60 protein-coding genes (2 of these 60 running past the window's edge) are annotated in these 56,196 nt (G+C 67.1%); 23 read left to right on the forward strand and 37 right to left on the reverse strand.

The genetic code is table 11. The features are described from left to right. On the forward strand, positions 1-631 hold the 3' portion of the coding sequence (gene mutM, locus WEA80_03055; GenBank protein MEX1185543.1) for a bifunctional DNA-formamidopyrimidine glycosylase/DNA-(apurinic or apyrimidinic site) lyase. The gene continues 149 nt to the left of window position 1, outside the view; 631 of the gene's 780 nt are visible here — the last part of the coding sequence; its start codon lies beyond the left edge, outside the window; its stop codon occupies positions 629-631. A gap of 1 nt (position 632) precedes the next feature. Further along, entirely contained in the window at positions 633-1,736 is a 1,104-nt protein-coding gene (locus WEA80_03060) for a UvrB/UvrC motif-containing protein (protein MEX1185544.1), read from the forward strand. Positions 1,737-1,742: 6 nt separating this feature from the next. On the opposite strand, the gene WEA80_03065 is transcribed toward WEA80_03060, so the two are convergent. From WEA80_03065 to WEA80_03100, 8 genes are all read right to left on the reverse strand, one after another. Beyond that, on the reverse strand, positions 1,743-2,111 hold the full coding sequence (locus WEA80_03065; GenBank protein ID MEX1185545.1) for a hypothetical protein: 369 nt from the start codon (positions 2,109-2,111) through the stop codon (positions 1,743-1,745). A 36-nt stretch (positions 2,112-2,147) separates the two neighbouring features. Beyond that, entirely contained in the window at positions 2,148-2,717 is a 570-nt protein-coding gene (locus WEA80_03070; GenBank protein ID MEX1185546.1) for a hemerythrin domain-containing protein, read from the reverse strand. 205 nt (positions 2,718-2,922) lie between these two features. Further along, entirely contained in the window at positions 2,923-3,279 is a 357-nt protein-coding gene (locus WEA80_03075; GenBank protein MEX1185547.1) for a DUF2834 domain-containing protein, read from the reverse strand. Positions 3,280-3,334: 55 nt separating this feature from the next. Further along, positions 3,335-3,808, reverse strand: a complete 474-nt coding sequence (locus WEA80_03080; protein MEX1185548.1) for an SgcJ/EcaC family oxidoreductase — start codon at positions 3,806-3,808, stop codon at positions 3,335-3,337. Positions 3,809-3,926: 118 nt separating this feature from the next. Beyond that, positions 3,927-4,565 (reverse strand): flavin prenyltransferase UbiX, encoded by a 639-nt coding sequence (locus WEA80_03085; GenBank protein ID MEX1185549.1) that lies wholly within the window; start codon positions 4,563-4,565, stop codon positions 3,927-3,929. Further along, entirely contained in the window at positions 4,562-5,461 is a 900-nt protein-coding gene (locus WEA80_03090) for a UbiA-like polyprenyltransferase (GenBank protein ID MEX1185550.1), read from the reverse strand. Before WEA80_03090 ends, WEA80_03085 begins: the two co-directional genes overlap by 4 nt. Then, on the reverse strand, positions 5,458-6,936 hold the full coding sequence (locus tag WEA80_03095; GenBank protein MEX1185551.1) for a menaquinone biosynthesis decarboxylase: 1,479 nt from the start codon (positions 6,934-6,936) through the stop codon (positions 5,458-5,460). Before WEA80_03095 ends, WEA80_03090 begins: the two co-directional genes overlap by 4 nt. Before the next feature lies 1 nt (position 6,937). Beyond that, entirely contained in the window at positions 6,938-7,759 is an 822-nt protein-coding gene (locus WEA80_03100) for a ubiquinone/menaquinone biosynthesis methyltransferase (protein MEX1185552.1), read from the reverse strand. A gap of 57 nt (positions 7,760-7,816) precedes the next feature. Between WEA80_03100 and WEA80_03105 the strand changes: the two genes are divergently transcribed. From WEA80_03105 to WEA80_03115, 3 genes are all read left to right on the forward strand, one after another. After that, positions 7,817-8,416, forward strand: a complete 600-nt coding sequence (locus tag WEA80_03105) for a sigma-70 family RNA polymerase sigma factor (protein MEX1185553.1) — start codon at positions 7,817-7,819, stop codon at positions 8,414-8,416. A gap of 163 nt (positions 8,417-8,579) precedes the next feature. Beyond that, positions 8,580-9,158 (forward strand): hypothetical protein, encoded by a 579-nt coding sequence (locus WEA80_03110; protein MEX1185554.1) that lies wholly within the window; start codon positions 8,580-8,582, stop codon positions 9,156-9,158. Next, positions 9,155-10,075: a hypothetical protein gene (locus WEA80_03115; protein MEX1185555.1), complete on the forward strand. Its 921-nt coding sequence runs from the start codon at positions 9,155-9,157 to the stop codon at positions 10,073-10,075. The genes WEA80_03110 and WEA80_03115 overlap by 4 nt, the downstream gene beginning before the upstream one ends. Here the strand turns inward: WEA80_03115 and WEA80_03120 are convergent. From WEA80_03120 to WEA80_03170, 11 genes are all read right to left on the reverse strand, one after another. Then, the gene (locus tag WEA80_03120) at positions 10,072-11,208 is read right to left on the reverse strand and encodes an Mrp/NBP35 family ATP-binding protein (GenBank protein MEX1185556.1); all 1,137 of its coding nucleotides are present in this window, start codon (positions 11,206-11,208) and stop codon (positions 10,072-10,074) included. The genes WEA80_03115 and WEA80_03120 overlap by 4 nt on opposite strands. Further along, on the reverse strand, positions 11,209-11,478 hold the full coding sequence (locus WEA80_03125) for a NifU family protein (GenBank protein MEX1185557.1): 270 nt from the start codon (positions 11,476-11,478) through the stop codon (positions 11,209-11,211). Positions 11,479-11,542: 64 nt separating this feature from the next. Beyond that, the gene (locus WEA80_03130; protein ID MEX1185558.1) at positions 11,543-12,577 is read right to left on the reverse strand and encodes a DHH family phosphoesterase; all 1,035 of its coding nucleotides are present in this window, start codon (positions 12,575-12,577) and stop codon (positions 11,543-11,545) included. After that, positions 12,564-14,030, reverse strand: coding sequence for an amino acid permease (locus tag WEA80_03135; protein ID MEX1185559.1), 1,467 nt, complete (start codon positions 14,028-14,030; stop codon positions 12,564-12,566). The genes WEA80_03130 and WEA80_03135 overlap by 14 nt, the downstream gene beginning before the upstream one ends. Continuing rightward, positions 14,027-15,499 (reverse strand): IMP dehydrogenase, encoded by a 1,473-nt coding sequence (guaB, locus tag WEA80_03140; protein MEX1185560.1) that lies wholly within the window; start codon positions 15,497-15,499, stop codon positions 14,027-14,029. Before guaB ends, WEA80_03135 begins: the two co-directional genes overlap by 4 nt. Positions 15,500-15,759: 260 nt before the next feature. After that, complete coding sequence (locus tag WEA80_03145; protein ID MEX1185561.1) at positions 15,760-16,233, reverse strand: DUF1232 domain-containing protein; 474 nt, start codon at positions 16,231-16,233, stop codon at positions 15,760-15,762. A gap of 36 nt (positions 16,234-16,269) precedes the next feature. Continuing rightward, positions 16,270-16,611 (reverse strand): DUF2281 domain-containing protein, encoded by a 342-nt coding sequence (locus WEA80_03150; protein ID MEX1185562.1) that lies wholly within the window; start codon positions 16,609-16,611, stop codon positions 16,270-16,272. 24 nt (positions 16,612-16,635) lie between these two features. Continuing rightward, complete coding sequence (locus WEA80_03155) at positions 16,636-17,679, reverse strand: D-Ala-D-Ala carboxypeptidase family metallohydrolase (protein MEX1185563.1); 1,044 nt, start codon at positions 17,677-17,679, stop codon at positions 16,636-16,638. A gap of 106 nt (positions 17,680-17,785) precedes the next feature. Further along, complete coding sequence (locus tag WEA80_03160; protein ID MEX1185564.1) at positions 17,786-18,640, reverse strand: L,D-transpeptidase; 855 nt, start codon at positions 18,638-18,640, stop codon at positions 17,786-17,788. A gap of 1 nt (position 18,641) precedes the next feature. Continuing rightward, entirely contained in the window at positions 18,642-19,373 is a 732-nt protein-coding gene (locus WEA80_03165; GenBank protein ID MEX1185565.1) for a hypothetical protein, read from the reverse strand. Then, on the reverse strand, positions 19,370-19,990 hold the full coding sequence (locus WEA80_03170; GenBank protein MEX1185566.1) for a hypothetical protein: 621 nt from the start codon (positions 19,988-19,990) through the stop codon (positions 19,370-19,372). The genes WEA80_03165 and WEA80_03170 overlap by 4 nt, the downstream gene beginning before the upstream one ends. A 50-nt stretch (positions 19,991-20,040) precedes the next feature. On the opposite strand from WEA80_03170, the gene gpmI reads away from it, so the two are divergent. The 8 genes from gpmI to WEA80_03210 all read left to right on the forward strand — a co-directional run bounded on the left by gpmI (position 20,041) and on the right by WEA80_03210 (position 27,269). After that, complete coding sequence (gene gpmI / locus WEA80_03175) at positions 20,041-21,567, forward strand: 2,3-bisphosphoglycerate-independent phosphoglycerate mutase (GenBank protein ID MEX1185567.1); 1,527 nt, start codon at positions 20,041-20,043, stop codon at positions 21,565-21,567. Further along, positions 21,554-22,258, forward strand: a complete 705-nt coding sequence (locus WEA80_03180) for a hypothetical protein (GenBank protein MEX1185568.1) — start codon at positions 21,554-21,556, stop codon at positions 22,256-22,258. Before gpmI ends, WEA80_03180 begins: the two co-directional genes overlap by 14 nt. Before the next feature lie 13 nt (positions 22,259-22,271). Then, positions 22,272-22,769: a BON domain-containing protein gene (locus WEA80_03185; protein ID MEX1185569.1), complete on the forward strand. Its 498-nt coding sequence runs from the start codon at positions 22,272-22,274 to the stop codon at positions 22,767-22,769. A 112-nt stretch (positions 22,770-22,881) separates the two neighbouring features. Further along, a complete protein-coding gene (locus WEA80_03190; GenBank protein MEX1185570.1) occupies positions 22,882-23,304 on the forward strand; it encodes a 6-carboxytetrahydropterin synthase in 423 nt (140 codons plus the stop codon). A 1-nt stretch (position 23,305) separates the two neighbouring features. After that, positions 23,306-24,691, forward strand: a complete 1,386-nt coding sequence (gene dacB, locus WEA80_03195; GenBank protein ID MEX1185571.1) for a D-alanyl-D-alanine carboxypeptidase/D-alanyl-D-alanine-endopeptidase — start codon at positions 23,306-23,308, stop codon at positions 24,689-24,691. Then, positions 24,691-25,929 (forward strand): gephyrin-like molybdotransferase Glp, encoded by a 1,239-nt coding sequence (glp, locus tag WEA80_03200; GenBank protein ID MEX1185572.1) that lies wholly within the window; start codon positions 24,691-24,693, stop codon positions 25,927-25,929. The genes dacB and glp overlap by 1 nt, the downstream gene beginning before the upstream one ends. Continuing rightward, a complete protein-coding gene (locus WEA80_03205) occupies positions 25,926-26,597 on the forward strand; it encodes a methyltransferase domain-containing protein (protein MEX1185573.1) in 672 nt (223 codons plus the stop codon). The genes glp and WEA80_03205 overlap by 4 nt, the downstream gene beginning before the upstream one ends. A gap of 99 nt (positions 26,598-26,696) precedes the next feature. After that, the gene (locus tag WEA80_03210) at positions 26,697-27,269 is read left to right on the forward strand and encodes a DUF3267 domain-containing protein (GenBank protein MEX1185574.1); all 573 of its coding nucleotides are present in this window, start codon (positions 26,697-26,699) and stop codon (positions 27,267-27,269) included. Positions 27,270-27,294: 25 nt separating this feature from the next. Here WEA80_03210 and WEA80_03215 read toward each other — a convergent pair whose 3' ends face one another. The 3 genes from WEA80_03215 to WEA80_03225 are packed head-to-tail and all read right to left on the reverse strand — an operon-like array spanning position 27,295 to position 30,703. Then, positions 27,295-28,965 (reverse strand): electron-transfer flavoprotein:ubiquinone oxidoreductase, encoded by a 1,671-nt coding sequence (locus WEA80_03215; GenBank protein MEX1185575.1) that lies wholly within the window; start codon positions 28,963-28,965, stop codon positions 27,295-27,297. Beyond that, complete coding sequence (locus WEA80_03220) at positions 28,965-29,951, reverse strand: electron transfer flavoprotein subunit alpha/FixB family protein (GenBank protein MEX1185576.1); 987 nt, start codon at positions 29,949-29,951, stop codon at positions 28,965-28,967. Before WEA80_03220 ends, WEA80_03215 begins: the two co-directional genes overlap by 1 nt. Continuing rightward, the gene (locus WEA80_03225; GenBank protein MEX1185577.1) at positions 29,951-30,703 is read right to left on the reverse strand and encodes an electron transfer flavoprotein subunit beta/FixA family protein; all 753 of its coding nucleotides are present in this window, start codon (positions 30,701-30,703) and stop codon (positions 29,951-29,953) included. Before WEA80_03225 ends, WEA80_03220 begins: the two co-directional genes overlap by 1 nt. Before the next feature lie 485 nt (positions 30,704-31,188). Here WEA80_03225 and WEA80_03230 point away from each other — a divergent pair, with 485 nt between their 5' ends. The 3 genes from WEA80_03230 to WEA80_03240 all read left to right on the forward strand — a co-directional run bounded on the left by WEA80_03230 (position 31,189) and on the right by WEA80_03240 (position 34,725). Further along, on the forward strand, positions 31,189-32,184 hold the full coding sequence (locus tag WEA80_03230; GenBank protein MEX1185578.1) for a hypothetical protein: 996 nt from the start codon (positions 31,189-31,191) through the stop codon (positions 32,182-32,184). A 2-nt stretch (positions 32,185-32,186) separates the two neighbouring features. After that, positions 32,187-33,254: an LLM class flavin-dependent oxidoreductase gene (locus WEA80_03235; GenBank protein MEX1185579.1), complete on the forward strand. Its 1,068-nt coding sequence runs from the start codon at positions 32,187-32,189 to the stop codon at positions 33,252-33,254. 223 nt (positions 33,255-33,477) lie between these two features. After that, entirely contained in the window at positions 33,478-34,725 is a 1,248-nt protein-coding gene (locus tag WEA80_03240) for a serine hydrolase (GenBank protein ID MEX1185580.1), read from the forward strand. A 60-nt stretch (positions 34,726-34,785) separates the two neighbouring features. On the opposite strand, the gene WEA80_03245 is transcribed toward WEA80_03240, so the two are convergent. Continuing rightward, entirely contained in the window at positions 34,786-35,871 is a 1,086-nt protein-coding gene (locus WEA80_03245; protein MEX1185581.1) for a prephenate dehydrogenase/arogenate dehydrogenase family protein, read from the reverse strand. A 38-nt stretch (positions 35,872-35,909) separates the two neighbouring features. Then, the gene (locus WEA80_03250; protein MEX1185582.1) at positions 35,910-36,185 is read right to left on the reverse strand and encodes a hypothetical protein; all 276 of its coding nucleotides are present in this window, start codon (positions 36,183-36,185) and stop codon (positions 35,910-35,912) included. Between the two features lie 674 nt (positions 36,186-36,859). On the opposite strand from WEA80_03250, the gene WEA80_03255 reads away from it, so the two are divergent. Continuing rightward, positions 36,860-39,325 (forward strand): CHAT domain-containing tetratricopeptide repeat protein, encoded by a 2,466-nt coding sequence (locus WEA80_03255; GenBank protein ID MEX1185583.1) that lies wholly within the window; start codon positions 36,860-36,862, stop codon positions 39,323-39,325. Between the two features lie 158 nt (positions 39,326-39,483). Here WEA80_03255 and WEA80_03260 read toward each other — a convergent pair whose 3' ends face one another. From WEA80_03260 to WEA80_03300, 9 genes are all read right to left on the reverse strand, one after another. Beyond that, the gene (locus WEA80_03260; protein ID MEX1185584.1) at positions 39,484-40,029 is read right to left on the reverse strand and encodes a hypothetical protein; all 546 of its coding nucleotides are present in this window, start codon (positions 40,027-40,029) and stop codon (positions 39,484-39,486) included. 192 nt (positions 40,030-40,221) lie between these two features. Further along, positions 40,222-41,394 (reverse strand): acyl-CoA dehydrogenase family protein, encoded by a 1,173-nt coding sequence (locus tag WEA80_03265; GenBank protein MEX1185585.1) that lies wholly within the window; start codon positions 41,392-41,394, stop codon positions 40,222-40,224. Positions 41,395-41,503: 109 nt separating this feature from the next. Beyond that, on the reverse strand, positions 41,504-42,145 hold the full coding sequence (locus tag WEA80_03270) for a response regulator transcription factor (GenBank protein MEX1185586.1): 642 nt from the start codon (positions 42,143-42,145) through the stop codon (positions 41,504-41,506). After that, positions 42,142-42,927, reverse strand: coding sequence for a sensor histidine kinase (locus WEA80_03275; protein ID MEX1185587.1), 786 nt, complete (start codon positions 42,925-42,927; stop codon positions 42,142-42,144). Before WEA80_03275 ends, WEA80_03270 begins: the two co-directional genes overlap by 4 nt. Further along, entirely contained in the window at positions 42,831-43,400 is a 570-nt protein-coding gene (locus tag WEA80_03280; GenBank protein ID MEX1185588.1) for a hypothetical protein, read from the reverse strand. Before WEA80_03280 ends, WEA80_03275 begins: the two co-directional genes overlap by 97 nt. Positions 43,401-43,528: 128 nt before the next feature. Further along, complete coding sequence (locus tag WEA80_03285; GenBank protein ID MEX1185589.1) at positions 43,529-43,852, reverse strand: hypothetical protein; 324 nt, start codon at positions 43,850-43,852, stop codon at positions 43,529-43,531. A 92-nt stretch (positions 43,853-43,944) separates the two neighbouring features. Next, positions 43,945-44,613 (reverse strand): SprT-like domain-containing protein, encoded by a 669-nt coding sequence (locus WEA80_03290; protein ID MEX1185590.1) that lies wholly within the window; start codon positions 44,611-44,613, stop codon positions 43,945-43,947. Beyond that, positions 44,610-45,467 carry a metallophosphoesterase gene (locus tag WEA80_03295; protein MEX1185591.1) on the reverse strand — a complete coding sequence of 286 codons (858 nt, stop codon included), beginning with the start codon at positions 45,465-45,467 and terminating at the stop codon, positions 44,610-44,612. The genes WEA80_03290 and WEA80_03295 overlap by 4 nt, the downstream gene beginning before the upstream one ends. Position 45,468: 1 nt before the next feature. Then, positions 45,469-46,110: a hypothetical protein gene (locus WEA80_03300; GenBank protein ID MEX1185592.1), complete on the reverse strand. Its 642-nt coding sequence runs from the start codon at positions 46,108-46,110 to the stop codon at positions 45,469-45,471. A gap of 239 nt (positions 46,111-46,349) precedes the next feature. On the opposite strand from WEA80_03300, the gene WEA80_03305 reads away from it, so the two are divergent. The 3 genes from WEA80_03305 to WEA80_03315 all read left to right on the forward strand — a co-directional run bounded on the left by WEA80_03305 (position 46,350) and on the right by WEA80_03315 (position 51,176). Beyond that, positions 46,350-48,404 (forward strand): carbon starvation CstA family protein, encoded by a 2,055-nt coding sequence (locus WEA80_03305; GenBank protein MEX1185593.1) that lies wholly within the window; start codon positions 46,350-46,352, stop codon positions 48,402-48,404. Between the two features lie 211 nt (positions 48,405-48,615). Then, positions 48,616-50,985, forward strand: a complete 2,370-nt coding sequence (locus WEA80_03310; protein MEX1185594.1) for a prolyl oligopeptidase family serine peptidase — start codon at positions 48,616-48,618, stop codon at positions 50,983-50,985. Next, entirely contained in the window at positions 50,982-51,176 is a 195-nt protein-coding gene (locus tag WEA80_03315) for a YbdD/YjiX family protein (GenBank protein MEX1185595.1), read from the forward strand. The genes WEA80_03310 and WEA80_03315 overlap by 4 nt, the downstream gene beginning before the upstream one ends. Here the strand turns inward: WEA80_03315 and WEA80_03320 are convergent. Genes WEA80_03320 through WEA80_03330 form a run of 3 tightly spaced genes read right to left on the reverse strand, consistent with a single transcriptional unit; the run spans position 51,173 to position 53,851 of the window. Continuing rightward, a complete protein-coding gene (locus WEA80_03320; GenBank protein MEX1185596.1) occupies positions 51,173-52,333 on the reverse strand; it encodes an MFS transporter in 1,161 nt (386 codons plus the stop codon). The genes WEA80_03315 and WEA80_03320 overlap by 4 nt on opposite strands. A 44-nt stretch (positions 52,334-52,377) precedes the next feature. Then, a complete protein-coding gene (locus tag WEA80_03325) occupies positions 52,378-53,358 on the reverse strand; it encodes a sugar phosphate nucleotidyltransferase (protein MEX1185597.1) in 981 nt (326 codons plus the stop codon). Positions 53,359-53,410: 52 nt separating this feature from the next. Then, positions 53,411-53,851 (reverse strand): cupin domain-containing protein, encoded by a 441-nt coding sequence (locus WEA80_03330; protein ID MEX1185598.1) that lies wholly within the window; start codon positions 53,849-53,851, stop codon positions 53,411-53,413. Positions 53,852-53,979: 128 nt separating this feature from the next. Here WEA80_03330 and WEA80_03335 point away from each other — a divergent pair, with 128 nt between their 5' ends. The 3 genes from WEA80_03335 to WEA80_03345 all read left to right on the forward strand — a co-directional run bounded on the left by WEA80_03335 (position 53,980) and on the right by WEA80_03345 (position 55,633). Next, positions 53,980-54,258 carry a hypothetical protein gene (locus tag WEA80_03335; GenBank protein ID MEX1185599.1) on the forward strand — a complete coding sequence of 93 codons (279 nt, stop codon included), beginning with the start codon at positions 53,980-53,982 and terminating at the stop codon, positions 54,256-54,258. 168 nt (positions 54,259-54,426) lie between these two features. Continuing rightward, a complete protein-coding gene (locus WEA80_03340; protein ID MEX1185600.1) occupies positions 54,427-55,383 on the forward strand; it encodes a hypothetical protein in 957 nt (318 codons plus the stop codon). A 19-nt stretch (positions 55,384-55,402) separates the two neighbouring features. Further along, on the forward strand, positions 55,403-55,633 hold the full coding sequence (locus WEA80_03345; GenBank protein MEX1185601.1) for a hypothetical protein: 231 nt from the start codon (positions 55,403-55,405) through the stop codon (positions 55,631-55,633). Positions 55,634-55,696: 63 nt separating this feature from the next. On the opposite strand, the gene WEA80_03350 is transcribed toward WEA80_03345, so the two are convergent. After that, a protein-coding gene (locus WEA80_03350; GenBank protein MEX1185602.1) for a F0F1 ATP synthase subunit delta crosses the window boundary here: on the reverse strand, positions 55,697-56,196 show its 3' portion. The gene runs 37 nt beyond the window's last position; only the last 500 of its 537 coding nucleotides appear in the window; the start codon falls outside the window, past its right edge — the gene reads right to left on this strand; it ends in the stop codon at positions 55,697-55,699.

The raw sequence follows: 56,196 nt of genomic DNA on the forward strand, positions 1-56,196 counted from the left end.
GCTCGCGGTCATCGATTTCGACTCGGGCGCGCGCGTCGCCGTGCAGCCGCGGTTCACCGGGAGCTTCGTGGTCGAGCGCTCCGGCCGCGGGGCCGACCAGTACTGCACGCTGCATCTCGCTCTCGACGACGGCCGCCGGCTGCATTACCGTGACGTGCGGCGGCTGGGGACCTTCCAGCTTTTCACACCGAAGGAATTCGAGGCGTATGTATCCAAGCTCGGCCCGGAGCCGCTCGAGGCGGATTTCACGGGCGACTCGCTGTACGAGCTGTTACAGAAGTCCATCAGGCCGGTCAAGCCGCTGATCATGGACCAGCACCGGCTCGCTGGAGTGGGCAACATCTACGCGAGCGAAGCGCTCTGGCGCGCGAAGATCGACCCGTCGCGCTCCTCCCGCACGGTCGCCCGGAGGGAGGCGCAGCTGCTGCGTGACGCGATCGTGTCGGTCCTTACCGAATCCATCGAGCTGCGCGGCACGACGATCCGTGATTATGCGGAGGGAGCATTCGCCGAGAAGCTCGACGCGTACGACCGCGCGGGCGAGCCGTGCCACCGGTGCAAGACCAGGATCGCGCTCACCCACGCGATCGATGGGCGCGCCACGTATTTCTGCCCCCGGTGCCAGCGCTGACATGAGGCGGAAGACCGCGCGGGCCGCGTACGTCACCGACGCCGAGCTGGACGCGATGCGCCGGTACGTCCGCGGGAGCGCGCTCGACAAGCCCGGCGTGTACCGGATGATCTCTCCCGGCGGCGAGGTGCTGTACGTCGGCAAGTCCAAGCGGATCCGCGCGCGGCTGATGAGCTACTTCCGCTGCGAGTTCCCCGCCGAGAAGGGCGCGCGGATGCTGCGCGAGGCGAACGCCATTGACTGGGAATACACGCCGAGCGAGTTCGCCGCGCTGCTGCAAGAGCTGCGGCTGATCAAGAAATTCCGTCCGCGGTTCAACGTGATGATGAAGTCGGACGGGAGGCATTACGCGTTCATCAAGCTGGCCGACTCCACCGCGCCGAAGCTGCTGGTGGTGCGGGCGCCGACGCTCGACGACAGCTCGGTGTACTACGGCCCATTCCACGGCGCGCAGCGGCTCGGCGAGGCGGTGCGGGAGCTGAGCGACGCGCTCGGCCTGCGCGACTGCGCCCTCGATCACAAGATGGTGTTCTCCGATCAGCCGGAGCTGTTCGAGACGCCGCCGATCACGCCGGGGTGCATCCGGTACGAGATCGGCAAGTGCGTGGGTCCGTGCTGCGGCGCGACCTCGGTGGCGCGGTACATGAGCCGCGTGACCGACGCGCGCGCGTTTCTCGAGGGGCGGCACGACGGGCCGATCGAAGCACTGCGCGAGTCCATGATCATAGCCAGCGAGCTGATGCACTTCGAGCGCGCCGCTTCCCTGCGCGACAAGCTCCAGCGGCTGGAAGACCTGCGGGAGGAGTTCACGGGGCTGCGGTTCGCGGTCGAGACGCTGTCGTTCACCTACACGGTGAAGGGCTTCGAGGGCGACGACCGCGTGTACGTGATCAGGCGCGGGCTCGTGCGCGCCGAGCAGCAGAAGCCGAAATCGCGGAAGGAGAAGTCCGCGTTGCAGCGGATGGTGCAGTCCATGTTCGCCAACGAGCCGCAGCCGGCGCCGGGCGTGGTCCCGACGCACGCGATCGACGAGCTGATGCTCGTGTCGTCCTGGTTCCGCCGTCATCCGAAGGAGCTGAAGCGGACGAAACCGCTCGTCGCGTAGGAGCCGCTACGTCGCCAGCTGCTCGCCCCCCGTGGATGGCCGGCGGAGGATCCGCCGGACCGCGAGCAGACCCATGATCCAACCTACCGGGTAGGGCAGAATCAGAAGGCCCCACCAGTTGGAGCGTCCCGAGTTTCCGCCGAATCCTCCGACGGAGCTCAACGCCCACAGGGCGCCGACGCCGAACACCACCAGCGCGAAAGCCCAGTAGAGGAGCTTCTCTTGCCGGCCGTGTCCCAGCCAGGCACCGAACGTGACCAGGGCAATCCCGGCCAGAATCACGAGCGATCCCTCCATCAGGTCGAGAATTCCGGCCAGCATAGCGACCAGACCGACGATCACGAGTATTCGCGGCCAACGCGCACTTCGGTTCATTGGAGCCTCCGCGGATAGCACTTGTGTAACTAGTGGTTACCTGCCTTGTCGTCGCGAACGGATGAGGTCGCCCACCAGCACCGCCGCCGGATAGAGGACTTCTTCCTCCGTCTGCGCGTGCAGCGCGAGCTCCTCGGCGAACTGCTCGTATCTCGCCACGTCGGCGGACTGGGCCGCGGCGCGCAGGGCGCCGACAGCCGCGCGAATGCGCACGTGCTCCTGCAGCATCCCGGGGAGCTCGGCCTTCAGCGAATCGGACATCGCCAGCGCCTGAGACTGAACCGCGTCCGAGATGGATGCTCCCGCGGCGAGCGACGAGAGGAGTCCGAGTGGCGGCAATGCGATCTGCTCCTCGCGCACGAAGTGCGGATCCAGCACGGCGGCTAGCGCCCTGGCAGCCTCGCCGACGGCGCCCTCGGCACGCGTCCCCTCCACCAACGTTGAATGAATCTCCTCGTGCTCGGCGCGAAGCGATTGCGGGATCTCGATCGCCGTGAGGTCAGCGGGTTCCGTGGCGTTCAGCTCGGCGGCCGGGCGGTCGCTACAGGCCAGGCCCGCGACGAAGAAAACCGAGAGTGCCGAAAGGGAAAGGAATGCGTGTCGCATCGACCAGTCTCCGGCGTGGCGGCGCGGGTCCGGGATGCAGACCAAATCGCCCAGGCTCGCCGGCCGGCTTGCCGCGTGAATTTTCGTGCGCCGGAAGCGTATCCGGCAAGCTCGGAAGCGAAACGGGCCGCGCAATCGGGAAACTCCAGTTGAAGGCGTGCGGGTTTTCCTCACCACGCACTGCCTCCCCGGCTGGAATTGCTGCCTACGTCAGCGGGCCGAGCCGGCGCTCGCGGAAATAGAGGAAGAGCGGGAGCGTACCGCCGAGCCCGAACAGCAGAGTCAACACCCAGAAGATCCAGACGTTGCCGACGCGCACGCGGCGCGCCTCGCGGGTGATCCAGATGAGCGCGACGAGCACGACAACCATGAGGTCGAGAGTGAACGCCGTGCTCGTGAGATTTCCAAATAATCCGTCGATCGTCAGCTGTGGCTTCGTCCAGAACAGGATGTTGCCGGTTCGCGCGGACTCCATGAGCATCGGAACGCCTGTGAGCAGGTAGCCGAGCAGGGCAAGCGCGAGATACACATGCTGCATCGTTCGGCTACTCGATGGCGCCATCATCCATCCCTCCGGAACGGGAACCGCCCCAGCCCGGAGCAAGCGAAATGCACGGCTAGGTCGCCGGCAGATCGGTCGAGATGCCCCGCGCTATCTTCCACGTCCCATCAGCCTGTTTCCGCCAGACGAGCAGGAAGCGGCCGCTTATCGTCTGCGCGGCGCCTCCCTGCGTCGGCTGTAAAGTCTCCGAAAAAGTGCCGGTCTGGAAAGCGAGGTCCCCGTCTACGATGGTCTCGTCGACCTCGGCCGTGACTTCGGTGACCCGCATCTTCGCGAATGTGTCTCGCACGTGCGAATCGAAAGCCGCGTGCCCGCGGATCGTCGCCGCTCCAAGGGCGATGTACACCGCATCCTCGCTCCAGAACCCGGAAATTGCGGCTGCATCGCTGCTACGAAGGGCTGACACGTAGCCGTCCATGGCAGCGGCAACGGCTGTGCTGTCGGCAGCGTGGTCGCGAGTGGTCGACGACTCACGCGCACAGGCCGCAAGAAGGATCGCGAGACCGATGAAGAGCCTTTTGGCATGCATGGGACTGCTCCAGCGTTAAGGTCTGAACCTTGGAGTCATGACTGAGTCTGTCCGTCTTCCGATGGATATACTGCGAAGAACGACTAGAGGCTGCAACGGTTCCTCTGCTGGAGGTTCTTCAGGGTCCTTTTGCGTCCGGCGTCGCCCTGGCCCCGCCACCCCATCGGCTGCCGAGCTGGTGCGGGATCTCGAGCTGGTCGAGCACGCGCGCCACCACGAAGTCCACGAGATCGCTGACTTCGCGCGGACGATTGTAGAAGCCGGGCGCTGCCGGCAAGACGACGGCCCCCGCGCGCGCTACCCGCAGCATGTTGCCGAGGTGGATGGTGCTCAGCGGCGTCTCGCGCGTAACGAGCACCAGCTTCCGCCGCTCTTTCAATGTCACATCCGCCGCCCGCTCGATCAGCGAGCGGGACGATCCCATCGCAACCGCTGACAGCGTCCCCATCGAGCACGGGCAGATCACCATCCCGCGGCTGAGCGCCGAGCCGGACGCCGGCGCGGCGCCCCGGTCGTCGTCGTCGAACACGGTGACCGACGCATCCCACGCAGCCGCGTCTCCGCCGGCCGCCGCGCGCAGCGCCGGAAGATCGGCGATCGAAGATTCAGTATCGAGCAGCCGCCAGCCGTGCCCCGAGACGATCAGCGATATCCGCGTGCGCGAGGCGACGAACTGCTCGAGCAGCCGCACCGCGTACGGCGCGCCCGAGGCGCCCGTTATCGCGAAGATCAGCGGCGCGTCGGCGGATTGGCTCACGCCAGCATCCGCTCGAGCAGCACGAACCCGAAGAACGCGATGCTGATCACCCCGTTCATCGTGAAGAACGCGGCGTCGAGCTTGGAGAGATCGCCGGGTCGCACGAGCGAATGCTCGTAGCCGAGGAGGAACGCGACGACTCCGACGCCGACCCAGTACGGGCTCCCCGCGCCCGCCGCGAATCCCGCGGCGATCAGCCAGATCACGGCCAGAGCGTGCAGCGCTCGCGCCAGCGTCAGCGCGCGCGACTCGCCCACCGCCGCGGGAATCGAGTACAGCCGCTGCGACCTGTCGAACTCCACGTCCTGCAGCGAGTACAGGATGTCGAACCCCGCTACCCACGCCGCCACCGCCGCCGCGAGCGCGACCAGCAGCCACCACGGCGTGCTCCACGCCCCCGTCACCGCGAGATACCCGCCCACCGGGGCGATCGCGAGCCCTATCCCGAGCACGACGTGCGACAGGCGCGTGAACCGCTTGGTGTAGCTGTACAGAAGAACCCAACCCAGCGCGAGCGGCGCGAGCACGAAGCAGAGCGGGTTGATTCGATACGACGCGTACAGGAACAGCGCCGACGCGACGAACACAGCCGCGCCCGCCGCCGTCACGCTCAGCTCGCCAGCCGGGATCTCGCGCGTCGCCGTGCGCGGATTCGCCGCGTCCAGCTCGCGGTCAACTATTCTGTTGAATCCCATCGCCGCGAACCGCGCCGCGGTGAACGCGAGCACGATCCAGCCGAACAGCGCCGGCGTCACCGGCGCCACGTAGCTCGCGAGCGTCGCGCCCACCAGCGCGAACGGCAGCGCGAACACCGTGTGTGGCAGCTTCACGAAGTTCACGTATCGCACGAGCAGCGACCGGCCGCCGAACGTCTGCCCCTCCCGCACCGCCGTCATCCGCGAATTCCCAGCCGCGGCCACATGGCGTCCACTCGCGCCTTGGTCGCGTCGTCCATCTCGATCAGCGCCGGCCAGTTGCGCGTGAAGCCCTCCTCCGGCCACTTCCGCGTGGCATCGATCCCCATCTTGGAGCCGTAGGTGAACGCGCGCGACGAATGGTCCAGCACGTCGATCGGTCCCATCGTGAACCGCGTGTCCCTCTCCGGATCGATGTTGTTCAGCGCGATCCACCACGCCTCCTTGGGATCGCGCACGTTCACTTCCTTGTCCACGACGATGATCACCTTGGCGAGCGCCATCAGCCCCTGCCCCCACAGCGCGTTCATCACCTTGTGCGCGTGCCCCGGGAACTGCTTGTCTATCGAGACGAACACGAGGTTGTGAAAGATCCCCTCGGCCGGCATGTGATAATCCACGACCTCCGGCAGCGTCAGCCGCAGCAAGGGCAAGAAAATTCTCTCCGTCGCATGGCCCAGGTAAAAGTCCTCCATCGGCGGGCGGCCCACGATCGTCGTCGCGTACACCGGCGATTGCCGCATCGTGATCGCGGTCACGTGCACCAGTGGATACAGATCGGCCTCGGAATAAAATCCGGTGTGATCGCCGAACGGACCCTCGGTCACCAGCGGCTCGGCGGGATCTATGTATCCCTCGATGACGAACTCGGCGTCCGCCGGCACTTCCAGATCACACGTGACCGCCTTCGCCAGATGCACCGGCGACGCCCGCAGGAAGCCGGCAAACAGAAACTCGTCCACCGTCGGCGGCAGCGGCGCCGACGCCGAGTACACCGACGCGGGGTCGCCCCCCACGGCGACCACGACGTGCATCCGCTCGCCGCGCTCGGCCATCTCCCGCCAGTGCGCGGCGCCGACCTTGTGCCGCTGCCAGTGCATCGCGAGCGTGTTCCTGCTCAGCTTCTGCACGCGATACATCCCGACGTTGCGGATCCCGCGCTTCGGATCGCGCGAGATCACCATCGGCAGCGTGATGTACGGCCCGCCGTCCTCTGGCCAGCAGGTGATGATCGGCAGGATGTCGAGGTTCACGTCGTCGCCCTGCAGAACCACGTCCTGACACGACGGCTTTCCGCCCTTCAGCCGCGGAGGAAACTTGCCGACCTCCAGCAGCCGCGGCAGCAGCGCCAGCTTCGCGAGCAGTCCCTCGGGCACCTTCATCTCCAGCAGCTCCGATATCCGCGCGCCGATCTCGTCCAGGCTCTCCACGCCGAGCGCGAGCTGCATCCGCCGCATGGAGCCGAACAGATTGATCGCGACCGGATACTCCGACACGGCGCCGTTGTCGAGCAGCACGTTCTCGAACAGCAGGGCCGGTCCGCCCCCCGGCATTTTCATCGCGCGGTCCGCGATCTCGCACAGCTCGAGCTTCGCCCTGACCGGCTCGCGCACGCGCACCAGCTCGCCCGCGGACTCGACCGCGTCTATGAACTCGCCCAGCGTGTCGAGCGCCATGCTAGAAGCTCCCTGCGTTTGAGCCGGTCATTCGAATCACCTCGGGCGCGGATTTGGCGACGGGCTTGAGTCCCACGTGGATCGCCACGATACCAAACGTGAGGCTCGTCCAGCTCGTGTCCACGAAGCCGCGCGCGCGCATCCGCCGCGCCAGCTCGGCCTCCTCGGGAAACGCGTCCACCGACTTCGGAAGATAGCTGTACGCCGTAGGGTGTCCGCTGAGCGCGCCGCCGATCTTCGGCAGAACGTGATGGAAATAGAAGCGGTACAGCCCGGCGAACACCGGCGCGCGCGGCGTGGAGAACTCCAGTATCACGAACCGGCCGCCCGGCAGCAGCACGCGGTGCGCTTCGGCGAGGCAGTCGTCCAGCCCGGCGACGTTGCGGATTCCGAACGCGACGATCGCTCCGGCCACGCTGTCGTCCGCGAGCGGCAGCCGCACGGCGTCGGCCGCGACGGGATGAACCGCCGGACCGGCTTTCCGCAGCCCGGCGCGCAGCATCGGCTCCGCGAAATCGGCGCCGACCACGCGGCCGCGAAAGCCGGGCTGCCGCGCGATGTGCGCCGCGATGTCGAGCGTGCCCGCGCACAGGTCGAGATACACGCCGTCGGGGACGCGCGCGATGTCCAGCGCCCGGATCGCCCGCTTCCGCCAGCCGCGATCCACGTTCAGCGCGAGGATGTGGTTGAGCATGTCGTACCGCGGCGCGATGTCGGAGAACATGCGCCGCACGTACTCGCGCTTCTCGCCGTTCCCGTCGCCGGTCAGCGGTCCGGACGCGCCCTGGCGCGCTGCCGCTCTCTCGGCGTCGGTTGTCTGCATGGCGAGGGGAAAGTTGACTGGCCGTGCGGGGGCGTGCAACCTTCCGCGCAGCTCTACATGCCCCCACTTCCCGATCTCGCGAACCTGCCTGATGCCGACGTCGTCCTGCTCGCGCAACAGGGCCGGGACGCCGCCTTCCGCGAGCTGCTGAGACGGTACGAGCGGCCGGTCTTCTCGCTGGTGTTCCGCATGGTCCGCGACCGCGACACCGCCGAGGACCTGGCGCAGGAAAGCTTCATCAAGGTGCTCAACAACATCGACCGGTACCGGCCGGAGTTCAAATTCTCCAGCTGGCTGTTCAAGATCGCCAACAACGTCGCGATCGATCACCTCCGGAAGCGGACGGTGGACACGGTCAGCCTGGAGGGCTCCCGGTACGCCACGACGACCGCGGAAGCCGAATCCACGGCGATCCCCGTGGCCTCGAAGGACCAGTCGGCCCTGGAGGAGATGGAGTCGAAGGAGCTGGGCGGAGCCATAGAGCAGGCCGTGGCCGCCCTGCGTCCGGAGTACCGGGCCTGCATCCTCCTCAGGCACGTCGAGGACCGCTCCTATGAGGAGATCGCGGCGACCCTGGATCTGCCGCTCGGTACGGTAAAAACATATATCCATCGAGCGAGACATGAGCTCCGCAAAGCGCTGGAGGATGTCCGGTGACTGATCAACGGTGCTATTGGCTCTTGGCTGTTGGCTATTGGCACAGCGGAATTAATGGGAACCCGGGGCTTTTGGCTAATAGCCAAGAGCCAATAGCCAACAGCTTCGTTTCATCCTTGAAACCACCCCGGCACACCCCCCGTAGGACCAACTGGATATCCCAATGAACAGACACCTTCTACCCGATGAATTCGATCTCCTCGTAGACGAGGAAATTGGATTTGGAGTTCCCGAGCTCCAGGCCCACGTCAGGGAATGCGACCAGTGCCGGCTCGAGCTCGAGTCGGCGCGCACAGTCATGTCCCGGATCGAGAGCCTGTCGCATCTCGCGCCCTCGCCGCTGTTCGCGGAGAAGGTGATGGCCCGGGTGAACGTCTTCGAGCCCTGGCACGTCGCCGCCGGCAATACGATTCGCGCGCTCGTGCCGCGGTATCGTCCGGTGCGCGTCGCCCTCGCGGCCGCGGCCTTGACGGGCTGCGTTACGCTGACCACGATGGCGCTGTGGATCGCTTCCCGCTTCGACTCCGCGATACTGCTCGCCGGCATGATATACGACAGCGCCGCCGCGGCCGCGCTGGGCGCGCTGACGGCGGTCGTCGGTCCGCGCACGGTCGAGACATTGCAGACCGGCGGAGCGCCGATGGTCCTCACGCTCTCGTCGATCGTGGCCGTAGCGGCGATAGCCAGCATCATCGGCATCAGCCGAGCTTCGCGACTCCTGGCGGCTCAGAGCAGGTCGTGAGGGCCCTCGCCCTGGCATGCTCGCTCGCGCTGCTCACGCTCGCGGGGGGCTTCTCGCGTGTAAGCGCGCAGGACGCGCCGGCCGGACAATCGCCGAGCACCGCCACACAGCCGCCAGCACCGCAGCCGGCTGCGACCCGCGCCGCCGCGGACTCCGCGTGCGTGGCGCCCGCATTCCCGTTCAAGGGATCGTTCATCTTCGCCGGGCTTCGTGAAGCGATAGCCGACGCGCGCGGCTGGGCCAGCGCGCCGCCGCTTCCGCCTGGCCAGGCAACCGTGCGCGCACTCAAGCTCACGCTCGCCTGGTCGGCTGTACTCCTGCTGCTGGGACTCGGCGTGCTGGTGTTCGCGCCGGAGAAGCTGCGGCGCATCACCGACACGCTCGGTGATGATCCCGTGAACGCGCTCGTGACCGGTTTGATCGTCGACCTCGCGACGATTCCCGCGCTGATCGTCCTGCTCATACTCCTGACCGTCACGTTGATCGGCATCCTGCTGATCCCCTTCGCGATCGTGGCGTTCCTGCTGATGTGGATGGGCATCGCCGCGCTCGGCTTTTTCGCCGTGGCGCAGGTCAGCGGAATGGCGGTCATGGGACCGAAGCAGCGCTCCATGTCGCAGCGGGGCGCGGCGCTCGGCGGGCTGATCACGGGACTCCTGCTCTTTCTGGTGCCCTGGCTCGCCGCGGCCGCCATGACGTGGAGCAGCACGCCCGCTCTGATCCTGCGCGCCATCGCGGTAACCGTCACGGCGGTGGCCGTGACGGCCGGTCTCGGAGCGGTTGTGCGCGCCCACAAGCCGGTCAGAGCCGCGGAATACGTCCCGCCCGCCACGCACACGCGGGAAGAGCTCGCGTGGCAGACCCCGACTCCGGTCGGCGGGGTTGTCGCGGCCAAGCGCCCGGCGAAAGCCCGCTAGCCGATCAGATCGACGAGCCGTCGCCCAAGATCCAGTAGCGCCTTCCCCGCGACGGAATCGGGCTCGGCCAGCACTATCGGCTTGCCGGTGTCACCGCCCTCGAGCACGCGGCCGTACAGCGGGATCCGCGCGAGCAGCGGCAGGCCGAGCTCCTTCGCGAGCCGCTCGCCTCCGCCCGACCCGAAGATCGTCGTCTCCGCGTTGCAGTGCGGGCACTCGAAGTAGCTCATGTTCTCGATGATGCCGAGGACCGGCACCCCGACGCGCTGAAACATCTTCGCGCCGCGGAGCGCGTCGCCGGTGGAGACCTCCTGCGGCGTCGTGACTATCAGCGATCCCTCCACATGCGTCGCCTGCACCAGCGACAGCTGCGCGTCGCCGGTTCCCGGCGGGAGATCGACGATGAAATAGTCCAGCTCGCCCCACATGACGTCGCGCAGGAACTGCGTGATGATCTTCATGATGATGGGACCGCGCCAGATGGCGGGCTGATCGCGCTCCATGAGGAAGCCGAGGCTCATCACCTTCACACCGTGCGCCTCGAGCGGGATGATCTTCTCGCCGCGTACTTCCGGCTGCTCGTTCACGCCGAGCATCGCGGGGATGTTGGGGCCGTAGATGTCGGCGTCCATGAGCCCGACGCGCGCGCCCGTCTGCGCCAGCGCCACCGCGACGTTGGCGGCGACGGTGGACTTGCCCACGCCGCCCTTGCCGCTCGACACCGCGATGATGTGGCCGAGGTTCGGATACGCCACCGGCGTCGGAGCCGGGACCGCGGCGCGCTGCGACTGAGGCTCCTGACCCATGACCGGGAGCGACCGTCCGGCGCCCGGCTTCTTCTCCCGCGGCGGCGCGGCGGCGGCGGCCGCGGCAGCCGCGGCGGCGGTGGAAGAATCCTTCACGTCGACACGCACGTCGCGAACTCCTTCGAGCCCGGCGACGGCCGAGCGGACCCGACCAACGAGTCCGGCGTCGTCGGCGGGATCGAGCAGCAGGGTGAGGCGGACGCGTCCATCGGTCGTGGTCGCGACGTCGCGCACCTGCTCGGCGGACACGATGTCACTGCCGAGGCGGGCGTTCCGCACGCGGACGAGCGCGCCAGCTATGCGCTCCTGGAGAGACTGGGCCGCCACCTAGCGCGGCCGCGCGGAAGCTCGAACGCCCGCGATCCCGGGGATCCGTCGGCGGAGGTGCGCCTCGATCCCCTCCACGAAAGTTGCAGCTTTCATGTCGCAGTCGGGGCAGTCCCCGCTGATCTCCAGGTACACGACCTTCTCGGATGCGTCGAAGCGGTCGAGCCGGAGCGCGGAGGACTCGAGCTTGAGCATTGGGGCCAGGGACTCGATCTCGCGCTCGATCTGCTTCTCGATGTTGGCAGCCGTCTTCGATCGTCGGAAGGCCATAGCCGGAACATAGCTAGCTGTTGGCTGTTGGCTATTGGCTGTTGGCCCAGCTAACAGCCAACAGCTAAGAGCCAACAGCGCCGTGCTTTTCCAGGAACACCCGCGCCGCGGTGATCACGTCGTGCCGGACCTCTTCCAGGGTCCCCGCGATCAGCGCGCCCGACGCCTTCGCGTGGCCGCCGCCGCCGAACTCCCTGGCGAACGCGTTCACGTCCACCTCGCCGGCGCTGCGGAACGACACCTTCACCTTGCCGTGGCCGAGGTCGCGGAAGAAGACGGCCAGCTTCGTGCCGGCGACCGACCGCGGGTGCTCGGCGATCCCGTCCAGGTCCTCCGATTTGAGCCCGTGAGTCTCGGGCGCACCGGCTTCCACTGAGATCCAGGCGATGCCGTAGTCGGGGTCCACCTCGAGAGTCGCCAGGGCGTCGCGCAGAAGATGCAGCCGGCCGATCGGCACCGACGCGTAGATCCGCCGATACATCGCTTCGGGATCCACGCCCGCGGCCAGCAGCGCGCCCGCGATCGCGTGGCAGCGCGCGCTCGTGTTGCTGAACCTGAAGCCCCCGGTGTCGGTCAGCAGCGCGACGTACAGCGCCTCCGCGACCGGCGCCGTGAGCTCGAGGTCGAGCACCGCGGCGAGATCGTAGATCAGCTCGCCCGTCGCGCACGCGGCCGTGTCGCACAGCGCGAGCTCGGTGATCGCCATCTCGGACGGGTGGTGGTCTATCACGATCTTGGTCGCCTGCGACGCGCGCACGACCGGGCCGAGCTGGCCGAGCCGCCGCAGATCGCTGATGTCGAGCACGACGATGAGATCGGATTTCCGGATCGTCCTCTCGGCGTCGTTCGACTCGTTGCGCACGTCGTCGCCGAGCAGAAAGTCGAACATCGCGGGCCACGGCGTGGGGTTCGCGATGCTGGCTTCGATGCCGAGCTGGGTCAGCAGGTGGGCGAGCGCGACCTCGGAGCCGCAGCCGTCACCGTCGGAGTTGATGTGGGTCGAGAGCGCGACCGGCCGGCCGGCGCGAAACTCCCGCGCGAGGTGCTGTATCGCCGAGCGGCGCGCGTCGGGGATGGCGAGCAGATCAGCCAGCCGCATCGATCCGCCCGAGCTTGGAGTGGCCTTTCCCATACATGAAATAAAGCAGCAGTCCCAGCGCCATCCATACGAGGAGACGGAGCCAGGTGCCGAGCGGCAGGCTCACCATCATGTAGCCGCAGATCAGGATGGACAAGATCGGGACGAGCGGCACCAGCGGCGTGCGGAAGGGGCGCGGCAGGTTCGGCTCGCGGTAGCGCAGCACGAGAATGCCGGCGCTGACTATGACGAACGCGAGCAGCGTTCCGATGGAGACCAGCTCGCCCAGCACGCCGATGGGAAAGATTCCCGCGACGGCCGCAGCCACCGCGCCCGTCAGGATGGTGGTGACGTAGGGGGTGCGAAAGCGCGGGTGCACCTTGCCGAACACGGGCGGGAGCAGGCCGTCGCGCGCCATCGCGTAGAAGATCCGCGGCTGCGCCATGAGCAACACCAGCACGACCGACGCGAGCCCGGCGATGGCTCCGATGTTCACGACCGGCCGGAGCCAGGCCAGGCTCGGGCCCGCGCTCTGAATGGCGACGAAGACCGGATGCGGCACGTTCAGCAGCGTGTAGCTCGCGAGCCCCGTGAGCACCAGCGCCATGAGGACGTACAGCAGGGTAACGATCGCGAGCGAGCCCAGTATTCCGATCGGCATGTCGCGCCGCGGATTACGCGCCTCCTGCGCCGCGGTGGACACGGCGTCGAACCCGATGTAGGCGAAGAATATGACGCCCGCTCCGCGCACGACGCCGCTCCAGCCGAACTCGCCGAACCGGCCGGTGTTCGCCGGCACGAACGGGTGCCAGTTCGCCTGATTCACGTACATGAATCCGAAGCCGATGACGAGCAGCACGATCGCGACCTTGACCAGCACCATCAGATTGTTGACCCGCGCGGACTCGCGAATGCCGATCACGAGCAGCGCCGTCATGAAGGCGACGAGGAACACCGCCGGAAGATTGACCATCGCGCCGGTGCGCGTGAACTCGCCATCGGTGTACGCCAGCGGGGAGTTGACGAGCTGCGCCGGAAGATTCACGCCCAGCTCCCCCATGAACGCGCCGAAGTATGCGGACCAGCCGACCGCCACGGTCGCGGCTCCGAACAGATACTCGAGGATCAGGTCCCACCCGATTATCCAGGCGAGAAACTCGCCGAGCGTCGCGTAGCCGTAGGTGTAGGCGCTGCCCGCGATCGGGATCATCGCAGCGAACTCGGCGTAGCACAGCGCCGCGAACAGGCAGCCGGTGCCGGCCAGCAGAAACGAGTACACGATCCCGGGTCCCGCGTACTGCGCTGCCGCCGTCCCCGTGAGCACGAAGATCCCGGCGCCGAAGATCGCGCCGATGCCGAGCGTGGTCAGATTCAGCGGGCCGAGCGCCCGGCGCAGCGTCTGCCCTTCCTCGATTCCCTCCCCGGCAGCCTCGGCCTGCAGCAACCCGATTGATTTCCGGGTCCACAGGCTCATGTGGTCGAGTAGTTCGGCGCTTCCCGGGTAATGGTCACGTCGTGCGGGTGCGATTCGCGCAGCCCGGCCGCCGTCACGCGTACGAATCTCGATTCGGTCCGCAGGACTTCGATCGTCCGCGCGCCGACGTACCCCATGCCGCTCCGCAGCCCGCCGACCATCTGGAACACGACGTCGCCCACGGGACCCTTGTACGGTACGCGCCCCTCGATGCCCTCCGGCACGAGCTTCTTCGCCGACATCTCGCCTTCCTGGAAGTAGCGGTCGGCGCTTCCGTCCTGCATGGCGCCGAGGCTGCCCATGCCGCGGATCATCTTGAAGCGCCGCCCTTCCATCAGGATCGATTCGCCCGGGCTCTCCTCCGTGCCCGCGAGCATCGAGCCCATCATCACGGTGGACGCGCCGGCCGCGAGCGCCTTGACGATGTCCCCGGAATACTTGATTCCGCCGTCGGCGATGACGGGCACGTCGCCCGCGCCCTCGACCGAGTCGAAGATCGCGGTGAGCTGCGGCACGCCCACGCCGGTCACGACCCGGGTGGTGCAGATGGATCCCGGGCCGACGCCGACCTTCACGGCATCCACGCCCCGCTCGACGAGCGCAGCCGCGCCTTCGCGCGTGGCGACGTTGCCGACGACGAGCTGCACGTCGGGGAACATCTCCCGCACCTCCGCCGTCGCGCGCAGCACGCCCTCGCTGTGGCCGTGTGCCGTGTCGATGACGAGCACGTCCACGCCGGCGTCCACGAGCGCGCGTGCCCGATCGCGAAAGTCGATGGCGCCGATCGCCGCGGCAGCGCGCAGACGGCCATGGCTGTCCTTGCTGGCGTTCGGAAACTGCCGCCGCTTGTGGATGTCCTTGACGGTGATGAGCCCCTTGAGCCGCCCGTCCTTGTCGATCACCGGCAGCTTCTCGATCCTGTGCTCGCCGAGAATTCGCTCGGCTTCGTCGAGCGTCGTGCCCAGCGGAGCGGTGATCAGCCCCTCGGCGGTCATCGCCTCGCTCAGCGGCCGGTCGAGATTCCGCTGGAACTGGAGATCGCGGTTGGTGATGATGCCGACGAGCTGGCCCGCGGTGTCGACGATCGGGACGCCGGAGATCTTGAACCGGTTCATCATCCCGACCGCTTCGCGGAGCGTTCCCTCCGGGGACAGCGTGATCGGGTTGAGGATCATCCCGCTCTCGGAGCGCTTGACGCGGTCGACTTCGGCGGCCTGGCGATCCACCGACATGTTCTTGTGGATCACACCCATGCCGCCCGCCCGCGCCATCGCGATCGCCATCTCGGACTCGGAGACTGTGTCCATCGCCGCCGAGAGGAGCGGAATGTTGAGCGTGATGCCGCGGGTGACGCGCGAGGCCGTGGAGACGTCGCGCGGATGGACCTGGGAGTGGCCGGGAGTGAGGAGGACGTCGTCGAACGTCAGCGCCACGCGGGCGCGGACGCGCTCATGCCCGGTCTCTACCACGTCGGGCTCCGGGTCCTCCATACGCGAAGACCCGCGCGTCGGGGGTGCCGGGGCCGCGGGTCGCTTTGTGTGACGAGTCTGGGGTGCCATAGCCAAAGGTACGGCGACCTTCGAGACTGCGCTAGTGGCGTGGGAGCGGGGTTAACGGGAATCCAAGTTCGGAGTGTCGCAGTACGGAGTCCGCAGTTGGGAGTGACTCCTGACTGACAACTCCCAACTGCCACACTCCAAACTTGGATTCCCCGTCAGCCTTCCTGGACCTACAGCGGCCTCCCAATAGCCCGAAGCCTCCGGCGGACTCGTCGCGGCAGGAAGAACGCAGCCGCCATCAGCACATGCTGAAGATTCATGGAATCCAGCGACGCCGCGTCGCCGCTCCAGTGGTTCAGCACCACCGACCGCCCGGCATTAGCGATCAGCCGCTTGAGCGACATGACGAGCACGAACACGTCGTCCACTTCCCCGAAGAACGGGATGAAGTCCGGCATCATGTCGAGCGGCATCAGGATGTACGCGACCGCGGCGCCCACCAGGAGCTTGTCGACGCCGTTCACGCGCGGATCAGTGATCAGCCCGTACAGCAGCCGGAGAAAGTTCGGGAGCTGCGCGATCGTGTCGGCCACGGCGCGCTTGGCGCCGGTGCGCGGCCGTTGCTCGTCACCGCGGGCCGTCTTGCGGGCGGCGCGCTTCTGTCTGGATCTGCGGGCTGCTGCTCTCTCTGCTTGCGTGCTCACGGCGCTCTCCGGGTAGTCCGTACGCCGCGCTGGGCGCTACTCGCGGCCTGACGGCGGCGACTGCGCTGGCGGCGGCGGCGACGACGGCTTCGTCACCACGTTGACCACGTCCGTTGCAACAGACTTGCCAACGTTCGCGACACCGTTGATCACGCCCGCCGCCTTGCTGAGGATGTTCATGGTCCCGGCGATGGCCCCGGCGGACACCTTGCCGGCCCGGAGGGTGTCTTCGACGTTCTCGGCGAGCCGCTGGATCGGGTTCTGCGCGGGCTCGGCGCGGCGGGCGTACTTCGATTCGAGAAAGTCGATGTAATCGAGGATCTCGTACACGCGATCGTCAGGGAGCGAGTCGAGCTTGCGGACGATCCGCTCGCGCATGATGTCGTTCACTCCGGGGCGGGCTCAGCCGCGCCAGCGAGTCTTCTTCCCACGCGTGTCGATGTGCACATACGGAGTCCTGCCCCGCGAGTACAGGCCGAGCCCGCCGGCGAGATGCGGGTGCTTCAGCTCCACGATCTCCACGGCCAGGCCGAGCATCTGGTTGTCCGACGCGGTGAACTTGCCGTCCCCATTCACGTCGATCGCCACGTCGGCCGCGTCGCCGTACTGATGCCGGCTATCGCGCGCGGCGCGGCGGATCCTGCGGTTGTGATCCGGCGAGCGGAATCCCGATCTCACGTCCAGCGCCAACTCGACTTCCCCTCCGTGCCAGCGCTGAATCTCGCTCACCACCAGCTCGAGCTTGTCCAGCAGGCGGGGGCTCGCCGCGGCGTACCGCGGCCACGACTTCTGGTTGTCGTGCGTCACGAAGTCGCGCACGCGCAGGTGCTTGGTGATGCTCAGCCCGAGATCGCCCGGCATGATCTCCATGAATCCTTCGGGCGGAGGCCGGTTGCCGCTGACCTTCTCGCTCAGGTACGTGCCGATCCGGTAGCCGTTCAGGATGCCACCGACTTTCTGCTCGAACGGCATCAGCACCGCGACGGCCAGGCCGTCGATCACCCGACGCTCGCTTCCCCTGATCAGCACGACACGGTAGAAGCCGGGCTTCTGCGGTCCGTCGAGGATTGCGCCGCCGAGCGGCTTTGGAGGAGCCACTGTGACACTGTCGCCCAGCCTCACCCACGTGTACGAGAGACCGTTCGGATCGCCCTGGATCTGGAGCGGATACTCGAGCGTCTCGCCCGGCATCACGAACCTGACCTTCACTTCCCCGCTCGCTCCGTACGCGTCCATCGAGGGGCTCGCGACGATCATGGGGCGGGGCTTCAGGAAGCCGCCGAACGGCGACATTGCGGCGCTGCGGCCGGCGTAGAACTGAATGACCCCGACGGCGGCCACGACGAACAGGACGAGCGTGATGACGCTTTCCCTGGCATTGGAGCGCGGCCGTCTGGCCGCGCGACTTGGCGGCCGCCTGCGCCTGTCGGGCGTATTCAAAGACATCCGGATAAAGATAGTTGGTTAGGGCTTTGGAGGCGTAAACAAAAGACGATTTAGTGCTGCGCCGGGTTACGTCATTTTGCCGCGACTTCGGATCGAGGACTTTGCGTCAGTAGATGTACACCGGAGTCCCCACCGGGACCATCTCGAACAGCCGCTCGATGTCCTCGTTCCGCATGCGGACGCAGCCGTGGCTGACCGCCCGGCCGACCGTCTCCGGCTTGTTCGTCCCGTGGATCCCGTAGCCGTCGCCCAGGTTGAGCCGCCGCGTGCCGAGCACGCCCTCGTACCGCCGCGCGTTCGTGCCGAACGGCGGGATGATGATGTTCCCGCCGGCGACGACCTCACGATCCTCCCGCCCTCCTCCGAGCGACACGACGCTGCCGCCGGCCGAGCGCTTCACCAGCTCGGAGCCGGATGTATAGATCATCCCGCCGTCGCCCGTCGGGACGCTCTCGTTGCGCGCCAGCTTCACCACGCCGAGTCCGCGCTTCCGCGCCAGCTCGATGTAGTGCCAGTCGGGCGGCACCCACGCGGGATCTACCTCCTTCAGCCGCACCACGAGCCGTCCGCGCGGAGTCTGGAAGCGGAACCGGTTGGTGCCGCTGACGAGCTCTTTCCCGCTCCCGGTCGCGACCGGCGCCTGGAACAGGGTCTCCGGACCGCGCTTGAACCAGAGCTTTCGCTCGGCGATGCTGATCACGATGTACGGCTGGTCGGCGGCCGCGACGGGGGCAGCGGCGAGCACGTTCTTCAGGCTGTCGGTGGTCGTGCCGATCTTGGCCCTGACTTCCTCGAGCACGCCGAGGTTGTCGTTGAAGACCATGCGGTTGACGTCGCGCTCGTACCGGAGCTCCGCGGTGCGAGTCACCAGCACGGCGCTGGGCGCCGCGGCGACGGTGAATCCGCCGACCAGGAGCCAGGCGTTGCGCCCGCCGAACCTGAATGCGTCTACGATGGACATGTCAGTAGAAGAATACCTTCGTACCGGGGGAAAGGTTCTCTACGATGGCCTTCAGATCGGCTTCGCTCGCGCGCACGCTTCCGGGTAGCACGTACGACGAATCCGCGAGCGGACCGGCGCTCGGCAGCGAATAGATCACGGTGCCGCCGTCAAGCAGCAACGCTATCGGTCCGAGCGCACCCCGCACCGGGCCCCCTGATCCCGGGAGCTTCCTGTCCGCGTACACCCACGCGGGTACGTTCCACGATTCGCCGGCGAGAACTTCGACGATCGTGCGCTCGCCGCGCGGGATCGCGATGTGAATCGTGTCGGGCGGCGTTCCGACCGAGCGCTCCGGTCCAACCTCCGCGGGCATCTCCCGGAGTATCGCGCCTTCGCGCTCGAGGTATATCCGCCCGCTGTCCACGGGGATCGACAGGTGAATGCGCTTGGCGAGCTGCGCCTGCCTGCGCGCCAGCTCGACCGCCATGCGCAGCTTGTCCTGCTCCGCGGCGATGATGAGATCGGTCTTCTGCCGCTCCGCCGCGCTCATGCTCGCGCGCAGCCGCTCGACTTCCTTCGTGTACGCGAATCGCTTGTACACGAGCCAGCCGTCGATCGCGATGAGCGCGGCGACGCCGAGCACCATCGTGAAGATGAACCCTGGGTAGCTGCGCCTGAAGTCGCGCCAGCCGGCGCGGCGCCGGTCGCTGCGGAATTCACCCTGTCTGCGGTCGGAATCGGGATCGGTCATTGAGCGCGGGTGAGGGCCTGAAGATCGAGCACCGGAACGCCGATCGGGTCGCTCCGGCCGAAACGTATCCGGGCGACGATGGTGAGCTGCGCGAGCGGCGGGATCGCACGAGCCATGCCGAGCAGCGAGGGCGGAACCGCGATGTAGAGCAGCGAGCGCTCTTCGCCGGGACCCTGCGCGAGGATGTACGGCTCGCCGTCGACGAGCCCTTTGCGGAGCGGATCGGCCGTGCGCAGCGCGACGAACTCGACCGCCCAGCGGACGAGCTTCCCGCGGCTGCCCGCCGAGTCCGCGCGCAGGTCCGCCGCGCTCATGCGAGTCAGCTCGCCGGAGTCCGCCGGGAGCATGTCGGTCGCGAGGACCCATCCCTCGGTCCGCACCCGGAGCCAGTTGCGGTCGCGCGCGAGCACCTCGAGCCGCGCGCTCGTGTCGACGCGCGCGGTGGGCCTGCCGTCCGGCGAGGCGCGCAGCACGGCCGGGCGAGCGGGAATCACGGTCCGCGTCGCAGGCGGCCGGATCGTGTCCTGGGCCTGAGCCGGGTGGGCCGAGACCAGCACGGCGACGAGAAGCAGCTGGATCGCTGGAGAGGGCAGATGAATCCGGGTTAGATTGAGCAACTCACGGGCGGTCGAACATATCACCGTCAGCATACCCCGCCAATATCACTTTGAACCGCCCTGTCGCGCTCGTCGTTCTCGATGGATGGGGCTTCCGCGAGGCCCGTGAGGGTAACGCGATCGCCCTCGCCACCACGCCCGCGTGGGACGGCCTCTGGTCGCTTCCCTCAAGGACGCTGCTCGAGGCGTCAGGTCTGCGGGTTGGACTGCCGCACGGGCAGATGGGCAACAGCGAGGTAGGCCACCTGAACCTCGGCGCCGGCCGCGTGGTGATGCAGGACCTCGTGCGCATCAACACGTCCATCGAGGACGGGTCCTTCTTCACGAATCCGGCGCTCGTGGCCGCGTGCGAGCAGGTGAGGGCGCGCGATGCGACGCTGCACCTCATGGGGCTCGTCGGATGCGGCGGGGTGCACGCGCTCGACCGGCATCTGTTCGCGCTCATCGATCTCGCCGAGCGCGCGGGGGTGAGGCGCGTCGCCATTCACGCGCTGCTCGACGGGCGCGACACGATGCCGACGTCCGGGCTGGCGTACCTCGACGAGCTGATCGCGCACGCGCGCGGGCGCGCGTTCATCGCCAGCATCGGCGGCCGGTACTACGGCATGGACCGCGACCGCCGCTGGGACAGAACGCAGCTGTTCTATCGGGCGGCCGTGCAGGGCGCCGGTCCGGCGGTCTCCGACCCGCGCGACGCCGTGCTCGCGTCGTACACCGCCGGGCTGACCGACGAGTTCATGCTGCCCGTGGTGATCGCCGACCACGGCACGCCCCGCGCGCCGATGCGCAGCGGCGACGCGGTGATCTGCTTCAACTTCCGGTCCGACCGGATGCGGCAGATGGTGCGCGCGTTGATCGAGCCGGATTTCGACGGGTTCGACGCGCGGCACCGCCCCGACGTGTCGGTCACGACGATGACCGTGTACGACCCGCGCTTCAATCTCCCGGTCGCGTTCGAGCCGCAGTCGATGGCGCGGATCGTGGTGCAGGTGCTGGCCGAGCGCGAGAGATCGATCCTCAAGACGGCGGAAACGGAGAAGTATCCGCACGTGACTTACTTCTTCAACGGGGGCAACGAGCCGCCGGTTCGCGGTGAGGATCGCGTGCTCATTCCCAGTCCGAAGGTCGCGACGTACGATCTCAAGCCGGAGATGAGCGCGCACGGAGTCTCGGAAGCGCTGTGCGGCGCGATCGACCGGAAGTCGCACGATTTCCTGCTGTGCAACTTCGCCAATGCCGACATGGTCGGGCACAGCGGCTCCATTCCCGCTACTATTCGCGCGGTGGAGGCCGTGGACGAATGTCTCGGCCGCGTCGTGCAGGCGTGCGACCGGACGGGGACGCGGCTGATCGTTACCGCGGACCACGGCAACGCCGAGCTTATGATCGACCCGGCGACGGGCGGTCCGCACACGGCGCACACCACCAACCCGGTGCCGATCGTGTTGTACGGCGCCGACCCCGGGCCTCTGCGGCAGGGTGGCGCGCTGTGCGACGTTGGACCGACTTTGCTGGCGATGATGGGTATCGACAAGCCTCAGGAAATGACCGGAGTTGACCTTCGTGAACTCGACTGAATCGTTCGTCATCGCGGCGCTCGCGTGCATCGCGCTCGCCGCTCCCGCGTCCGCGCACGCGCAGGTCGGATATCCGCCGGAGCGCTCGCCATTCCGCGACCTGGAGTACAAGCACGAGCTGACCTTGTTCGGCGGGATGTACAACGCCGGCGAGGATCCGGCCGGCGTCGCGCCGCAGGGCGGGCCGATGGCCGGTCTGCGGTACGAGCTGCGCGTCGGCGGGCCGGCGCAGCTGATGTTCCGCCTCGCGTACGTGGACTCGGAGCGCCGCGCGGTCGACCCCTCGCAGCCCGCCGACTCGCGCGACCTGGGCGTCCACTCCGCGCCGCTGTACATGCTGGATGCGGGGATATCGGTCAACCTCACGGGCCAGAAGAGCTGGCGCCGGCTGGTCCCGACCGTCAACGCCGGGATCGGCGTGGTGAGCGGCGGAAAGGACGTCGAGGGCGACCCGTACCGGTTCGGCACCCCCTTTGCGATTACCTACGGCGCCGGCCTGCGGTACGTGCCCGGCGGACGGTTCGCGCTGCGGCTGGGACTGGACGCGTATCTCTACAGGCTGGAGTACCCGCCCGCGTACTACGCTACGACGTCGGACGGCACGTCCGTCGTCGGCCCGCGGCAGTCGACAAATTTCTGGAAGAACAACGTCGCGTTGACGATAGGAGCGTCGTACCTGTTCTTCCGCTGACACGGGAGCAGGAATGCAGCACGACTTCGACAACACGGACGAGATCCGGGACCTGGACGACCAGGAGCTGCACCGCCTGGTGCGCGACCGGCTGGCGGACGACACGGCGATCGACGCCGACGATCTGCTGGTGGAAGTGCGGGACGGGCGCGTGCGGGTGTCCGGCCGCGTCGGGACCGACGGCGAGCGCCGGATCGCCGATCACATCCTGAGCGACGGCCTCGGCCTCACGGAGTACGACAACGAGATCGTGGTCGATCCCATCCGGCGGGCGGAGAGTCCCGAAGCCATCGACGATCACATCGCGAACGAGGAGATGCACGAAGGGAGGATGTTCGGCGACCGGCCGCCGCAGTCCAGCGACGAAGCGGAGCATCTGGCCGAGGATGTGGACACCGAGCTCTTCGGCACGACCGACGCGAGCGAAGCCACCGAGAGCGGCGCGCCGTGGACGCCGCCGAGCGGGCCGACGCCCGAGGGACGGGATGAGGCACCGCCGGAGCGGCAGTGACTAAGTGGTGACTAGTGATTAGTGACTAGTGACTACCACAACGCTACTATCCCAGTCTCCGGATGTACCGCTGTCACTAGTCACTAGTCACTAGTCACCAGTCACCATTCCAGTGCCCCTCGCAAGCCTCACCCGCCGCGTTACCTTCGCCGCGGCACACCGGTACCGCCGGCCCGACTGGTCCGAGGAGAAAAACCTCGAGGTCTTCGGCTCCTGCTCGCGACTCAGTTACCACGGCCACAACTACGCGTGCGAGGTCACGGTCTCCGGCGAGATAGATCCGGAGACGGGCTTTGTGGTAGACCTCGGCGCGCTCGACACGATCCTGCGCGAGGAAGTGAGCGACCGGTTCGACCACCGCAACATCAACGCCGACGTGCCGGAGTTCGCGGACGGCAAGTTGATCCCGAGCGGGGAGAATCTGGCGCGCTTCATCTTTGCGCGCGTGCAGCAGCGGCTGAACGGACGCGCGTCCGTGACACGCGTGACCGTCGCGGAAGACTCGACGCTCAGCGCCACGTACACCGGAGACTAGAATGCCGCCCTGTCGCTTCCCCGCTGGCGCGCGGCTCATAGCCGCGGCGGTGCTGGTCGCGGCCTGCGCGCCCGCGACCCGCGTGCCTCCGCCGATCGTTGCGACTCCGTCGATCGATCCCGCGCCGGTGGTGGTCGCTCCGGAAGTCGACGCCCGGCTTGCCATCGCCCGCACCGGAGACTCCGTCTTTCACGATCCGAAGTTCCGCACCGCGATGTGGGGCGCGCTCATCGTCGACCCCGCGGCGGGCGACACGCTGTACTCGCTCAACCCGCGCAAGCTGGTGATGCCCGCGTCGAACATGAAAGTGCTGACGGGCGCGGTGGCGCTGCACCTCCTCGGCCCGGACTTCCGCTTCCGCACGACGTTCGCCGCGCGCTGCCCCGCAGCGCGCGGGCGTTGCTCGGAGCTGCTGGTCACGGGGCGAGGCGATCCGACGGTCAGCGCGCGGTTCCATCCGGATCCGCTGACGCCGCTCCGCGCCGTCGCCGATTCGCTGCGCGCGCGCGGCATCACCAGCTTCAGCGGCCCGATCGTCGCCAGCGGCGACGCCTTCCCCGGCTCCATCTACGGCTACGGCTGGGAGTACGACGATCTCGGCGAGGGTTACGGCGCGGGCATCGACGACCTGGTGTTCAACGAAGGGCTCGAGGCGATCGAGATGCTCACCGAGTCGGGACCACAGGTGGAATCAATCAAGCCGGCAACGGATCCACGGCGGGCGTATCTCAAGGCGCTGTCGGTCGCGCTGCGCCAGGGCGGGATCGCGCACGACGGAATCCTGGCGAGCGACAGCGGCCGCGTCGACTCGCTGCTCGCGCCCGCCGAGACGTTGTTCGTGCTCCAGTCGCCGCCGCTGAGCGAGATCCTGGGCGCGATGCTCCAGCCGTCGCAGAACCAGATCGCGGAGATCATCCTGCGCACGATCGGGCTGGAACTCACCGGCGTGGGCCGGCCCGACAGCGGCGCGGCCGTCGTTCGCCGGCAGCTGCTCGAGTGGGGCGTGGACAGCATGGAGTTCCGCGTGCGCGACGGGAGCGGCCTGTCGCGGCAGAACTACGTCACGCCCGCGACGATGGTCCGGGTGCTCTCGGTCATGCAGCAGCATCCGTACGGGACGATCTTCCACGAGGCGCTGCCCGTGGTCGGCGTGAGCGGCACGGTGCGAACCTGGCTGCGCGGCACGGTGGCCGAGCGCAACGCGCACGGGAAGACGGGCACGCTCGCGTCCGTGCGCGCGTTCAGCGGCTACGTGCGCACCGTGGGTGGCTCCACTCTGATCTACAGCTTCATCGCCAACAACTATCTCGTGCCGACGTCCGCCGTGACGGCCGCGATCCAGACGATGGTGCGCCTGCTGGCCGAGTCTCCCCTGCCGGCGCGCTGATGCTGGGCGTCGCCGAAGCCGTGGAGACGGTTCTGGCGGCGGTCGCTCCGCTCGACGTCGCCGCGGTCCACCTGGAGGACGCGCTCGGGAGATTCGCCGCGAGAGACGTGACGTCGTCGCTCGCGATTCCGCCGTGGGACAATTCCTCGATGGACGGATACGCGGTGCGCGCGAGCGACGTCGCCGCGGGCGCGAAGCTCCGCGTATCCGCGACGATCAGGGCCGGCGGTCTCGCTGAGCGCGCGCTCGAGCCGCGTGAGGCGATGAAGATCATGACGGGCGCGCCTGTCCCGGCCGGCGCCGACACGGTCGTTCGCATCGAGGACACGAGCGAGAGCGACGGCGTCGTCACGATCAACGACGCGCGCGACGCCGGCAGGAACGTGCGCCGGCGCGCGGAAGACATCGTCGAAGGACAAACGGTTATCACGCGTGGCACGCGGCTGCTGGCGCCGCACATCGGCGTGCTCGCGTCGATCGGGATGAGCAGAGTTCCGGTCCACGCGATGCCGCTGGTCGCGATCGTCAGCACCGGCGACGAGCTGGTGCGGGTCGAGGACCTCGCGGGCGCGCAGGCCGGGCGAAGCATCGTCTCGAGCAACAGCTACTCGCTCGCCGCGCTCGTGCGCGAGAGCGGCGGCGTGCCGGTGGACAACGGACTCATCGCCGACGATCCGGCGGCGCTGCGAGCGGCGCTGGACGAAGCATCAGATTGCGATCTCGTCATCACGAGCGGCGGGATATCCGTCGGTGAGTTCGACCATACCCGCGCGGTGATCGAGGCCATGGGCGGGGAGATCGTCTTCTGGAAGGTGCGCATGCGGCCGGGGGCGAACATCGCGTTCGGCTCGGTGAACGGAACTCCCTGGCTCGGGCTGCCGGGAAATCCGGTGTCCGCTCTCATCGGCGGCGAGCTGTTCATCCGGCCGATGCTGCGCAAGATGAGCGGCGCGCTGCGGCTCTACCCGCGACCCGTCACGGCGATCGCCGCCGAGCCGTTCAAGGGTTCGGAGTCCATGACGCACCTGATCCGCGGCATTCTGACGCGCGCCGAGAACGGCGAGCTGCACGCGCGCTCCACGGGCCCGCAGGGCTCCGGCATTCTATCCTCGATGGCCGCCGCCAACGCGCTCCTGGTCGTGCCGGCCGGCCGCGCGATCGACCTCGGCGAGCTCGTCACCGCGCTCCCGCTGGATCCCGACGCGCACCTCGCCGAGCGATTCGAGCTGCACGCGTGACCGATGAGCTGCGCTCGCGGCTGGAGCGCGAGTTCGACACCGTCGAGGAGGTGTTCACGATCGGCGAACGCGAGCTGGTCATCCTGCGCCCGCGCAACGCCGACGACCTTATCACCGAAGCCGATTACGTGAAGGACGAGCGGCTGCCGTACTGGGCCGACATCTGGCCGTCGTCCATGATGCTGGCGGAGCGGCTGCTGGAAGAGAAAGGCGCGGGCCGCTCGCTGATCGAGTTGGGGTGCGGCTCGGGGCTGTGCGCGTGCGCGGCGGCGATCAGCGGGTTCGACGTGCTGGCGACGGATTACTACGACGACGCCCTCCTTTTCACCGAGCTGAACACGCGCGTCAACGCGGCCCAGCTCGTGAAGACACGGCACGTGGACTGGTCGGCGATCCCGACGGATCTCGGGACCTTTGATGTCGTGCTGGCCGCGGACGTGATGTACGAGCCACGCTATCCCGCGATGGTGGCGGGCGCGATCGACCGGGTCATGGCGAGCGCCGGTATTGCGCTGATCGCCGATCCGGGACGTATCGCCTTCCCCGATTTCATCACGGAAATGGAAACGCGGGGCCTGCTCATTGCCGACAGGGACGTGCGTGGGTTCCGGTCGGGCGAGATCCAGCAGACGATCACCATTTACCGGATCGAGCGGCACACCCGCTGAATTCCCGTGTGCCAAATGACGAATTGGGGTGTCGACCGTCTTTTCTTTATGGAGACGGAGGCGGCACGGACCGGGGTTTCAAGCTCAAGCCGTCAGGACATGACCCTCGATTCGAAAACAGACTCACCCACGCGCTGCACGGTGGGTCACGTGCAGGCGCATCTGATCGCGCTCGGATTCCTCGCGGTGGCGCTAGCGGTCGTCGTCGGCAGCCACAGCGTGATCTGGGGCCGTCCCGCCGAGGCCATTCCCGACGTGATTTTCGACGGTGGCGCTTTCTTTCTCGTGATCGGCCTCGCGGTGATCGCGCATGAGGTGCTACACGCCATCGGCTTCCGGTACTTCGGCGGCGCGCCCTGGAAGGCCATCCGGATGGGCGTTCGGTGGCGCACGGTCACGCCCTTCGCGCGGGCGCTAGTCCCCGTGACGGCGCGCGCCTACCGCTGGACGGCCGCGCTGCCCGGGCTGGCGCTCGGCGCACTGCCGATGGTCGCCGGTGTCCTGCTGGATGTGCCGTTCGCGTCCGGTTTCGGCGTGCTGATGCTGGCCGGAGCCGGCGGGGACGCCGCGATAATCTGGGCGATGCGGCGCGCACCGGACGACACGCTCGTGCTCGATTGTCCCCAGGCCCTCGGCTGTCTCGTAGTGCCCCGCAGGGCGAAGCCGGTGTGAAGCGGCTAGCGCGGAGGCAAGTCAGCTACATCTGTCGATAGCGCGGACCGCTCCCGCCTTCGCGCGGAGTCCACCGCGGCCCGATCACATCGGTTGCCTTGCAGTCGATACAGTTCGCGGGATTCACGACCAGCCGCTCACCGTCGCGCTCGTACACGCCGGCCGGACACATGTGCACGTACAGCTCGGCGACTTGCGCGGGGACGTCCGCGCCGACGATCAGATGTGAGGGAATGTCGTCGCGCGTGGCGTTGCCCGACTTGTACACCGCGTCCAGCTTGCTAAACGTCAGCTTGCCATCGGGGACGAACCGCTCGCCATTTCCAGTCTGCCGCGGCGCATCCGAGTCGCGGTGCGATTCGATTTTCCCGCCGGGGAACGCGCCGTTGGTCAGTGTCATGAGCGTGGCCATCGCGCCGCCCAGGTAGAAGCCGTACTTCTGGAACGCCAACCGCATGTTGCGGCGCTTGCGCAGGTCCTCGGTGACATAGCTCGCGTCGATCGCGCGGTCGTACGCGGACAACGCGGCCGCGGACGTATCGCCCTTCTTCAGCGCGTCGAATATCGCGCGCGCGGCGTACATCCCCGACTGCATCGCGTAGTGCACGCCCTTGAGCGACGCGACTTCCACGTATCCCGCTGCGTCTCCCACGATCAGCACGCCATCGCCGCTCTTCCGTTGCGGCAGCGCGTAGTAGCCGCCCTCGGGAATGGTCTTCGCGCCCCACTCCACCATCTCGCCGCCGTCCAGGTATTCTTTGAACAGCTTGTGCTGCTTCATCCGCTGGAGCAGCTCGTGCACGTCGAGCGACGCGTCCTTGTAATCCATACCTACCACTAGCCCGAGCGCGACGGTGTTGGGCGAGAGCGGATACATGAAGCTCCCGCCGAACGCGCTTGTGGGCAGCGGCCAGCCGAGCGTGTGCACGATCGCGTCGAGCGGCTGCTTGGTCTCCCAGATCTCCTTCACGCCCAGCGCGTAGATCTGCGGGTTCTCGGATCCGATGCCGCTCGACTTCAACCACGCCTGCGACAGAGAGCCGCGCGTGCCCTCGGAGAGAACGGTCACCCGCGCCGTGATGTCCGTGGCCGGCGCATAACCCGCTCCGTGCGTGCCGTCGCGCGCGAGCCCCGCCTCCGCGGTTCGCACGCCCGTCACCTTCCCCCCTTCCGTCAACAGCGACGCGGCCGGGAAGCCGGTGAAGACGTTTACGCCCAGCTCCTCCGCGCGCTCGCCGAGCCAGCGCACGACCTCGCACGCCGACGCGATGAAGTAGCCGTGATTCTGCATCGTGGGCGGCGTCGGAATCCGCAGCGCCTGCGAGCCCGTCATGAAATACACGCGCTCGCCGGTCACCGGGCCGCGAAACGGGAAATCCTTGTCGGCGAGGTCCGGGAACAGCTCGCGCATCGCGCGCGGATTCACCACCGCGCCGGACAAAGTATGCTCCCCGAGCGCCTGCGCTTTCTCGAGCACGGCGATCTGAATGTCACCGAGTGCGCCACCGGCCTCATTGTCGCGCTTGACCAGCCGCGCGAGCTCGATGGCGCCCGCGAGGCCGGCCGGTCCGCCGCCGACGAACACGACGTCCATCGGAACGTGCTCCGGGTCAGGCGCTCCGCCGGCGATGAACCGCTCGACCGGCAGCTCCGGCTGGTATTTCGCCGGGATGATCGGCAGGCGGCCGTCCGCCATCAGTGCGACTTCCGCGCTTCGCGCACCGCCGCGGTGAGCGCGGGCAGCACCTCGGCCACGTCGCCGACGATGCCGTAGTCGGCGATCTTGAAGATCGGCGCTTCCTTGTCCTTGTTGATCGCGACGATCGTGCGCGACGTGCGCATTCCCGCCAGGTGCTGAATCGCGCCGGAGATTCCGACGGCGATGTAGAGATCGGGGCTCACGACTCGCCCCGTCTGTCCGATCTGCTCCGAGTGCGGCCGCCAGCCGTCGTCGCATACCGCGCGCGTCGCGCCGACCGCGGCGTTGCCGAACGCGTCCGCCAGATCCTCGGCGAGCTTGAACCCTTCGGCCGATTTGAGTCCGCGGCCGCCGGCGATCACCACCGGCGCATCGCCGATGTCGAGCTTGGCCGACGCGCCCTGCTTCATCTCCTTCACCTTCACGCGCGCGGCCGACGGATCGCCCACGGGCTGCACCTGCTCGACCTTCGCCGCCTTCGGATTCTCGACGAGCGTCGTGTTGCCCGGTCGCAGGCCAATCACGGCCGGAGTGCTGGCGATGGACGCGGTCGCGATGACCTTGCCGATGTTGATCGGATGCTTGACGATCACGGCGTCGCCTTCGATGCGCGCTTCGGTCACGTCGGTCACGACGCCGACACCGAGCTTCGCCGCGACCCGCGGGAGCAGATCACGTCCCTGCGCGGAAGTGGAGAACACCGCCACGCGGTATCCGCCCGACTTGATCCGGTCGGCGGCGAGCGCCGCGACAGCTTCTGCGTTGTAATCGCCGAGCGCATCGTGCTCGCACACGAGCACGACGTCGGCGCCGTGCTTGCCGAGCTGCTCCGCTTTCTGCGCGATCCCCGGCGCGCCCACGAGCAGGGCGTGCACTTCTCCGCCGGTGGCGTCGGCCAGCGCGCGCGCGGCGGTGACGTTCTCGAGCGCCACCTTGCGCAACTCTCCGGAGCGCTGCTCCGCGAATGCAAGAATGTTCGCCATCAGAGCACCTTCGCTTCTGTTTGGAGAAGCCGAACCAGCTCCGGCACGGCCGCGGCGCCCTCGCCGACGATCTTTCCGGGCGGCCGGTCGGGGGGCATCTCCAATGATTTGATGGTCACCATCGGCTCGCCGAGTTGTGCCGGCTTGCTCTCCATTGGCTTTTTTTTCGCGGCCATGATCCCCTTCAACGACGGATACCGAGCCGTGTTCAACCCTTCGTCCACGGTGAGCACCGCGGGCAGCGTAAACTCGACGAACTCCTGCGCGCCTTCGAGCTCGCGCTTGGCAGTGCCGCCACCGTCGGCCATCTCCAGACCGGAGACCGCGGTCACGCAGGCGTAGTCGAGCAGCTCCGCCACGATCGCCCCGACGATCCCGTTGGAAGAATCCGGAGACATCTTCCCGAACAGGATGAGATCGTAGCCCCCGTCCTTCAGCTCGGCGGCAATGGCGCGCGCGATGGAGAAGCCGTCGAACGGAACGCGGTCCGCGGCGAGGTGGATGCCACGGTCGGCGCCCATGCTCAGCGCCTTGCGGATCGTCTCCTGCACCGCGGGGGGACCGAGCGAGAGCACTACGACTTCGCCCTGACCCGCCTTCTCCTTGAGCTGGAGACCGGCCTCGACGGCCCACGCGTCGGGCTCGTTGATGTCGAATTTGAGCCCCGCCTCGTCCAGCGACGTGCCGTCGGCCGAGATCCTGAAGCGGGCGTCCATGTCGGGGACGCGCTTGACGCACACGGCGATCTTCACCGCGATAACTCCGTTCTGAGGGGATCGATTTTAGCGCGAAAGATAGCCACTCGAATGGAAAAAGGTCCGGTCGCCCGGACCTCCTGCCGTCTACCTTCGCTCGCTCCGCTCCCGAATCGGGTATACGGAATCCTACGATAGACCGTCAACGAGACGTCACTTGCGCGCCCGGCTCCCGGAGCGCCGCCGACCAGTCGAAGCGGAAGCCGAGAGGATCGCGCCGAAGGCACCCGCACTCGACAAAAACCACCGCGGTCGTTGACGCCGCGAGACCAGCCGGTTAGTCTGCGGCGTATGAACCACGTCGCTCACACCGCCAGAATGTGTTGCTGCATCTGTTGCCACGCCGCCCATTGGGCCGGCGGGGGAAAGAGCGCACGCACGTAGAATTTTCGTGTAAAGTCACCGGCTTCGCCGGTCCAGCGCCCCGACCCTTCCGGATCGAGGCGCTTTTCTTTTGCCCGTCAACGTTTACCAATCCGCCCATGAAGCCCATCGCAATCTTTTACGAGCACCCGGACTGGTTCCGGCCCCTCTTCGCCGAGCTCGAGCGACGAGGAATCGAATACGTCCCGGTGGATGCTGCGTCACACTGCTACGACCCGTCGGAGAGTAAAAGCTCATATTCGCTCGTCTTCAACCGTGCGAGCCCTTCCGCTTACCTCCGTGGTCACGCGCAGACAACATTCTACACGCTCCACTGGCTCAAACACTTAGAGCTTCTGGGCGTGCCGGTGGTAAACGGATCGGCCGTCTATGCGCTGGAGCTGTCGAAAGCGACTCAGCTCGACGTGCTCCGTGAGCTCGGTTTGCCCTATCCGCGGGCGTTCGCAATCAACGACTTGCGCCAGGCTGCCAGCGCGGCGCGAGCGCTTCGGTTCCCCGTAGTGGTAAAGGCGAACATCGGAGGAAGCGGAGCAGGGATCGTGCGGTTCGATACCGCGAGCGATCTCGTGGCGGCGGCCGAACGCGGCGAGTTCGATCTGGGACTGGATCACACCGCACTCGTGCAGGAACTGGCGCCTCTGCGCGACGGTCGCATCACGCGTGTGGAAGTACTGGACGGGAAGTTTCTGTACGCCATCAACGTGTACCCCGCTGGCGATTCGTTCAACCTCTGTCCCGCCGATGTGTGCCAGACCGTCGGTGGCGAGGAGCTATCGCGATCCGCGTGCGCGGTCGACGCCGAGACGAACGGCATGCGCGTGGAGGAGAGCAGGCCTGCACCTGCGATAATCGCAGAGGTGGAACGCATAGCTGACCGTGTCGGGCTTGACGTGGGGGGAATCGAGTACCTCGTCGACGACCGGGACGGCAGGCACTATTTCTACGACATCAACGCTCTGTCGAACTTCGTGAGCGATCCGGTGCGCGTGATTGGGTTCGACCCTTTCGCCCGGCTGGTTGACTATCTGGAGACGCGGCTTCCCGGGGCAGCGCTTCGAGGCTCCGGAAACGCCGCTGCCTTGGCTGCCGTATAACCATGCGCTACGGCTACTGGTTGCCCGTCTTCGGCGGCTGGCTCAGAAACGTCCACGACGAAGGTATGGAGGCGTCCTGGGAATATTCGTCCCGCCTGGCCCGCCGGAGCGAGGAGCTTGGATATGCTCTGACACTGGTCGCCGAGCTATACCTCAACGACATCAAAGGCATCGACGCGCCGTGTCTCGACGCGTGGTCGACTGCGGCGGCCCTGGCGGCGGTCACGGAGCGACTCGAGCTCATGGTGGCCGTGCGCCCGACGTTCCACCAGCCGGCGATCCTCGCCAAGCAAGCGGCGAACATCGACCGCATCTCGAATGGCCGCCTGTCTCTCAATGTGGTGTCGAGCTGGTGGCGGGACGAGGCCCGGCGATACGGCGTGCATTTCGACGAGCACGACGACCGGTACGCCCGCACCGAGGAGTGGCTGAGCGTGCTCGGTGGGGCGTGGCGCACGCCACTGTTCAGCTATGACGGCCGATACTACCGGACGGAGGAGACGGTCCTCGAGCCCAAGCCAGTGTCGTCCGCAACGCGCGTGCGTCCCACGATCTACGCCGGAGGCGAAAGCGAAACCGCGAAGTCGCTCATTACACGGCGCTGCGACGCCTACGTGATGCACGGCGACCCACCCGACCGCATCGCCCCGAAAATTGCCGACATGCGTCGCCGGCGCGAGGAAGCGTCGGCTGCGGCCTCGGAGAAGGAGACCGGCCCCCCGCTCGCACCGCTATCGTTCGGGATGGCTGCTTACTCGATCGTGCGCGATACTGAATCTGAAGCGCGCGACGAACTGAAGCGGGTCACGAGCGTTATGCCCGGCTCTCCCGGGTACGGCAACTACCTGGAATTCATCCGGAACTCCAAGCTGGACCAGCAGCTGTCGCTAGAGGACTACTCGGTGTCGAACCGCGGACTTCGCGCCGGGCTGGTGGGCACGCCGGAACAGGTCGCCGAGCGGATCCGCGCGTTCGAGGAGGTCGGCGTCGACCTTTTACTGCTTCAGTGCAGTCCTCAACTCGAAGAAATGGAGCGATTCGCCGCGCAAGTGATGCCGCTGGTCACGTAACATCCCCGGGAATCCGACAGGCCGCGCCAAGGTCGGAATCCCGACCGCCGTTCCACATGCCCTTCCGAGAGTTTGCCCGGCCGCGCATTGTTTTACCCAACGGCGCGTATGTACTCCACGACGTTGTCCGCCGCCTTGACCGATGGGAATGAAAAGGAGCATGACAATTAGGAAGTCACCACGGGCCCGATTTTCACTGACCACTGGATGGAGCGCGGGGTTCGTGACGCATAGGACGCGCGTTGCTCTCCTCGCCATCGTCTGCATCGCTGCGACCACGGCGATTCCAGATCTGCAAGCGCAGCAGAGGCCGAGCGACGCCGCCTACTATCCGGGCGCGGACGGGCGTTGGGAGCACCGAAGCCCGAGCCAGGCCGGCATGGACTCAGCGCGCGTCGCGGCCGCGGTCGCGTTCGCGGTATCCAGCGAATCCAGGGCGCCCCGCGACCTGCTGCTCGCGCACGTGCAGTCGTTCGGGCGCGAGCCGTTCGGCGACGCCGTGGGTCCGTTCAAGGAGCGGAGCGACCCGACCGGGCTGATCATCCGCCGCGGGTACGTCGTGGCGGAGTGGGGCGACCCGGCCCGGGTGGACATGACGTTCAGCGTCACGAAGAGCTTCCTGTCGTCGGTAGTGGGAGTCGCGTTCGACCGCGGACTGATCCCGGACCTCGGCCGGCCCGTCCATCTGGACATGGCGCCCGTCGTGGCGCTGTCGCACGCTCCGCGATCGTCGGCCGACGTCACGGGCGGCGATCCCGGAATCATCCACCCCTTCGACACGCCGCACAATCGCCGAATCACCTGGAACGATCTCCTCCGGCAGACGAGCGACTGGGAGGGGACGCTGTGGGGCAAGCCGGACTGGGCGGACCGGCCGGACGCCGATCGGTCGGCCTGGCTCACGCGGGAGCGCAGGGCGCCGGGCAGCTCGTACGAATACAACGACGTTCGGGTGAACGCGCTCGCGCTCGCGGCGCTCAACGTCTGGCGGCGGCCGCTGCCGCAGGTGCTCGCGGAATACGTGATGGATCCGATCGGCGCATCGCGCACCTGGCGCTGGTACGGCTACGACAATTCCTGGATCGTGCTCGACGGCGTGCCCGTGCAATCCGTCTCGGGCGGCGGGCACTGGGGCGGCGGGATGTTCATCAGCGCGTACGACCAGGCGCGGTTTGGGCTGCTGACGCTGCGCCGCGGAGTGTGGGCGGGACGGCAGATCCTGTCCGAGCGCTGGGTGCGGATGGCGCTCACGCCCACGCCCGCGCAGACCGACTACGGCTTCATGAACTGGTTCCTCAACACCGATCGCAAGCGGCTGCCGAGCGCGCCGGGGTCGGCGTTCATGCACCTGGGGAACGGCACCAACCTGATCTACGTGGATCCGGAGAACGATCTGGTGGTCGTTGCGCGCTGGATAGACAACGGCGCACTCGATGCGTTCGTCGGGCGCGTCCTCGCCGCGATCAATTGAGATCGTCGGCTACATCATCCGGGGTGTAGCGAGTCCAGACGAATTCCCGCACAGCCGGAGCTACTTCTCCTCCGGTGTGCGCCGCCGTCCCTCCTCCAGCAACGCCTGGAAAGCTCCCGAATCCCGCGCCATGACGGCGGCGACTATGCGATCCAGAGCGGTACGAAGTCGTTCGAGCGCGACCGCCGAATGGGGATTCATGGCCTGGATCTCGTAGTACACGTCGGGACTCTCGCGCACGACCGCCGCGGCCAGCGACTCGAGCCCCTGAAAGGTGGTGCTGCGAACCGGGTGCTCCGTCTCAGGGAGCGCCAGCGCGAAAGCGATGGCGGCGGCGTGCGACAGACTGAGCAGATCGGCCATGATGCGGTCGTGATCCGCCAACCCCATGTGCACGATCCGGGCGGTGGTCGGCAGGAAGATCTGCTCCACGACGGTGGTTGCTTCGGAATCGCCCGTATCGCAGATCACGACGTCGGCGTCCCGCAGCAGAACGGTTGACGGGCCGAACATGGGGTGGATCGAAGCCACGCGGCCGCCGGCGCGCTGCAGCGCGCGGATCGGCTCCAGCAGCGGGGCCTTGATACTGGCGATGTCCACTACGACTCCAGCCGGCGGATCTCGCGACCACTCGGCGTAGAGTTGCGCCGTCGCGCCGGGCGGAGTCGAGCAGACTATGAGATCCGCCGAAGGGAGCACGCCGCCGGCCCACTCATTTTCGTCCGCCGGCGCGGCCGGATCGAGCGCGCCGCTGGTGTAGCCCTGCGCCGAGAGGAAGCGGGCGAACCACCGGCCCATGCGGCCGGCGCCGCCGACGATGACCGCGTTTCTGCCGGCGCCCACGGCGGCCACGCGAATATTGTCCGCATCCTGCACCGTGACCGATGCACGGATCAACGCGGCAAAGACGTCTTCCGCGACCGTCGGATCGAGCCCGCGCTCCTGGGCGGCGGCGCGAGCCCGCTCGAGCACCACCTTCTCTTGAGCGTACTCGATCGTCGACAGCTTTTGCCGCCGCTTGAGCTGCCCGACCTCCCGCGCCACTTCGACGCGCTCGGCCGCCAGCGCGACAAGCGCCAGATCCAGCTCGCGGATCCGATCGCGGAGGCTGTCCAGACTCCGTTCCTCCTCTGCTTCGCGCGACATTGATTCGGAACGCGCCTACTCGAAGGCGTTGATCCCCGTCACCGCCGGGCCTCGCGCGCGATGTCGGTCGCCATGCTGACGTTGTTGCGCTTGGCGAGCGAGATCTGCTGGGGCGTAAACGTGCCGGCGTCCTTGAGGCGGCCTTCGCCCTGCCCCGCCTTCTCCTTGAGCTGGAGAGCGGCCTCGACGGCCCACGCGTCGGGCTCGTTGATGTCGAATTTGAGCCCGGCCTCGTCCAGCGACGTGCCGTCGGCCGAGATCCTGAAGCGGGCGTCCATGTCGGGGACGCGCTTGACGCACACGGCGATCTTCACCGCGAATTGCTCCGTTCTGAGGGGATGGATTTCAGCGCGAAATCTAGCCACCCGAACGCAAAGAGGTCCGGTTTCCCGGACCCCTCGCCTGCATACCTCCGCTCCGCTTCCCCGAATCGGGTACGCGGGACGATCTTACGACCGCGCGTCAGCGAGCCGTCACTACACGTACAGCCGCACGACGAAAGCCGTAGCTTTCGTTGGCATCGTTGGCTTGCCACTCCGTTTTTCGGACTCCGGTCGCGCGATCTCTCGCCGTACGGATCTCTGCGCTGAGTAGCTGGAGGCCCACCGCCGTGCAGCTCTCCTTTCACTACCTCGGACATTTCAGGACGCGCGATTCGCCGCCGCCCTTCGTATTGCGGTTGATTCTGCTCGTTGCTCTGCTCTGTCCGATTGTCGCTTCTGGCCAAGCGGTGAATCGTGACAGTGCAGAGTATGCACGAGCGGAAAGTCTTTTTTGGCGGGCGGATACGCTTGCCCAATCCGCCGATAGCGCGCAGCTGCTCCAGGCACTCACACTCTGGCGAGAAGCACTGCCGCTATACGAGCTAGGTCACCACTCGGAGGATGTCGCCTACACCTTCCACCGCGTCGCGCGAGTTCACTACCGACTCGGAAAGCCTGACTCGGCGCTCGCCTATTACGCGCGGGCGCTACCGATCTTGCGCGAAGTGGGGAACCGCACAGTTGAGGCGACAACCCTCAACAACATCGGCGCGGTGCAGAGGAGTCTTGGCCGTCCGGATTCGGCGCTCGCCTATTACGCGCGGGCGCTCCCCATAGTGCGCGAAGTGGGGGACCGCAGAGTTGAGGCGGCCACGCTCACCAGCATCGGCGTGGTCCAGTCCAACCTCGGCCGTCCGGATTCGGCGCTCGCCTATTATGCGCGGGCGCTCCCCATCCAGCGTGACGTGGGGGACCGTTCCAGCGAGGCGGCAACGCTCAACAACATCGGCTCGGTCCAATCGGACCTCGGCCGTCCGGATTCGGCGCTCGCCTATTATGCGCGGGCGCTCCCCATAGTGCGCGAAGTGGGGAACCGTTCCGGCGAGGCGGCCACGCTCACCAACATCGGCTCGGTCCAGTCCAACCTCGGCCGTCCGGATTCGGCGCTCGCCTATTACGCGCGGGCGCTCCCCATAGTGCGCGAAGTGGGGGACCGCAGAGTTGAGGCGGCCACGCTCACCAGCATCGGCGTGGTCCAGTCCAACCTCGGCCGTCCGGATTCGGCGCTCGCCTATTACGCGCTGGCGCTCCCGATCCACCGTGAGGTTGGGGACCGCTCGGGCGAGGCGGCAACGCTCAACAACATCGGCCTGGTCCAATCCAACCTCGGCCGTCCGGATTCGGCGCTCGCCTATTATGCGCGGGCGCTCCCCATCCAGCGTGACGTGGGGGACCGTTCCGGCGAGGCGATAACGCTCACCAACATCGGCTCGGTCCAGTCCAACCTCGGCCGTCCGGATTCGGCGCTCGCCTATTACGCGCTGGCGCTCCCGATCCACCGTGAGGTTGGGAACCGCTCGGGCGAGGCGCTGACTTTTCAAAACGTCGGTTACGTTCTCCTCCGTACGAAAAGCGACGGCAGCGCTCGGTCTGCGGCGGCGGCATTCGATAGCGCGGCAGCACTGCTCGCGCAGATCCGGCGCAGCGCCGGCGGCGATGCGAACGCGGTGAGTTTTAGCGAGACTGGCGGCGACACCCACACCGGATGGTCGCTCGCCTGGCAACGGCTGGCGGAGGAACAGCGCGCCCCAGGCGATTCTCTAGCATTCACTCACGCGGTGGCCTCGTCTCTCGCCGCCGCCGAGCGCGGGCGAGCGCAGGCCCTTCGGGATCTCCTGGATCGCCGGTCCTGGGCGAGCGTCACGGATCTCGATGCAAGCGATACCATCCCGGGAGCGGATCTCGCGGACGAGGCGGGCCGGCTCCTCGCACCACTCCGCTCGGCCAAAACGGCTCTTCTCTACTATCTAACGGACGGCGACACGCTCCGGACGTGGTTCCTCAGCCCGACTGGCACGTTCGAAGTTCTCCCTACTATTGCGCAATCAAAAGCCGATCTCACTCGAAAGATGGCGACAGCGCGCGCAGCACTCGGCGCCGACGCCGTCGCCGCTCGGCAACGCCGTGGGGATCCTCCTTGGGCAGGCGAGGCCCGTGCTCCGATCGCGCAACCGGACAGGGTCAGTAGGGATCTCCTTGGGGGTAGTGCGGGTGATCCGATCGCCGCGCCAGCCGCGCTACAGGAGTTGAGCGCAGGCGTGCTGCCGGCCGACCTGGAGGCGCTCCTGCCCCCTGGTACGGAGCTCGTCATCGTGCCGCATGGCGCGCTTGGACAGGTGCCTTTCGCGGCGTTGACACTCCCGGGAGACACGATCCCGATTGGAGCGCGAAACCCGCTCCGGTACGCGCCGTCCCTCCGCGCGCTTGTCGCAGCGGAGGCAGCTGGAGAGGCCACGCCGAGCACCGGCGCGGGAAAGGCACGCGGCCACGCAATCGTCGTCGGCAATCCTCAGATGCCCGAAGTGCGCGACGAGACTGGAAACTCGCACCAACTGTCGGAGCTACCGGGAGCCGCAGAAGAAGGACGGTGGGTCGCGACGAAGCTTGGCGTACAGGTGCTAACAGGCTCTGCGGCATCAGAGAGCGTTGTGCGCGACTCGCTTTCCAACGCCTGGGTCGTGCACTTGGCCACGCACGGTCTGGCCTACGGCACTAAAGCAAGAGTCCGCGACTCCTATGTCGCGTTAGCCCCCGGCGCGGGCCACGACGGGCTCCTGACTTTGGGAGAGCTCCTCAATGACCACGCGCTGCGATTGTCGGCTGAACTCATCGTGCTCTCCGCTTGCCAGACCGGACTCGGCGAATCCCGTGAATCAGAGGGTACCGTCGGACTGCAACGCGGTCTCCTGGCAAAGGGCGCTCGCAGTGTGCTCGTCAGCTTGTGGAGCGTGGACGACGCGGCGACGCTCCTCCTCATGGAACGGTTCTACACGCACTGGCTCGGCCAAGACGGTCGGCCCACTCTCAGCAAGGCGGAAGCGCTCCGGCTCGCGCAAAACGACGTGCGCACCACGAAGCAATTCACTAATCCGCGATACTGGGCCGCGTTTCAGCTAGTGGGAGCCCGGTAGCCTGATGAAAAGCGCAACGACGAGAACTCGGAGCTTGATGGTATCTCCAGTGCGCGGTGTGAGCCGGTAAAGAGGTCCGGTTTCCCGGACCTCTTTCCACGCGCATCGCTGACCCTGCGGCTGGACGAACGCCGAAAGCTCACGTCACAGAGTTTTTGCTACGGGTAAAGGCGTAAGTGGTACCTGCCGCCCGCCGGGCAGTCGACAATGGTAGGACCCCATGTGGTCATGCTGCCGTCGGTAAAGTCCGCGCGCGCGTACAATCGCGTCGGGCCGGCGACCGCATACGCGTACACGTCGCCCCAGGGACCCAGCGTGCCCGCCGAATTCCCGTCGACGTGCGTAGCGATGTAGAGATCGGTGCGGTTGTCGAACCGTACCACGCAGTCGGCCGAGGCCTGCTTGGAGGCTGCGCCGGCGGCCTGCTTGTGCGCGGGGACCGCCGCGGTAACCGTCGCTCCGGACACGTTTGTCCCGGCGGCCGGTCGTATGTTGGGATCCTGCCCCTTCGCGGCGGCGGTAGCCGGATTCGGCCGCGCGTCAGCGACCGGCCCCGAAGCCTCCACCGGTCCCGCCGGCTCCGTTTGCACCGTGCCCGTCACCGTCGTGTCCGCAGTGCCCGCGGGCTCCTTCGGCGTGCATGCCGCCAGTGCGGCAAAGGAAAGCAGGACCGTTACGCGTTCGAGTCGCCGTAGAGTTCGCATCGGGTGTCGCTCCTGTGGAATCGGTTGTGCGGAGGCGCAACGGAACGTCAGGGTGCCGCATCACCCCGGAGGCGCCGGAAAAAGTGCGCGGGTAAATGGTGAACCGCAACCTGACCGGCGTGATCCGCTACAGAGGCATGCCGGCGACACTGTGAATTGTCATTACGGCTGAGCCCTCAAGTCACATCGCCGTCACTCGAAAGCGCTGATCCCCGTGATGGCCTGGCCGAGCACCAGCGTATGGATGTCGTGCGTGCCCTCGTACGTGTACACGCTCTCCAGGTTCGCCATGTGCCGCATGGACGCGTACTCGGCGAGGATCCCGTTGGCGCCGAGCAGCCGCCGCGCCTCGCGCGCGATGTCGGTCGCCATGCTCACGTTGTTGCGCTTGGCGAGCGAGACCTGCTGTGGCGTGAACGTGCCGGCGTCCTTGAGGCGGCCGAGGTGGAGCGCGAGGAGCTGACCCTTAACTATCTCGGTCAGCATCTCCGCGAGCCGCGCCTGCTGGATCTGGAACGCGGCGATCGGTTTGCCGAACATGACGCGATTCCCGGCATAGCTCACCGCTTCCTCGAAGCACGCCATCGCGGCGCCGAGCGCGCCCCAGGAGATGCCGTAGCGCGCCTGGGTCAGGCACATGAGCGGGCTCTTGAGCCCGCCGGACTTCGGCAGGATCGCGTCGGCGGGGAGCTGCAAGTCTGAGAACACCAGCTCGCTCGTGTCCGACGCGCGCAGCGAGAGCTTCCCCTTCTGATCCTTCGACGAGAAGCCCGGCGTGTCGCGCGGCACGACGAAGCCACGAATCGACTTGTCGTCGTCGGTGGCGCCCGTCTTGGCCCAGACGATGGCGACGTGCGCGGTCGAGCCGTTGGTGATCCACATCTTGGAGCCGTTCAACACCCACGTGCCGTCCTTCTGCTCCTTCGCGCGGGTGATCATCCCCGCCGGGTTGGAGCCGAAGTCGGGCTCGGTGAGACCGAAGCAGCCGATGATCTCGCCCTGCGCCATCTTCGGCAGGTAATGGCGCTTCTGCTCCTCGCTGCCGAACGCGAAGATCGGATACATCACCAGCGCGCCCTGCACCGACGCGAACGAGCGCACACCGGAATCGCCGCGCTCGAGCTCCTGCATGATCAGTCCGTACGCGACGTTGTTCAGTCCAGCGCAGCCGTACTCTTCCGGCAGGTTCGCGCCGAACACGCCGAGCTCGGCCATCTCCGGCACCAGCTCCAGCGGAAAGCGGCCGTCTATGTAGCAGTCGCCGATGATCGGCAGGACGCGGTCGTCCACGAAGCGGCGGACGGTGTCGCGCACTGCGCGCTCGTCTTCGGAAAGGCTGCTGTCTATGGCGTAGAAGTCGTTCACGGCTCTCGGGCGGGGGCGGTTGCGGTGAGTACCAGCCGGAGAGAGCTAATCTAGCGCGACAGAAGCGGACTCGTCACGAGTCAACGCCCGGGCGACACGCCCGCCTCGGTTATTTGCGCGTGGTCTCTTCCGCCATGGCGACCAGGATCGCGTACCGGTGCATCTCGCCGTCCGTTTTCACGCCGAGCGCGCGGCGGATGGTCTTGCGATGAAACGCCACGGTGTGCACGGTCACGCCGAGCTCCGCCGCGATCTCCTCTGAGCTCATCCCTTTCCCGAGCATGCGGACGATGTTCTGCTGGCGGGCCGTGAGCTGGCTGAACCCCGTCGGGCCGGCCACTTTGCCGCGCTTCCCCATCTCGGGGATCTTTGGAGAGAGATACTTTCCGCCCTCACGAATCACCTCGATCGCCGCGCGCAGCTCGTCGAGCCCGGCGTTTTTCGGAACGAAGCCGCGGGCGCCCAGCGACATGGCCATGCTCGCGAGATGCGGGTCGACGTGCATGGTCAGCACGAGCACACGCAGCTTGGGATTCGCCTTGAGCAGCTCGGCCAGGAGATCGATCCCGTTCCGGTGCGGCAGGGACAGATCCAGCAGCAGGACGTCGGGCTTGCGCCGCTTCACCGCGGCGACGACGTCGGCGCCGTCCTGCACGAGGTCGAGGACCTCGTAGTCCGCGCTCAGCATCGCCTTGAGCCCCTGTCCGACCAGCTCGTGGTCTTCCGCGAGCAGCAGAGTCGGCAGACTCACGGCTGCACGGCCTCCTCGAGCGGCACGCGCACCGTGACCATCGTCCCGCTGCCCGGCGCGGAATGAATGCGGGCCGAGCCGCCCACCAGGCGGGCGCGCTCGTCGATTCCGACCAGACCGATCCCCGCGCGCTGGCCCGCATCCGGATCGAACCCGGCGCCCGAGTCCTTGATGACGAGTTCCGCCTGGATTCCCGCGCGCCGCAGCCGCACGGATGCGCGCTTCACCCCGGAATGCCGCACGACGTTCCGCAGCGACTCCTGCGCGATTCGAAACAGCGCCAGGCTCGCGTCGCGGGAGAGCGGGAGTGGAGCGTCCGGCACGTCCAGCTCGACATGCAGGTCCGACGCCCGCTCCACCTCCTCGGCCAGTTGCGCCAGCGCGACCGACACGCCCGCCTGCTCGATCGCGGACGGATGGAGCCGGTGCGCGAGCTTCCGCAGGGCGTCGGCGAGATCCTGAACCTCGTTGCGGATCCCGTCGAGATGGTGCAAACGCCCGGCGTCAAGCCCGTGAGCGGAAGTGCCAAGCTCGTCGAGCTCGTGCTTGACGACGACGAGCCGCTGGATCGCGTCGTCGTGCACCTCCCGCGCGACGCGGGCGCGCTCTTCCTCGTGCGCCTCGAGCAGGCGCTGGGTGTAGCTGCGGTGCACGGCGACGAGCCGGCGCTGCGCGATCACCATGGCTATGCCGAGCCCGCCGATGAGGACGAAGACGGCGAGGACGGTGGCCAGGAAGATCCACCAGAGTATCTCGCCGCTCCCCGAAGCAGCATTCCCCATGTGATTGCGGCGAAGGACAGGACCAGGGCAGCCGCCCGGACGTTGAAGGCGGCGTGCACGAGATCGACTCGCTCGCGGATAAGGTACCACGCCAGCGGCTGCATGGCGGCGGCGGTCGCGGCATACAGCATCACTCCGCCGATGACCCAGAACCAGTCTTCGTCGGCCAGCGATCGCTCGGCTGCGAGGCTCAGGCTGACGAACGTCCAGACCGTGGCCAGCAGCATCACTATCGCATGAAAGGGGACGACCGCGAGGCTGAAATTCCTCGGATCGTCGAGTGTCAAAGTGAGCACGACGCTCACCAGGAGCACCAGCGGGATCGCGATCTTCAGGGCGAGGCGCGCCGGCTTGGCCGGATGCCATTGAGCCAGGGCCCACAGCAGCGCCATGCTCAGGATTGGGTGACCGACGTAGCCGAGCCAGAGGTTGTTGCGCCCCCGCGAGCCGAGCAGCACGGCAAGAAGGTTCAACGATCCCTCGATTGCGCACCAGAGTACGATTGCCAGCCGCGCCTTCGTCAGGCTGCGTGCGCTTATCAACCCCGCGAGTACGGGGAACCAAGGGGCTCCTACGGCCGCGTACTGGAGCAGCGTCGGCTTCAGGCCTGCTCTCCGTTGAGGACGTTGCCGCCGCCGCAGTACGGCGGACAGGGCAGCGCGAAATCGAACAGTTCGCCCGCGGTCATGTCGTCGCCCGTCCCATCCACTCCGACGAGTAGGAGCTCGTGCTCACGGCGGTCGTTCCGCCCATAGTAAATCCTGATCCCTGCGCAGCGCGGCTGCGCGAGCAGTCGCTCGAATACGTCGCGCGGAAAAAGGGAGGCGAGCGGCGATCCATGTGGTGCAACCTCGCGGAAGCCCCTGGTGAGCACCGCGGCGGCTTCGAGCGAGACCTTGTGATTGCGTTCCGGAGGAAAAGCCATGTCGCGACTCCTGAGAAGTAGGAATCGCTCACATTCGGAAGAGATGACGCATGATGCAAGGGAACCTACTACTAGTAGTAGTCCCCGCTGGTTCAGGATCGTTCGGCCGTTTTGACCGCGCGTGGATCTATCCCCACCTCCCCGCACTTCGCGCGAAACATCCGGTCGTGCGCCACGGGCAGCCCGCTCTCCTGCTGCCACTGGTGCACCATCTCGTGCAACAGCGTGTGGATCACGTCCTCCCAGGCGTCGCGCCGGATGTGCCGCCGGCCGATCGCGATGACGGCGGGTCTGTCCGCGGCCGCAAGTGAATAGTGCCCGAGCTTGCGCTTCATCCTCCTCGAAACGCCGATCGCCATGGACTTGAGCATTCCACCGAAGAACTGGGCGTTCAGCTCGGCGTGCGCCTCCGTGAGCCGCGCGGCGTACGGCTCGTCGGCGGGATGGGTGGCTTCGCGCCGCGCACGCGCGCGGCGCCCGGGTAGCACCGCGGCATAGCTCAACAGCACGCGCTTCGCCTCGGACCTGCTGTCGCGCCGCTTCGCCCGCGCGAACCGCACGATGGCACCCACCACTTCGTCGCCGGCGGACGAGTAGCCGCGATGCACCCGCAGCCAGCCGTCGCCGAAGCTGACCATCGTGGTGCTGTTGTCGGTCAGCGCAACCCTGACGCCGGGATCGAGACCGAGCGCGTACAGCCGCGCCGGCAGGTCGTCGCCGCCCGCCGGCAGGTCGAGCCCGAGCTGAACCGCCGCGGTCACGCCGTCTTGGCCGGTACCGCGCGCGCGAAGGACTGGTGCGGCCCGCGCACGAACGTCCCCTGCTTCTGCGACCACACGAGCGTCGTCACCTCGGTCGCTTCCGGCAGCACGCTGATGAGATTGACCGACGACGGCCGGCCGCCACGCGAGCGGTTGGAGACCGTGCCGGCGGTCGATATCACCGTGCCCTTCCTGGTGTGCTCGATGTAGTGCACCGCTTCCTGGTGGTCGTGGCCGCACAGCACCACGTCCACGCCCATCTCGGCGAACGCGCCGAGTATGCGCTGCGTGTTCTTGAGCCCGTGCCGCTGGGACAGCTCGCCCTTCACCGGGTTGTGGTGCATCACGACCACGCGCGCGTCGTCCACCGGCGCGCGGTCGAACTTCTCCCGCAGCGTCGCGAGCTGCGGGCGCGTCACGTAGCCGATGATGGAGATGTCGCGCACGTTCAGCGTGAGCGTGCGGTACGTGACTCCATGCGACGTGTTCAGCCCGACGAGCGTGAGGCCGGGAATGCTCAACACCGGCTCGAGGTCGTGGCACACCCACCTCTTGTACGCGTCGAAGATCTTCGGATACGGGCCGAGCCCGAGCGGCGCGCGCCACCAGCGCACGTCGTGATTCCCGGGGACGATGATCGTCTGGCTGACCTTCTGCGCGTCGCGGAGAAACACCGCCGCGCGCTGGAACTCCCCGGCCCGCGCGCGCTGGCTGACGTCGCCCGAGACGGCGACGACGTCGAACTCCCCCTCCTGAATCATCGTCTCGATTGCTTCGATCTGCTCCGGGACGGCGGGCCGGCCGAAGTGGAGGTCCGAGATGTGGAAGATCGTCGTCACGCCTTCCTTGCTCATGCTACTGCGCACTCTCCATGAACAGGACGGCCACGGCTCCGGCATAAGCCTGGAGCGCGCCCTCCGCGGTGGGCGCGGCCGCCCCGGTGATCCGCCTGGCCCAGACGACGCGCTGCCTGCGCCCGTCCACCAGGATCGCCTGGCCGCTCGCGGTGAAGCCGGCCGCGCCGTGCGCGAGCGTCACGTCGAGCGGGAGCAGGAAGTAGCGCCGCCCTTCGGAGACGGCCAGGAGGGTGCGTAGCTCCCCGCCGAGCCGCTCGGGGAGGTCGGTGTCGGGCTCGAGCCGCATCCCGCGGAGCGCGCCGACCGACAGCTCGAACGGATCGGGCAGCAGCGCGGGGTTCCGGCGGTGCGCCTGGCGCAGGTCGGCCGGCCAGACCCAGGTCTCCGCGATCGCGCGCGTCGTGAACGCGCTGCGGAGCGTGTCGTTGAAGCTCTCGCGCAGCGCCGGCCACGCGAGATTAGCGAGCTGCGGCGGCATGGCGGCGGACGCCGTGGGCGCGATGCGCTGCAGCGGCAGGACGACCACGGCGTCGCCGCCGAGGCGGACGTTGGCCTGCTCTTCCGCGGTTGGCCCTTGCTGGGCCGTCGCGCACGCGAGCGAGGCTGTCAGCGAAAGGGCCGCAAGGATACGAGGTGCCATTTGCCTTGATAGGTTGTTTACCAACAGCCAATAGCCAACAGCTGCGTTCTTGCCCCAAAACTAGCCGCGGCTCAATTTGGCTGCAGCAGGTTTCGGGAGTTGTGACGGGGAATCCAAGTAAGGAGTGTGGCAGTTCGGAGGGGTGAGTAAGGAGTAACTCCCAACTGACTACTCCTCACTGCCACACTCCAAACTTGGATCCCCCGTCCACACTTCCGGAGCCGGCCCCACTCCCGAGCATGCGCAAACTCCCTTCCATTCTCTTGTGGACCGGCGTCGCCCTCGCCGGCGCGGTCGCCTTCGCCTGGCTCGCCCTCTCGCGGGGCGAGACGATCAGCGCCGCGTGGCTGCTGGTCGCGGCCGTGTCCACGTACCTGGTTGCGTACAGATTCTACAGCCGGTTCATAGCGGCCAAGGTCTTCGCGCTCGACCCCGCGCGTCCCACGCCGGCGCTGCGGCTCACCGACGGCTGCGACTACGTGCCGACGCACAAGTGGATCGTCTTCGGCCACCACTTCGCCACGATCGCGGGCCCGGGGCCGCTCGTCGGGCCGACGCTCGCCGCGCAGTTCGGCTTCCTCCCCGGCGCGCTCTGGATCATCGTCGGCGTGGCGGTCGCTGGCGCGGTACAGGACATGGTGATCCTCGCGGGGTCCATCCGGCGCGACGGCAAGTCGCTCGGGCAGATGGCGCGCGAAGAGATCGGACCCGTCGCGGGCGCCGCCGCGCTGCTGGCGGTGCTGGGGATCATGATCATCATCGTGGCCGTGCTCGGCCTCGTGGTCGTCAACGCATTGAAGGTCAGTCCCTGGGGCACCGCGACGGTCATCTTCACGATGCCGGTCGCGATGTTCGTCGGCGTGTACCTGCGGTTCATCCGGCCCGGACGGATCATCGAAGCCAGCATGATCGGGCTCGTACTGCTCGTGGTCGCGGTGTATGCCGGACAGTGGGTCGCGGACAGCGCGACGCTCGCGCCGATGTTCACCTGGAGCGGAAGGACGCTCGCCTGGTCGCTGATGGCGTACGGCTTCGCGGCCTCGGTTCTGCCGGTGTGGCTGCTGCTCGCCCCGCGCGACTACATCTCGGCGTTCGTGAAGATCGGCGTCGTGGTCGCGCTTGCGATCGGAGTGCTGATCCTGCTGCCCCCGCTGCGGATGCCTGCGCTCACGCAATTCACCGACGGCACGGGGCCGATCTTCGCCGGCAAGATCTTTCCCTTCGCGTTCGTCACCATCGCGTGCGGCGCGATCTCCGGCTTCCACTCGCTCGTCGCCTCGGGGACGACGCCGAAGATGATCCAGAACGAGGCCGACGCGCGCTTCATCGGCTTCGGCGCGATGCTCACCGAATCGCTCGTCGCGATTCTGGCGCTGATCGCCGCGTGCGTGCTCGAGCCGGGGATCTTCTTCGCGATCAACGCGCCGGCATCCGCCATCGGCGCGACCAGCGCGAGCGCGGCGCAGGCGATCTCGTCCTGGGGATTTACGGTCACACCGGACCAGATCGACGTCCTGACCCGCAACATCCAGGAGCAGACGGTGTTGTCGCGTACGGGCGGCGCGCCGAGCCTCGCGATCGGGATGGCGACGATCTTCTCCAACGTGCTCGGCGGCGCGTCCTCTATGGCCGTGTGGTACCACTTCGCGATCATGTTCGAGGCGCTGTTCGTTCTAACGGTGCTCGACTCTGCGACGCGAATCGGCCGGTTCATCGTGCAGGACATCGGCAAGAACGTCTGGGCGCCGCTCGGCCGCGCGTCATGGTACCCGGCGATCGTCATCAGCAGCGCGATCTTCGTGCTGATGTGGGGTCACTTCCTGTATCAGGGAGTCGTGGACCCGCTCGGCGGGATCAACTCGCTGTGGCCGCTGTTCGGGATCTCCAATCAGCTGCTCGCCGCGGTCGCGTTGTGCGTGGGGACGACGATCATCATCAAGATGGGCAAGGCGCGGTACGCCTGGGTCACGCTGGTCCCGCTGGCGTGGGTCGCGACGGTCACGCTTTCGGCGGGGTGGATCAAGATTTTCGCGGCCGAGCCACGGCTGGGCTTTTTGTCGCACGCGCGCTGGCTGTCGGAGCGGATCGCGACCGGCGAGCTGCCGGCGGGCGTCGCGACCGTGGCGGCCGCGCGGCACATGATATTCAACGATTATCTGAACGCGCTCGTAGCAGGGGCGTTCATGGTGGCGGTGGTGGTGGTTATCGTCGCGGCCGCGCATGAATGGTGGTTGGTTCTGTCAGGGCAGAAGGTCGCGGTGAGCACGGAGGTACCTTTTGACAAGGCCGCATGAGAACTACCCTGCGTCCTGCGTCCTGCGTCCTGCGTCCTGTCAGGCTTCCGGCTCACTTTGCGGCGCCCGTCAGGACCACCGGCTGAGGGATTGCTTGTGAGATGCAAGTGGTACCGCACCAACTGTCAGCTCACCAGAATCCTGCTAGGACGCAGCACGCAGGACGCAGGACGCAGCGCTTTTCCCTGATTTCCCATTTCCGATGACTGCCATGCTTCGATTCGCTTTCGCCTCGCTTCTCCTAGCCTCTCCGCTGTTCGCACAGGCGCCGATCGCCAGTCCCCCGCCGCTTCCCGCGCCCACGGCGACCCAGCCCTTCGATCTGACGATTGCGAACCTCATGCGCGGCCCCGAGCTGTACGGCCGGCCGCCGCAGCAGGTCGCCTGGTCGGCGGACAACCGGTGGATCTATTTCCGGTGGGTCGAGCCGGGCGCGGACTGGCGAGAGACGCCGAAGCCGTACCGCGTCCGCGCCGCGCCAGGCAGCAAGCCCGAGCGCGTCGCTGATGCGCAGATGGATACGGTCGGGCCGCTGCTGGCGACCGGGGTGCTGTCGGCGAGGAGGGACCGGCGAGTCGTCGAATACCAGGGCGACCTCTTCGTCATCGTGGAAGGGAGCGGGAGCGTGCGGCGGCTCACGGAAACGGTGGACCGCGAGAGCGATCCGCGGTTCAGCGCCGACGGCACTCGCATCTTCTTCGTGCGGGACAACAACGTGTTCTCGGTGGACGTCGGCGGTGGCTCGCTCCGGCAGCACACGGACTTGCGGTTCGGCGGCGCGGCGGATTCCGCGCGGCGCGCAGATTCCGTCCGCGTGACGCAGCGCGGGTTCCTCGAGGCGCAGCAGCTCGAGCTGTTCGAGGCAATCCGCGACCGCGCGCGCGCCGACAGCATCAGGCGCGTCGATTCGATCTCGCTTGCCACTCGCCGGCTCCAGCCGATCTTCCTCGGCAAGAACGAGCGGATCAGCTCGATGTCGGTCTCTCCCAGGGCGGACGCCATGGTCGTCGTGCTGACGGCGCAGCCCGAAGGCGCTCGGATCGCCGGCGTGCCGCAGTACGTCACCGAATCCGGCTACACCGACGAGCTGCGGCCGCGCACGAAGGTCGGCGACACGCAGGGGCGCTCGCGCATCGGCTTCGTCTCGCTGCCGTCGGGCCGCACCACCTGGCTCCGCGCGTTCGGCGGGGACACGGCGCTCGGCTTCACGCGCGCGATCGGATGGAACGAGAGCGGGACGCACGCCCTGCTCTTCTCCAAGAGCTTCGACAACAAGACGCGGACGATCCACACCGTGGACGCGTCGGGCAACATGCGCGCGGCCGACGTGCTGCGCGACACGGCGTGGGTGGCCGGCCCGTGCTTCGGCTGCGCCGGGTGGTACGACGAGGGGCGGCGCATCTGGTACGTGTCGGAGGCGGACGGGTACGCCCACCTGTACACGTCGCGCCCGGACGGCAGCGACAAGCGCCAGCTCACGAGCGGCCGGTGGGAGGTGCACGACGTGGAGCTCTCGCCCGACCGGAGGTGGTTCTACCTGCACACCAACGAGCCGTCGCCGTTCGAGCGCCATTTCTACCGGATGTCGGTTAACGGGGGGGCGCGCGGGCGGATCACGGGCTGGTCCGGCGGCCACGAGGTGACCGTGTCGCGCGACCAGCGCTGGCTGGCCGACGTGTATTCGCACGTGAATCAGCCGCCCGACCTGTACCTCCTGGAGAACAGGGCCGGCGCGCCAATGCACCGCTTGACGCTTTCGCCGTCGGAGGAATGGCGATCGTTCAACTGGATCAAGCCGGAGATCGTGATGATTCCGGCATCGGACGGTGTGCAGGTCCCCGCGCACATCTACCGGCCGTCCGACATCGGCGCGCAGCCCAACGGCGCGGCGGTGATCTTCGTGCACGGCGCCGGCTATCTGCAGAACGTCGGCAACTTCTGGTCGCAGTACCCGCGCGAATACATGTTCAACCAGCTGCTCGCGTCGAAGGGGTACGTCGTGCTCGATCTCGACTACCGCGCCTCGGCGGGACACGGGCGCGACTGGCGCACGGCGATCTACCGCTGGTTCGGCGGGCGCGATCTGCAGGACCAGGTGGATGCGTCGCGCTGGCTCGAGCGCGAGCACGGAATACCGGGTGAGCGCGTGGGGATCTACGGCGGCAGCTACGGCGGCTTCATCACCCTCATGGCGCTGTTCAACGAGGCGGACCGGTTCGGCGCGGGCGCCGCGCTCCGCAGCGTGACCGACTGGGCACACTACAACGAGGGCTACACGTCCAACATCCTGAACCGGCCGCAGGAGGATTCGGCCGCGTACCGCAGATCGTCGCCGATCTACTTCGCGCAGGGATTACAGGACCCGCTCGTGATCCTGCACGGCATGGTGGACACGAACGTGCACTTTCAGGACGTGGTGCGGCTGACGCAGCGGCTGATCGAGCTGGGTAAGACCGGTTGGGAGCTGGCCGTATATCCGGTGGAGGATCACGCGTTCGTGCGGCCGTCGTCGTGGACCGACGAGTATCGCCGGATCTACGAGATCTTCGAGGAGAACCTGCCGGTGCGGCGCGTTCCATGAGGACGTCGCTGAAAGCGTGGCTGACGCGAGCGGGCGAGCTCGTACGCACAGTCATCGGCGCGCCGAGCTACGAGAAGTATCTGGAGCACATGCAGCTCGCGCATCCGAACCAGACGCCGCTCGACCGCGAAGATTTTGTGTGCAGCAGATTGCATGCGCGCTACTCGAAGCCCGGTGCGCGCTGCTGTTAGAGGACGCCGACCGTCGGCCCGGCCCGGTTCGGTGGCGCTCCCGTGTGCACCGCCAGGAGAGCCAGCGTCGCAGCAATGGCGAGACTGGCGCCCATCGTGAACGCGGCGGCTGCGCCGAAGCGATCCCACACGAGCCCAAACAACACGGACGCGGGCAGAGCGCCGAGCCCGACCGCCAGATGGAACCAGCCGAACGCGGATCCGCGGTCGGCGGCAGGCACGAAGTCGGCGATGAGCGCCCGCTCGGCTCCCTCGGTCAGGCTGAAGAAGAGGCCGTAGGCACCGAACAGCACCCACACGTGCCATGCGTCCATTGCGACGGCGAACGCGAAATACACGGCGGCGTACAGCAGCCATCCCGCGATCAGCAGCGGCTTCCTCCCGAACCGGTCGGACAGACCCCCGCCGATCGTAGCAGTCGTGGACTTGACCACGTGCAGGTACGCCCACAACAGCGGGACCAGACTGATCGGAACGCCGAGGTCGGTCGCGCGCAGCAGGAGAAACGCGTCCGTTGAATTGCCCAGCGTGAACAACAGCACTGCGGCCAGGAACACCCAAAACTTTTTGTCGAACTTCCCGTGCAGTCGTGGCGCCGTCGCGACGACGAGGGGAGCCGGTGTGGCCGGCCGGCGCTCCCGCACGGCCACCACCACGAGAACGACCGCGATCACCGCCGGAATGCCGGCCAGCAGAAAGACGACGCGCAGGGACAGCCCCAGCTCACGCAACAGCAGGAAAGCGACGACCGGACCGACCACCGCACCAGAATGATCCAGCGCCCGCTGAAACCCGAAGGCGCGGCCTCTGATCGACGGATCCACCGACTCGGCGATCATCGCGTCACGCGGCGCCGTGCGAATCCCCTTGCCCACGCGGTCCGTCACCCGGAGCAGCAACACTTGCGACGCGCTCTGCGCCAATCCGATCAGTGGCCTGACGGCGGATGCGAGGACGTATCCGGCCACGACCAGCGGCTTGCGGCGCCGCATGCGGTCGGACCACCAGCCGCTGGCGAGCTTGAGCAGCGACGCCGCCGACTCGGCGGCTCCTTCGATAAAGCCGATGAACGACGCGCTGGCGCCGAGCGTCGTGCTGAGAAAAAGAGGCAGCAGCGGGTAGATCATCTCGCTCGACAGGTCAGTGAAGAAGCTCACCGCGCCGAGCGCGATTACGGTGCGGCCGAGCTTCGGCCTGGTCGCTATGTGACCCGCACCTCGGAGTTATCGCCCACCGTCACTTCACCGCGGAGGCCGTCGAGCACGGTCTCGTCGCCGATGAGCGAGTTGCACAGCTTCGATTTCCTGATCTTCGCGCCCGTGCCGACGATCGTGTGGCTCAGCTCCGACCCCTCGATCACGCTCCCCTTCCCGATGGACACGTTCGGGCCGACGGTGGAATCCTTGAGCGTGACGTCATCCTCGATGTAAACGGGATCCACGATCTTCACGCCCGCGTGAGCGGCGGGCTTGCGGGCGTAACCTTTCGTGAGCATCACGCGGTTGGTGTCGAGCAGCGTCTCGATCTTGCCCGCGTCGTACCACCCCGCCACGTCCACGACTTTGATTTTCGCGCCCTTGTCGATCATGTACTGGAATGCGTCGGTGAGATAGTACTCGCCCATGTTCATCGGCGACGCCAGCACGTGGTCGAGCCCTTCGAACAGCAGCTTCCAGTTCCTGACGTAGTACAGCCCGATGTTGGCGCGCCTGGAGATCGGCTCCTTCGGCTTCTCGACGATGCGCGTCATGTTGCCGTCGGCGTCGGTGACGACCACGCCGAAGCGCTGATAGTCCTCGACCTCCTTCACCCAGATGATCCCGTCGGCGTCGGTCTTATGCACCAGCGACAGGTCCGCGTCGAAGATCGTGTCCACGAAGATGATCAGCACCGGCTCGTCCACGTACTCGCGCGCGAGCGCGATCGCGCCGGCGGTCCCGTCCTGCACTTTCTGCTCGATGAACACCGAGGGGAAGTCGTAGGTGCGGGCGAACTCTTCGACCTTCTCCTTGAGGTGTCCGGTGATGTAGATGATCTGGTCGATGTCGCCGAGCCGCTTGAGCTCGTCGAGCACGTACGCCATGACCGGCTTGCCGGCGACCTTGAGCAGGGGCTTGGGCGTGACGTGCGTGTGCGGCCTCAGACGGGTGCCTTTTCCAGCCAATGGGATAATGACTTTCATATTTTGCAGTAGCCAATAGCCAATAGCCAACAGCCAATAGCGCTCTTAGTCGTCATGGTTGGCTCGTCCCTTCCCGCCCGTACCTGTCCTGCAATCGCACGACGTCGTCGAGGTGCGCGGTGGACGCTTCCAGCACGTCGCAATCAGTCACGGCTTCCATCTGGTGCACGGTGTGCGGCGTGATCCGGAACGACTCGCCGGCGCGCAGCCGTACGTCCTCGAGATCGTTTTCGGTCGGACCCGTCTGCACCCGGAAGATGATCTCGCCGGACAGCAGGTGGACGGTTTCGTCCTTGACGGTGTGGTATTGAATCGAGAGTGCATGCCCCGCCTTGATGTGCAAGATCTTGCCCACGTACCGGTCGGTGCTGGCCCAGATGGTCTCGTGTCCCCAGGGCTTGGGGACGACGCGGACGTCCACCCTGCCGGAGCGCGGGGCGGAGTCGCTGGTAGACGTTTGGTCGCGCTTTTGATCTTCGGTGGGGGCGGGCATCCAGTAATATCTCGCACTGCGTCGAAGAGCAGCAACCGCCGGGCACGGGTTCTCCTTTGAGGGCCGCATGATACTGGCGCCGCGCTACCTCCCGCGACTCGCGTCCACCATAGGTCTGTTCACCAACTATGGCCTGCGCGACTTCGCCAGGAACCAGGGACTTCTCAGCGTGCAGGGGGCGGAGCTCGCCACCGACGGCGGAGCTCGCCACCGACGGCGAAGCTCCCCCGGACGAAGGGCAGGACAAAGCGGTCGCGTTCCGCAAGCGCCTCGTCGAGCTCGGCTCGGCGTACGTGAAGCTCGGGCAGGTGCTCTCGACGCGGCCCGATCTCCTGCCCGCGCCGTACATCCGCGAGCTCGAGCACCAGCCATTAAAGCTTCTCACGACGGTGTGCGTCCCGAAGTGACGCCCGGCTGACGGGCTCCCGTAGCTTCTGAAATAAGTCAGATGACCAAAAATCCGCCGGGAATACCCGTTACGACCCGGAACGAAATGGTGACGCAGGGGACAGCCCTTCCCGCGAGGTTCGCGTCGCGTGCACCAAACGCACGCGAAACCCTGGCGAGGAGGATGAATGTTGTCGAGAACCCGCAGTGCGCGCCCTCGGGCGCGAGGTCGCTGGAGAGAAGTCGGCAGGCACACGAGCGCTATTCTGGCTGCGCTCGCCATCGCGGCAAGTACGCTGGCCCTGGCTTGCGGCGGGGACGCACTGGCGCCGATCGCAAACGATGAGATCAGCGCCGCCAAGAATCCCCCCGGTCTCGGGCCGCTCGACGCCCGCAACGTCGGCGCGTATCACAACGCGTTCCTGGATTATGCCTATCCGCGGCTCCTCGATGCCGTGCGGCACGGCGCGGACCAGCGTAGAATCTGCAAAGTGATCGCTCAGGCCATGCGCGATTTCGTGGTAGCGCGAAACATTCCGGCGGATCCCGCTTCGATCCGTGACGACGTTGCCGGAGGCAGATGCGCCGGCTTGCGCCACCGTAAGCCCGGCGCTCGTTTCTCGCTCGCCGGGGACGGCACGCCGATACCCGAGCTTGACGCGTTGATTTCGGAGATGGCATATGCGGTGGAATCCGGCGTCTCGCAGGCGGAGATCGCGACCCTCTTCGAGCAGAAGGTGGCATACGCCAGGGCGAATTTTCCCGAGGCCGAAGCCGAAGTCGTGGTCGCCGCGGCATCGGTCGGGCTGAGCTCGGTCGAATACTGGGAAGCGAACTACTCCACGCAGGAGCAGGGGCTGCTCGACGCGATGTCGGCTGAGACGTACAACCGGATCGAGCTCGACGCCCCCCGGATCCCGGATAGCGGGTCGTCGTTCTCACGAGACCTCATCGCTCCGCCGGGCACCAGGCTCGACGGTTCCTTCTGGTCGAAGGCCCGCAAGGTCGGCGTTTCCGACCTGGCTGGCGCAGTCAAAGGCGGTATCAAGGGATGGTCCGGCGGATGGCAGGGTATCGCGGCCGGCGCAGCCATCGAGGGCGGTGCCGCGTCCGCAGGGACCCTGATATCCATAGTTCTCCAGTGACCCAAACCTGAGGGTTCGTATGACCAAGCGTGAGCAGCCTTTCAGTCTGGCGGTGCTGCAGGAGATCGTCATACTTCTTTCGTTCGTCGGCTGGGGCACCCTGATCTGGCTGGCCGAAGGATCGGGCGCCGATTGGTGGCGCGGCGCCATTCCACAGGTGGGGTCCGCATATGTCATCCGGTTCATAGTGGAGGCCTGGTTGACGTACCGCGGGAAGCCACTGCTTCGGCTGGTGTACGACACTCCTTAGCCCGGAAATGAGAAAAGCCCCGCCAAATGGCGGGGCTTTTTGCATCCCGAGCGCGCCGACGCTCTACCGCAGCATCCGTCGCCGGAGAGTCGATAGCCGGCGCCGCACCGACCCGTCCATGACCGTGTCGCCGATCCGCACGACCACCCCGCCGAGTATCGCGGGGTTCACGCTCATGTGGGGCACGACTTCCTTCCCCACGGCGCGTGACAGCTCGCGCGCGATGACGTTGTTCTCGTCGGCCGACGTTTTTTTCGCGACCGTTACGCGCGCGTGCACGCGACCGACGGACTCGTCCACCAGGTTGGCGTACTCGACCGCAATCTCCGGGATCAGCATCTGCCGCCGGTTGCGCAGCAGTGCCCGGAGAAACTCCAGGAACAGCTTCGGCACGCGGTCCTGCACGGCCTTGGTGATGACCTCGTTTTTCTGCGCCGCGCTCACCCGCGGCGATTCCAGAAAGCGCCGCAGCGTGGTGTCCTGCTCGACCGCCGCGGCGAAGTCGCTGATCATCTTCGCCCAGCCGTCCAGATCCTTCGCCTTCCTCGCTAACGCGAGCAGCG

The sequence above is a fragment of the Gemmatimonadaceae bacterium genome (genome assembly GCA_040882285.1).
Classification (GTDB): domain Bacteria; phylum Gemmatimonadota; class Gemmatimonadetes; order Gemmatimonadales; family Gemmatimonadaceae; genus JACDCY01.

Bases quoted from the DNA above. Each gene is read 5' to 3' on its own strand.
- WEA80_03060 (MEX1185544.1), top strand. From the start codon at position 633: ATGAGGCGGAAGACCGCGCGGGCCGCGTACGTCACCGACGCCGAGCTG.
- WEA80_03065 (MEX1185545.1), bottom strand. From the start codon at position 2,111: ATGAACCGAAGTGCGCGTTGGCCGCGAATACTCGTGATCGTCGGTCTG.
- WEA80_03070 (MEX1185546.1), bottom strand. From the start codon at position 2,717: ATGCGACACGCATTCCTTTCCCTTTCGGCACTCTCGGTTTTCTTCGTC.
- WEA80_03075 (MEX1185547.1), bottom strand. From the start codon at position 3,279: ATGGCGCCATCGAGTAGCCGAACGATGCAGCATGTGTATCTCGCGCTT.
- WEA80_03080 (MEX1185548.1), bottom strand. From the start codon at position 3,808: ATGCATGCCAAAAGGCTCTTCATCGGTCTCGCGATCCTTCTTGCGGCC.
- WEA80_03090 (MEX1185550.1), bottom strand. From the start codon at position 5,461: ATGACGGCGGTGCGGGAGGGGCAGACGTTCGGCGGCCGGTCGCTGCTC.
- WEA80_03095 (MEX1185551.1), bottom strand. From the start codon at position 6,936: ATGGCGCTCGACACGCTGGGCGAGTTCATAGACGCGGTCGAGTCCGCG.
- WEA80_03100 (MEX1185552.1), bottom strand. From the start codon at position 7,759: ATGCAGACAACCGACGCCGAGAGAGCGGCAGCGCGCCAGGGCGCGTCC.
- WEA80_03105 (MEX1185553.1), top strand. From the start codon at position 7,817: ATGCCCCCACTTCCCGATCTCGCGAACCTGCCTGATGCCGACGTCGTC.
- WEA80_03110 (MEX1185554.1), top strand. From the start codon at position 8,580: ATGAACAGACACCTTCTACCCGATGAATTCGATCTCCTCGTAGACGAG.
- WEA80_03125 (MEX1185557.1), bottom strand. From the start codon at position 11,478: ATGGCCTTCCGACGATCGAAGACGGCTGCCAACATCGAGAAGCAGATC.
- WEA80_03130 (MEX1185558.1), bottom strand. From the start codon at position 12,577: ATGCGGCTGGCTGATCTGCTCGCCATCCCCGACGCGCGCCGCTCGGCG.
- WEA80_03135 (MEX1185559.1), bottom strand. From the start codon at position 14,030: ATGAGCCTGTGGACCCGGAAATCAATCGGGTTGCTGCAGGCCGAGGCT.
- WEA80_03150 (MEX1185562.1), bottom strand. From the start codon at position 16,611: ATGCGCGAGCGGATCGTCCGCAAGCTCGACTCGCTCCCTGACGATCGC.
- WEA80_03155 (MEX1185563.1), bottom strand. From the start codon at position 17,679: ATGTCTTTGAATACGCCCGACAGGCGCAGGCGGCCGCCAAGTCGCGCG.
- WEA80_03160 (MEX1185564.1), bottom strand. From the start codon at position 18,640: ATGTCCATCGTAGACGCATTCAGGTTCGGCGGGCGCAACGCCTGGCTC.
- WEA80_03165 (MEX1185565.1), bottom strand. From the start codon at position 19,373: ATGACCGATCCCGATTCCGACCGCAGACAGGGTGAATTCCGCAGCGAC.
- WEA80_03185 (MEX1185569.1), top strand. From the start codon at position 22,272: ATGCAGCACGACTTCGACAACACGGACGAGATCCGGGACCTGGACGAC.
- dacB (MEX1185571.1), top strand. From the start codon at position 23,306: ATGCCGCCCTGTCGCTTCCCCGCTGGCGCGCGGCTCATAGCCGCGGCG.
- glp (MEX1185572.1), top strand. From the start codon at position 24,691: ATGCTGGGCGTCGCCGAAGCCGTGGAGACGGTTCTGGCGGCGGTCGCT.
- WEA80_03210 (MEX1185574.1), top strand. From the start codon at position 26,697: ATGACCCTCGATTCGAAAACAGACTCACCCACGCGCTGCACGGTGGGT.
- WEA80_03215 (MEX1185575.1), bottom strand. From the start codon at position 28,965: ATGGCGGACGGCCGCCTGCCGATCATCCCGGCGAAATACCAGCCGGAG.
- WEA80_03220 (MEX1185576.1), bottom strand. From the start codon at position 29,951: ATGGCGAACATTCTTGCATTCGCGGAGCAGCGCTCCGGAGAGTTGCGC.
- WEA80_03230 (MEX1185578.1), top strand. From the start codon at position 31,189: ATGAAGCCCATCGCAATCTTTTACGAGCACCCGGACTGGTTCCGGCCC.
- WEA80_03235 (MEX1185579.1), top strand. From the start codon at position 32,187: ATGCGCTACGGCTACTGGTTGCCCGTCTTCGGCGGCTGGCTCAGAAAC.
- WEA80_03245 (MEX1185581.1), bottom strand. From the start codon at position 35,871: ATGTCGCGCGAAGCAGAGGAGGAACGGAGTCTGGACAGCCTCCGCGAT.
- WEA80_03260 (MEX1185584.1), bottom strand. From the start codon at position 40,029: ATGCGAACTCTACGGCGACTCGAACGCGTAACGGTCCTGCTTTCCTTT.
- WEA80_03275 (MEX1185587.1), bottom strand. From the start codon at position 42,927: ATGGGGAATGCTGCTTCGGGGAGCGGCGAGATACTCTGGTGGATCTTC.
- WEA80_03285 (MEX1185589.1), bottom strand. From the start codon at position 43,852: ATGGCTTTTCCTCCGGAACGCAATCACAAGGTCTCGCTCGAAGCCGCC.
- WEA80_03295 (MEX1185591.1), bottom strand. From the start codon at position 45,467: ATGAGCAAGGAAGGCGTGACGACGATCTTCCACATCTCGGACCTCCAC.
- WEA80_03300 (MEX1185592.1), bottom strand. From the start codon at position 46,110: ATGGCACCTCGTATCCTTGCGGCCCTTTCGCTGACAGCCTCGCTCGCG.
- WEA80_03305 (MEX1185593.1), top strand. From the start codon at position 46,350: ATGCGCAAACTCCCTTCCATTCTCTTGTGGACCGGCGTCGCCCTCGCC.
- WEA80_03310 (MEX1185594.1), top strand. From the start codon at position 48,616: ATGCTTCGATTCGCTTTCGCCTCGCTTCTCCTAGCCTCTCCGCTGTTC.
- WEA80_03315 (MEX1185595.1), top strand. From the start codon at position 50,982: ATGAGGACGTCGCTGAAAGCGTGGCTGACGCGAGCGGGCGAGCTCGTA.
- WEA80_03325 (MEX1185597.1), bottom strand. From the start codon at position 53,358: ATGAAAGTCATTATCCCATTGGCTGGAAAAGGCACCCGTCTGAGGCCG.
- WEA80_03330 (MEX1185598.1), bottom strand. From the start codon at position 53,851: ATGCCCGCCCCCACCGAAGATCAAAAGCGCGACCAAACGTCTACCAGC.
- WEA80_03335 (MEX1185599.1), top strand. From the start codon at position 53,980: ATGGCCTGCGCGACTTCGCCAGGAACCAGGGACTTCTCAGCGTGCAGG.
- WEA80_03340 (MEX1185600.1), top strand. From the start codon at position 54,427: ATGTTGTCGAGAACCCGCAGTGCGCGCCCTCGGGCGCGAGGTCGCTGG.
- WEA80_03345 (MEX1185601.1), top strand. From the start codon at position 55,403: ATGACCAAGCGTGAGCAGCCTTTCAGTCTGGCGGTGCTGCAGGAGATC.